Origin of the sequence: Hymenobacter artigasi, assembly GCF_012275535.1 — a bacterium.
In the GTDB taxonomy this organism is placed as follows: domain Bacteria; phylum Bacteroidota; class Bacteroidia; order Cytophagales; family Hymenobacteraceae; genus Hymenobacter; species Hymenobacter artigasi.
The window spans coordinates 112163-168402 of record NZ_JAAVTK010000005.1 but is presented as its reverse complement, the minus strand read 5'-3'; the positions used below and the strand labels follow the sequence as shown (position 1 = coordinate 168402).

Below are 56240 nucleotides of genomic sequence, written 5' to 3'. Positions count from 1 at the left end.
CGCACGTTGCTGAAGTTGAATAGCAGGTGGTATCGCTCGTTGTCATTTTGATACCGACCAAAAAACAGCAGGTTGGAATGCTCCACCAGACCATCGCGAGAACCCTTGGCCGCCAGTACTTTATTGGAGGCAATTCGCTCGTAGGCCACGCCCACACTGAAGTTTTTTTTCAGGCTGCGGCTGTAGCTGATTTCGAATACCTGCTCGCCCGCGCCCGACTGCACCACCCGGAAAAACGAATAGGGCGAGCGGGAATCGTAGTACGGCACCGTGCGGGCATCGCGGGCGTATTTATCGAACGCATTGCGCCCGAAGCGGGCCCCCAGCTCAAAGTTAGGCTGATAGAGCAGCGGCCGCGAGGCCGAGCCCACCGTACCCAAATCCTGCTGGAAGGTAGTATCGTGAAACCAGAACCGCGCCTGCGGCCACTTGGTGAGCGTGGTATCGAGCGGCGTGCCGGAAGTGGAATCGCGCAGTACCTCGGCCTCGTAGATGATGCGGGTCGTTTTGGGGCCGTACAGCACCTTGGTCGAGTCATCTACTACCTGGGCCCGCGCACAGGGCGCGGCCAGCAGCAGCAACAGGCAGACAAGGAGCCACAGGCACGACCAGGAGCGTAAAAAAGGAGATTGCAGAGCCTTCAAGGAGGAAACAAAATAGACGGGCGGGCAATATTGCCGCCAGTCAAGTCAATGTAAATCAAGCACCCGCAGCGGGCACGGGCGGCAACAGCTGGCGCAGAACCACGCCACCGCTGCCCAGAAACGCCGCCCGTACCGGAATGGTATAGAGCGGCAGCCCGGCCCGGGCGGCCCGCAATTCGGGAGCCAGCAGGCGCGTGGCGTCCTTTTCCGTCGTAAAAATAGGCCAGCCCGGCTGCCAATGCGCCCGCAGCGCCGCCACATCCTCCGGCGTGAAGGCGTGGTGGTCGGGGAAATTGGCGTGGTGCCGAATGTTATAGCCCTGGTTTTCCAGGTATTCGCGCAGCGGGCCAGGCTGGGCAATACCCGTCAGCAGCAGGGCGGGGCCCGCAGGGGTGGCGGGCAAAACGGTAGCCGAGGCACCTGGCAGCGCCCGGGGCGGGGCGTACTCGTAAGCGGAAAAAAGCACGGGCACACCGGGCCGGCTGTAGCGCCGAATCTGCTGCGCGACGGCCTGCTGGTCAGCGGCTGAAAGGGTGAGCGGGCACTTGGTTACGATGACGACATCGGCCCGGGCGGCCCCGGCGCGGCTTTCGCGCAGACGGCCGGCGGGCAGCACGTAGTCATCATAAAAAGGCCGGGCCAGCTCCGTGAGCAGAATATTGAGCGCCGGGCGCACGGCGCGGTGCTGGTAGGCGTCGTCGAGCACGATGACGGTGGTTTCCGGGTGTTCGCGCAGCAACAGGTGCGCGCCCAGCCGGCGCTCCTCGGCCACGGCCACTACCACGCCGTGGGCCGCAAACTGCTCGAAATACTGCCAGGGCTCGTCGCCCACGGTCGCGGCCGAATCCTGGGGGCCGGCCAGGCGCGGGCCTTTGGTCTGGCGGCCGTAGCCCCGGCTGAGGATGGCCGGGCGGTGGCCCTGGCGCAGCAATTTTTCCACCAGCCAGCTCACGTGCGGCGTTTTGCCAGTGCCGCCCACGCGCAGGTTGCCCACATTGAGCAGCGGCACGGCGAAAGTTTCGGTCCGTTTCCAGCCGATATCGTAGAGCCAGTTGCGCACGGCCAGCACGGCGGCGTAAAGCCAGGAAAACGGCAACAGTAAAAAGATTATAACGGACTGCACGCGCGAACTATTACCGGAGCAAAGGCCCGCAAAAGTACGGCGGTTGCCGGGCCACCCGCACAAATACGCCCCGAAGCGGTTGCCCCCAACCCTTCACCTCACGCTATTTACCATTTCCATGCGCTCGTTCTTCCTGCTTGGCTGCCTGCTGGCCGTGGTCCCGATGGTGCCCGCGTGGGCGCAGGCCCCCGCCGATTCGTTGCCCCGGCAGCTGCCCGCCTCCTCGACTGGGCTAACTGCTTTTGCGGCCGAGCGCACCCGGCTCGACCAGCGGGGGCTGGCGGTATTGGGCGGCTGGGCCGTGGGCAATTTAGTAGTCGGCGGCATTGCTACGAGCCAAACAGAAGGCTCGGCCCACTATTTTCATCAGATGAATATTGGCTGGGGCGCCGTTAACCTGGCCCTGGCGGGCACCGGCTACCTGGCCGCCCGGCGGGCCAGTCGGCAGCCGGCTGCCGACCGCGCCACCAACGTACGCGCCCAGCTGCGCACCGAAAACCTCTACCTGTTCAACGCCGGCCTCGACGTGGCCTACCTGGCCACGGGCGTTTACCTGCTCGAAAAAAGCCGCAATCCCACCGCCTCGGGCTCCCCTGAGCGCTGGCGGGGCTACGGGCAGTCGTTGCTGCTGCAAGGCGGATTCCTGCTTTTGTTCGATGGATTGCAGTTTGCGGCCCACCACCAGCACGGCGCCCGGGCCCTCTACCCGTTGCTGAGTCGAATTAGCATCGGCCCCGACGCGGTAGCCCTGACATGGCCCTTGGGCACCCCGGCGCATCGCACGGCCACTCCAGCTATTCCCTAATAATGCTTCGATAATCTATGCCAAATCTGGCTATTTCCCTTCCGCACCTCCTGCGCACTTTCCCCCTGCCCACGGCCCTGCCGGCGGGGGTAGAAGCCCAAAGCCCGTTCCGCGAGCCGGCCGTATTCGACCTACTGAGCCGGTTTGCCCTTGAATTCTACGCCGAAGCGCCGCCGCGCGTGGCCGTGCTGGGCATCAATCCCGGCCGGCTGGGCATGGGCCGCACCGGCGTCGCCTTCACCGACCCCACGGCCCTGGCCGAATTGTGCGGCATCGAGCACGACCTGCCCCGGCAGCGGCCCGAAACCTCCACCCAATTCGTGTACAAAGTCATTGCGGAAATGGGTGGGCCGGCGGCATTCTATCAGCACTTTTATGTGGGGTCATTATACCCACTGGTGCTGCTGAAAAATGGCCTTAACTACAATTATTACGACTCCCCCGCCCTCACCAAAGCCCTGTGGCCGGATATTCGGCTTTCGCTGCGCCAGCAGGTAGAAGTGTTAGGTTTGCGCCGCGATGTGGCTGTGAGCCTGGGCAAGCGCAACGGCGAATTCTTCAAGCGCCTCAACGCCGAGCTTAATTTGTTCGATGAAATTATCGTGCTCGACCACCCGCGCTACCTCATGCAGTACAAAAGCCGGGATGAGGCCGCGAACGTAGCACACTATGTAGAGATGCTGGGCCGCTGCCTGCCCAACTCATAACGCAACATTTAAAACCCAACCCTCTCCCCAAAGTGCCCACCGTTCAAGACCTTGCCCGCCTGCTGGAAGCCGCCGCGCCCCTCGCCTACCAGGAAAGCTACGACAACGCCGGCCTGCAATGCGGCGACCCGCAGGCCGAAATAACCGGTGTACTGATAACGCTGGATTGCACTCCGGCCATCGTAGCCGAGGCCGTGCGGCGCGGTTGCAACGTGGTGGTGGCCCACCACCCGGTTATTTTCCGGCCCCTCAAGCGCCTCACCGGAGCCAATGAAGTGGAGCAGACCATCATTGCCGCCCTCAAAAACGACGTGGCCATCTACGCCGCCCACACCAACCTCGACAACGTGCGCGGCGGCGTCAACGACAAGCTCGCCGAAAAACTTGGCCTGCTAAAAACCCGCGTACTGGCCCCGCAAAGCGGCACCCTGGCCCGCCTCATTACCTACGTGCCCAACCGGCCCGAGGACCAGCAAACCGACCTGGCCGGCCGCGTGCTGGCCGCCCTTTACGCCGCCGGGGCCGGCCAGGTGGGCCAGTATTCCGACTGCAGCTTCCGCACCGAAGGCACCGGCACCTTCACGCCCGGCACGGGCACGCAGCCCGCCATCGGGACCCAAAACCAGCCCGAAGCCGTGGCCGAATTACGCCTCGAAGTGCTGCTACCGCTGCACCGGCAGGCGGCCGTGCTGCGGGCCTTGCGGGCCGCGCACCCTTATGAAGAGGTTGCCTATGAATTGATTAAGCTCGAAAACGTGCATCAGGAAATAGGCGCGGGCCTGGTGGGCGAGCTGCCCGAGGCGCTGGCCCCGGCCGCGTTCCGGCAGCTGCTGAAGCAGCAGCTGCTGGTGCCCGTGGTGCGCCACACGGCGTTTGAAAAACCAATTAAAACGGTGGCCATCTGCGGGGGAGCGGGCGCGTTTCTCATCGGCGCGGCGCGGGCGGCGGGGGCCGATGCCTACGTGACCGGCGATGTAAAATACCACGAGTTTTTTGGGGCCGAGGGCCAACTGATGCTCTGCGACGTGGGCCATTTTGAGAGCGAACAGTTCACCGGCGAAGTATTCCGGGATTTGCTAACGGCCGGATTTGAACGTACTTTTGCGGTCTTAATCGCTGAAACCCCTACGAACCCCGTTCAATATGACTGCTAAAAGTGCCGCCGTGGCTCCCGCCGACGTTCCCGTAGCCGCCAAGCTCGAAGCCATGCTCACCTTGCAGCACCTCGATTCGCAGCTCGATGAAATCCGGCGCGTGCGGGGCGATTTGCCCGAGGAAGTGAGCGACCTGGAAGACGAAATTGCTGGCTATGAGGTGCGTGTGAAGAAATTCGACGAGGACATTCAGGGCCTGAACGACTTTATCAAGAGCCGCAAGCAAGCCAGCAAGGATGCCGAAACGCTCATCAAAAAGTACGACGAGCAGCAGCAGAACGTGCGCAACAACCGCGAGTTCGAAGCCATTGCCAAGGAAATTGAGCTGCAGCGCCTGGAAATCCAGATTGCCGATAAGAAAATCAAGGAGTCGCAGTACCAGATTGACGTGAAAAACGCTGAAATCAGCGGTACGAAGTCGAAACTGGACGAGCGCCGCAAGGACCTCGACACCAAAAAGAGCGAGCTCGACACCATTATTTCGGAAAACGAAGAGGAAGAGCGCAACATCATGGCCCAGCGCGAGGAAGCTACCAAGCCGGTGGAAGAACGCCTGCTGACGGCTTACACCCGCATTCGCGGCAACGTGCGCAACGGCCTGGCCGTGGTGCTGGTGCGCCGCGACGCCTGCGGTGGCTGCTTCAACACGGTGCCGCCCCAGCGCCAGGCCGACATCATCTCGCACAAGAAAATCATCGTGTGCGAGCACTGCGGCCGGATTCTGGCCGACGTGGAAGCGCGTGTTGCGTAGCTTTCGGTTGCTTTATGAATTGAAAAAAGGAACGGCAGTGCCGTTCCTTTTTTGTTGCCGGGCTTTTGGTATTTGTCGTTTCATGGTTGGTCGTGCTTTCTCCGTTGCTGCGCTTAGCGCCTTCGCTCGTTGCGGGGGGCTGGTATTGGCGTTGGCGACGGGGCCGCTGCTAACCCAGGCAAGCGTGCTGAATCTACCTCACGCCATTGAGGCTTGGCAGCTGGCCGATAACAGCGCACAGCCCGAAACGCAAAGCCAGAAGCCCGAAGCCCTCAGCACCAACAGCCGCCGCGCTTACGCGGAAGTTATGAAGCTGCGCCTCGACGCGGCCCGCGCCCTGCTCCGGCCCGAGCTGGCCAGTGCGCCCACCGCCCCCGCCCCCCTGCTGGTGGCCAACTGTGCCGATTTTGTGGAGCTGCTCATCACCCAGGATGCCAGCCGCTACGATGCGCTGACGGCCACGCAGACAGCCCGCCTCGACGCGCTGGATGATGCGCCGGCCAGCGCGTTGCGCGATTACGCCCGGGCCGAAATCACGCTGCACCTGGGGCTGAGCCAATTGCTATTCAAGCACCTGGTGGTGGGGGGCTACCACCTGCGCAGCGGCTACCACCAGATGCAGGACGTGGTGAAGCACTACCCCAACTTCCTGCCGGCCCGCAAAACGTTGGGTGTTTGCGAGTTTGCAGTGGGCTCGCTGCCCGAGGGCTACCACTGGCTGCTGCGCCTGCTGGGCCTCACGGCTAACTCGGATACGGGCCTGCAACGCCTGGGCCAGGCCGCCGCGCAGCCAAATGATTTCCAGCTCGAAAGCCAGATTTTTCTGGCCCTGATTCGGGAAAGCTACTATAAAAAGCCCGCCGAAGCATTGCACCTAGCCGAGCAGCTCACCACCCAACAGCCCGACAACCTGCTGTTTGCCTACCTGCGCACCAGCGTGGAAAAACGCCAACACCACGGTGCGGCGGCCCTGGCCGCCTATCGCGCCCGGCCCACCGGTCCCGGCTACCTGCCCACTGCCTACCTACACCACATGGCCGCCGACCTGCTGCTTTACCGGGGCGAATACGCGGCTTCGGAGCGCGAAAACCTGGCGTTTCTGCACGAGTTCCGGGGCCAGCACTACCGCAAGGACGCGGCCTTCAAGCTTTACCTGGCCATGTGGCTGAGTGGGCAACCGGCGGCCGCAGCCAAATATCGGGCGCTCATCAATCAGGCCGGCCCGGCCGATGTGGAGGAGGACGTGTACGCCCAGCATTACTACCAAGAGGCCACGGCCCTCAACCCCATCCTCACTAAAGCCCGGCTGCAGTCCGACGGGGGCTACGACCGGGAGGCGCTCAGTACGCTGCGGGCCTTCCACGCCAATCAGGCCACGCTTTGGCGCGACCGCATTGAGGCCCCCTACCGCCGGGCCCGCGCCTACCAGGGCCTGGGCCGGCTCGATTCGGCCTGGTTCTATTTCGAGCAAACCCAGACCGAGGCGGGCCCCAAAGCCCCTTATTACTACGCCCCCCAGGCTGCTCTGCAACAGGGATACATGGCCCAAAGCGTGGGCAACAAGCCCACGGCGCGCCTTTATTTTCAGCGGGCGCTGCGTTACCCCTGGCACGAATACAAAAACAGCACCGATGCCAAAGCCAAACTGGCCCTGCGGGAGTTGAAGTAGCCCGGTCCGACCTTTATCGTCGAAAAATGCCGCATCAACCGTCTTTCTAGCTGTGCCTGCAACCTCTCCCGTAACCATTCCGCTGCACGAGCTGCCCGCCGATTTTCGGGTGCGGGCCCTGTTCTGGGGCGCGGACTTCCCGCACTGCACCTACTTCGAGCCCAATGACCTGGAATATCCGCACGGCGCATTTAAGCGCCTACTGGCGGTGGCCGCTACGGGGAACAGCAGCCCTGATTCGCTGGCTGATTTATCCGGGCCGCTCGCCACGGAGGCCCCGCGCTTTGGGTTCCTGACCTACGATTTAAAAAACGACATTGAAGCCCTGCAGAGCGCGAACTTCGCGGGGTTTGCCTGGCCGCGCCTGCATTTCTTCACGCCGGAAACCTGGCTGGTATGGCGGGCCGATACGCTGGAGATTCACGGGCAAACGGATGGCGTTTTAGACCAGATTCTGGCGCAGCCCGTGCCGCCCGCTGCGGCGCTGGCCGTGCCCGCCCTGCACCCGCGCCTGCCCAAAGCCGATTACCTGCGGGCCGTCGAGGCCATTCGGGAGGATATTCTCAACGGCGAAGTGTACGAGCTGAACCTCTGCCAGGAATTCTACGCCGAGCACGTGACGCTGAGCCCCGTGGCGGTTTTCTGGCAGCTTATGCAGGCATCGCCCGCGCCGTTTGCGGGCTTCGTGCGCTGGCACGAGCATTTCCTGCTCTGCGCCTCCCCCGAGCGGTTTCTGTCGCACCACGATGGCCGGTTGGTTTCCCAGCCCATCAAGGGCACCATCCGGCGCGGGGCCACGCCGACGGCCGATGAGCAGCAGCGCCAGACCCTGCTGCACGACGAGAAAGAGCGGGCCGAAAACCTGATGATTGTGGACCTCGTGCGCAACGACCTCGCCCGCGTGGCCCGCACCGGCACAGTGCGCGTGCCCGAACTCTTCGGCCTCTACCCCTTCCGCCACCTCTGGCAGATGATTTCGACCGTCACCGCCGACCTGCGCCCCGGCACCAGCCTGGCCGAAATCCTCCGCGCCACTTTCCCCATGGGCTCGATGACGGGCGCGCCGAAAATCCGCGCCATGCAACTCATCGAGCACTACGAAAGCAGCCGGCGCGGCCTCTACAGCGGCAGCATCGGCTACGTGGGAGCCGATGGAAGTTTCGATTTCAACGTCGTTATCCGCTCGCTTCAGTACCGGCAGGATACCGGCTACCTCAGCTTCCAGGTCGGCTCCGCCATTACTTACGACTCCGACCCGGAGCGCGAGTATGAGGAGTGCCTGTTGAAAGCCCGGGCTTTACTGGAAGTACTGGGAACGAGTATTGCGTAGGGGCGAGGCTTGCCCCCGCCCGTCGTTGAACGAATCGAACGGGTGTCGTTTAACGACGGGCGGGGACGAGCCCCGCCCCTACATTGTTCTGCCATTCTGTCATTTTAGCTTCGGCCGGCGTATCTTTGTCGTCCGCCGAAAAGCGTTTAGAATATGGCCCAACCCCTGCTAACCCTTGATTTTTTAGATAAAGCCGCCCCCACCGCCGAGGCTACGCCCAGCGGCGAGGTGCGGGTAACGGCCGCCACCCGCACCGGCCGTCAGCGCAAGCTCTACATCGAAAGCTATGGCTGCCAGATGAACTTCTCGGATTCCGAAATCGTGTCGAGCATCTTGTTCGACGAAGGTTTTGACACCACCGACGACCTCGCCAACGCCGACCTCGTGCTGCTCAATACTTGCTCCATCCGCGAGAAGGCCGAGCAGACCGTGCGCATGCGCCTCAAGCAGATAAACGCGCACAAAAAGCGCAAGCCCGGCATGCTGGTGGGCGTACTCGGCTGCATGGCCGAGCGCCTGAAAAGCAAGTTTCTGGAAGAAGACAAAATTGTGGACCTCGTGGTGGGCCCCGATGCCTACCGCGACCTACCCGCCCTCATCAGCCAGGTCGATGGCGGGCAACGGGGCGTGAACGTGCTGCTAAGCCGCGAGGAAACCTACGCCGACATCACGCCCGTGCGCCTGAACAGCAACGGCGTGTCGGCCTTCATCAGCATCATGCGCGGCTGCGACAACATGTGCTCGTTCTGCGTGGTGCCCTTCACCCGGGGCCGCGAGCGCAGCCGCGATGCCCACAGCATCATTCAGGAAGCCAGCGACTTGGTGGCGGCCGGCTACAAGGAAGTGACCCTGCTGGGCCAGAACGTGGACTCCTACAAGTGGGCTTCGGCCGACGGCACCGAGCACGTCAACTTCGCCCAGTTGCTGGAGCGCGTGGCCCTCATCAGCCCCGAGCTGCGGGTGCGCTTCTCCACCTCGCACCCCAAGGACATCACCGACGAAGTGCTGCATACCATGGCACGCCACGAGAACATCTGCAAGTACATCCACCTGCCGGCCCAGAGCGGCAACTCCCGCGTGCTGGCCCTTATGAACCGCACCTACGACCGGCCCTGGTACGAGGCACGGGTGAACCGCATCCGCGAAATTCTGGGCGACGACTGCGCCATCTCGACGGACATGATTGCCGGTTTCTGCTCCGAAACTGAGGAGGAGCACGAGGACACGAAGTCGTTGATGCACTTCGTGCAGTACGACATGGCCTACCAGTTCTTCTATTCGGAGCGCCCCGGTACGCTGGCCGCCCGCAAGCTGGAGGACGATATTCCGCTCGAAACCAAGAAGCGCCGCTTGCAGGAGTTAATTGATGTTCAGCAGGTTTACAGTGCCAAGCGCAATTCCCGCTCCGTGGGCCAGGTACATAGAGTATTGGTTGAGAACTTCTCGAAGCGCTCGAAAGACGACCTGAGCGGCCGCAACAGCCAGAACCAGGTTGTCATTTTTCCGAAAGGCAATTTCAAGAAAGGTGATTACGTGAATGTGCTCGTGCATTCGAGCTCGGCCAGTACGTTGCTGGGTACGGTTGCATGAGCCGGCGCCAGAAGTTTCTGGCGCAACTGCTTTCGGGACAACATGACCAGACGCTGGACTTTAATGCGCTGTTTTTGTTGCTTGAGGCACTGGGTTTCGAAAAAAGAATACGAGGCAGCCACCATTTATTTGGCAAAGCCGGTATCGACGATTTAATCAATATCCAGCCGGCCATCGGCAATGCGGTGAAACCGTATCAAGCCAAACAAGTGCGCTCAATTTTGTTAAAATACCGGGCAGCGCTGAAACTGGACACCATTTAACGCTCTTATTCAACCGCCATGTTCGACCCTCATCATTACCCGGTTGTGCTGTATTGGAGCGCCGAAGACCAGGCTTTCATTGTGGAAGTACCTGACTTGCCGGGCTGCATGGCAGATGGTCCGACGCAGGAAGCGGCACTCGCCAATGTGCTGGTTATCATTCAGGAATGGATGGATTTTGCCCACGAGCTGGGCCGTGAGATTCCAGCCCCGCGCGAACGGCTGCAAATAGCTGCCTAGCAGCCTTTAACCCGACTTTCCTTTGACTACGCAAGAAATTCAATCCATCAAGCTCCGGTTCGGCATCATCGGTAATGCACCGACGCTGAACTACGCCATTCAGGTGGCCGCGCAGGTCGCGCCAACCGATATGACGGTGCTCATTACCGGCGAAAGCGGGTCGGGCAAGGAGTCGTTTTCCAAGATTATCCATGCCCTTTCGCCGCGCAAGCATGGGCAGTTTATTGCCATCAACTGCGGCGCGATTCCGGAGGGCACGATTGACTCCGAGCTGTTTGGCCACGAAAAAGGGTCTTTCACCGGCGCCAATGAGGCCCGCAAGGGCTATTTCGAGGTAACCAACGGCGGCACCATTTTCCTGGACGAAATCGGCGAGATGCCGCTCGGCACCCAGGCCCGCCTGCTGCGCGTGCTGGAGAATGGCGAGTTTATTCGGGTGGGTTCCAGCAAGGTGCAGAAAACCGACGTGCGCGTGGTGGCTGCCACCAACGTGAACCTGCTCGACCGCGTGCAGGCCGGCACCTTCCGCGAAGACCTGTACTACCGCCTCAACACGGTGCCGATTACGGTGCCCCCGCTGCGCGAGCGCGGCGAGGATATCTACCTGCTGTTTCGCAAGTTTGCTTCGGATGCGGCCGAGCGCTACCGCACCCGGCCCATCACGCTGCTGCCCGACGCCGTGCCGGTGCTCACGCGCTTCCGTTTCCCCGGCAACATCCGCCAGCTCAAGAACATCGCCGAGCAGATGTCGGTGCTCGAAACTGAGCGCGATATTGATGCCCGCCGCCTGGCTCCCTACCTGCCGCAGGAGCAGACCAGCCGCCTGCCCATGCTGTTGGGCTCCAGCGCGCCCGACGGTGCGGCCGGCTATTCGGAGCGGGACCTGCTCTACAAAATCCTGTTCGACATGCGCCGCGACATGACGGACCTCAAGAAAATGGTGCTGGAGCTGGCCACCGGCCAGCGCCCCCACGAGGCCCAGGAGCTGCTGCGCCAGAACAGCCACCTCTTCAGCAATAACAATACGGCACCTTCCGGCGCGTTTGACAACCGGGAAGCCGCCGAGTATTTCCTGCCCGCCGCCCCCAACCCGTATAAAAACGAGCCGACGACGAGCTACGACGATGAAACTCCGGTGGAGGATATTTCGCACGAAACCGAGGAGGAAACGCTCTCGCTCGACATCAAGGAACGCGAGATGATTCTCAAGGCGTTGAAGAAGCACAACAACAAGCGCAAATACGCCGCCCACGACCTGGGCATCTCGGAACGCACCCTGTACCGCAAACTCAAGCAATATGACCTGGAGCAAGTTTAAGAATCAGCCACAAGCCACAAGCAGCAAGCGGCAAGCTACCGGCTGGCTTGTGACTTGCGGCTTGTGGCTTGTGGCTTGCTGCTTCCTGACCGGCTGCGGCGCGTACTCGTTCAACGGCACCAACATCGACCCGGCGGTGCGTACCATTTCCATTGCCACTATTCAGAATAACTCGCCCTCGGGGCCGGCCTTTCTGACGCAGCGCTTCACCGAGGATTTGAAGGATTATTTCCAGCGCAATACCAACCTGAAGCTCGTGCCCCGCGACGGCGACCTGCAATTCGACGGCAACATTGTGGCCTACGACTTTGCCCCGGCCTCCATTCAGCAGGTCAACGGCGTGTCGCAGGCCGGCTCGAACCGCCTCACCATTCAGGTCAAAATGCGCTTCACCAACACCAAGGACGACAAGCAGAGCTTCGAGCAGGTATTCCAGAATTTCGACGACTACGCGGCCAACCGCAATATTTCGACCATCAACAACGACCCCACCGCCGTGCGCACCACCACGGATAAAATCATTACCGACATTTTCAATAAGTCGGTAGCTAACTGGTAGTCGGCGAATAAATTGGGGGCTGAAGTAGTGAGGCGGCGGAGAAATTACGTGCTTAATTTTTCGGGAAATATCAATTAGCAGCACCGTAGCAGCCGGGGTATCTGCGTAAATTAGCGTAATGTTGCACCCCCATTTAATGGGTCCGAATACGCTGATTAACGGTTTTGCCGCGAATACCAGTCGTTATTCTCTCACCACTTTAACTGCCTTTTTCATCCGTGACCCGCGCTACGCTCCTGCACGTTCTCGACCGCCCCACTTCCCTGGGTCCGGCCGAAGTGCGCGAGCTTGAGCAGCTGGCCCAGGCATTTCCCTACTGCCAGACGGCGCACCTGCTGCTGGCCAAAGCCGCCCACGACCAGGGCACCATGCTGGCCAGCCAGCGTCTGCGCCGTGCCGCCACCTACGCCGCCGACCGCAGCCTGCTGCGCCGCCTCATCGAGCTGGTAGAGCCCGAGCCCCTCCCCGCCGCTATTGCGACGCCCGAAGCAGCGCCCGCCATTGAATCCCCGGCCGCCGCCGAGCCAGCCCCGGCCGCCGAAGTCGCGCCGGCTATCCTCCCGCAGCCGGTAGCACCAGCTGCCGCCGAAATTGCCGCGCCACCGCTGCCAGCAGTGGTAATAGAAGCAATTGAGGTAATACCCGAACCAGTGGCAGCACCCGCGCCACCGCCAGCACCCGTGGTAATTGAGGTGACGCCCGAACCGGTAGCAGCACCCGCACCACCACTGGCAGCCATTATCCCGGAGGTAATATCCGAACCGGTTGCGACAGCTGCGGAAGCGCAGTCATCAGTTGCAGCTCCCGCCGCTGTCGATGCGGAACACTCGTTAACAATCGCTGCTCCGCTGCCCGCAGCTCCTGCCATTCCGGTAGCTCCGGCAGCTACCATTGAAGTCCTCCCCGCCGTAGTTGCATTTATTGCGCCGGAACCGGTGCCGGTGATTCCGGAAGTGCCGGTGGCGGCGTTGCCAGCAATACCCGAAAGCCCTTCGCTAGGGGCTAAACCGGAAGCATTAATACCGTTGGTGGAGGTAATTCCGGTGGAGCCAGCCTTGGTGGATTTACCTCTATTGGTCGACCTGGAAGAGGCTACCATCATGGTAACCACCTTGGCCGAAACAGTAGAAACGCCCGCCGCGCTGCCCGCCGAAGCACTCAAATTAGCTGAAGCAGCCGACGAGCTGCCGGCCCAGGCCCCCGCCATTCGGCCACCGGTAGAGGTGGGCGAAGCCCGGTTTGAGTTTGGTTTGGCTGATGCGTCACCGGTCATCGCGCCTACCTATCAGCTACCGGGCCTGGTTGACGAATGGGCGGCCTCGGCCGTTACCCGCAGCCTGATTAGCTCTACTGCGTTGCCCTTGGCGGCACTGGTTCCGGCCGCGCCTGTGTTCACCCCGGCCGCCTTCACCGGCGACGCCATGGTGGGCTACGCTTTCGGAGAAAGTAGCCGCCTGGGACTGTCCATGCAGCTACTCGACTTGCTGATTGCCAAGGCCGAAGCCGCCGAAACCTCCACCGCCGTGGTCGCGGCCGCCCAGCCGCCGGCCGTGCCGCTTCCGCCCACCGGTACCTTCTTCGAGCCCGACCCGCTGCTGCTAGACCACTGGGCCACGCACTGCCCGGTACCGCCGGAGCTGCCCAATAAGGCCGACCTCATCAATAACTTCCTCAAGCGCCAGCCGCGCCTCACGCGGCCCGGCATGCTGCCGCCCGCGCCCGGCGGCCAGCCCGACCTGAGCGTGCGCAGCACCCGCGCCGAACCCGACCTGGTTTCCGAAAATCTGGCTCGCATCTTCGTGCGGCAGGGCAAAACGGCCCGGGCCATTGAGATTTATGAAAAGCTCATGGTGAAGCAGCCGGAAAAAATGGCGTACTTTGCAGCCCAGATTCAATCATTGCAACCTTCAGCGTAATTTGCTTTTTCAGCTTTTTTACCCCTCATGTACACTGCTCTAATCATCCTCATTCTCTTGGTGTGTTTCCTGCTGGCCCTCGTGGTACTGGCCCAAAACCCCAAAGGGGGTGGAATTTCCAGCCAGTTTAGCGCCGGCGGCGCGGCCAGCATGATGGGCGTGAAACGCACCGGCGACCTGCTCGAAAAACTCACCTGGGGCTTCGCTATTGGCTTGGTAGTGCTGTCGCTCGGCTCGCACATGCTCACCTCCACCGGCGGTGGCCCGGTGCGCAGCGTGAACCAGCAGCGCGCTCTGGAAACCAAGCTGCCGGCTCCTACGGCTCCGAGTGCTCCGGCCCCCGCTGCCCCCGATGCTACCGCGCCGGCTACTACCCCCGACGCTACTGCACCGGCTACTGCTCCCGCTGGCACCACCACGCCAGCGCCGGCCAACACGCCCGCTCAGTAGTCGCGGCTCCCATTCTGAACCTGCAAAAGCCGGTGCTTCTCTAGCGAGAGGCACCGGCTTTTTTGTTGAGCGCAACACCGGGCCGATGCGGTCGTATTGCGCGGCAGGACCAGCCACTGGCACCGGCACATCCGCCACTTCTGCCACGTTTCATTGATAAAACTTGCCCATTTTGTCAGGTTTGTGGCGCTGGCACGGGAAATGAGACAGGGCCGGGCACCTAGTATTTCAACTTAATCCAACCCAAACACACCCAAAATGGCACTTAGCATGAAACCGCTGGCCGACCGCGTAATTGTTCGCGCCGCCGCCGCCGAGGAGAAAACCAAATCCGGCATCATCATCCCCGATACGGCCAAGGAGAAGCCCCAGCGTGGCGAAGTAGTGGCCGTGGGCGAAGGCAAAACCGCTGACAGCGGCACCATCATCAAGCCCCAGGTAAAAGTGGGCGACCAGGTGCTCTACGGTAAGTACGCCGGCACCGAAATCACCGTTGACGGTGAGGACCTGCTCATCATGCGCGAGTCGGACATTTTCGCGGTGCTCTAGGCCCGCCGAAAATCCCTAATTCTTAATTATTAATTCTTAATTCCCTCCAGCAGTGGCTAAGAACATCCAATTCGACACCGAAGGCCGCGCCCGCTTGCAGGCCGGTGTGAACAAACTGGCGAACGCCGTGAAAGTGACCCTCGGCCCCAAAGGCCGCAACGTCATTATCGACAAGAAATTCGGCGCGCCCACCATCACCAAGGACGGTGTGACCGTAGCCAAGGAAATTGAGCTGCGTGACCCGATTGAGAACATGGGCGCTCAGCTCGTGAAAGAAGTGGCATCGAAAACGGCCGACCAGGCTGGCGACGGCACCACTACGGCTACGGTTTTGGCCCAGGCCATCTACACCGCCGGTTCGAAAAACGTGGCCGCCGGAGCTAATCCGATGGACCTGAAGCGCGGCATCGACAAGGCGGTTATCGCCGTAGTTGCCAACCTGAAGTCGCAGTCGAAGAAAATCGAGAACAACTCGGAAATCGCCCAGGTGGGTACGATTTCGGCCAACAACGACGCGGAAATCGGCAAAATGATTGCCGATGCCATGGACAAAGTGGGTAAGGAAGGCGTTATCACCGTGGAAGAAGCCCGTGGCACCGAAACCGAAGTGAAGACGGTGGAAGGCATGCAGTTTGACCGCGGCTACCTGTCGCCCTACTTCGTGACCAACCCCGAGAAAATGGAGGTTGAGTTCGAGTCGCCCTACGTCCTCATCTACGACAAGAAGGTGAGCACGATGAAGGAGCTGCTGCCCGTATTGGAGCAGGTTCTCCAGACCGGCAAGCCCTTGGTTATCATCTCCGAAGATGTTGACGGTGAGGCCCTTGCTACGCTCGTAGTAAACAAGCTGCGTGGCTCGCTGAAAATCGCGGCCGTGAAGGCTCCCGGCTTCGGCGACCGCCGCAAGGCCATGCTGGAAGACATTGCTACCCTCACGGGTGGTACCGTTATCAGCGAAGAGCAGGGCTACAAGCTCGAAAACGCTACCCTGGAATACCTCGGTACGGCTGAGAAAATCATCATCGACAAGGACAACACGACCATCGTGAACGGCAAGGGCTCGAAAGAGGCCATCACCAGCCGCATCAGCCAGATAAAGGCCCAGATGGAAACCACCACGTCGGACTACGACAAGGAGAAACTGCAGGAGCGCCTCGCTAAGTTGAGCGGTGGTGTAGCTATTCTCTACATCGGCGCTTCGACTGAAGTGGAGATGAAAGAGAAGAAAGACCGTGTGGACGATGCCCTGCACGCCACCCGCGCCGCCGTTGAGGAAGGCGTGGTACCCGGCGGTGGCGTAGCCCTGGTGCGCGCCATCGAGGCCCTGGCCGCCGTGGATACCCACAATGCTGACGAGCGTACCGGTGTAAACATCATCCGCACCGCTTTGGAAGCTCCCCTCCGTACCATCGTGGCCAATGCTGGTGGCGAAGGCTCGGTAGTGGTGCAGAAAGTGCGCGAAGGCAAAGCCGACTTCGGCTACAACGCCCGCGAGGACCGTTACGAGAACCTGGTGGCCGCTGGTATCATCGACCCCACCAAGGTAACCCGTCTGGCCCTCGAAAACGCTGCTTCCATCGCCGGCCTGCTGCTGACGACCGAAGCCGTGATTTCGGACGAGCCCGAGCCCAAGGATGCTGGCCATAGCCACGGCGACGGCGGCATGGGCGGTATGGGTGGCATGGGCGGCATGATGTAATCTTGCATTAGCTCCCAGCTTTTAGCCCTTAGCTATTAGCTTGAAAAGTCCCGCTGGCACTGCCAGCGGGACTTTTTTTGTGTAATTGTCCCGTCCGCCGCTAGTGCTGCGTCAAGGGAATTAGACAACAAAATAAAGGGCTTGGAGTTGGGAGCCCATGGCCCGACCAATTACTCCCTTTGCCCTACCGGCTGCTGACCAAGCCGCCCTCGAAAAATTTACGCGCACCGGTCGTCGACCCGTGCGGGCCGTGCGCCGCGCGCAGGCGCTGCTGGCCCTGGCCACCGGTATCGGCCAACAAGCCGCCGGTCAAGCCGTTGGGCTCAGCCGTCAGGCCGTCAGCAAGGTGCGCCGCCGCTATGAAGAAGCCGGCTGGAAAGCCGCCCTGACCGAGGCCCCGCGCAGCGGCGGTCCGCTGCACGTGGACGACCCGCAGCGCGCGGCCGTGACGGCGCTGGCCTGCACGCCGGCCCCGGTGGGGTACAGCCGTTGGACGCTGCGCCTACTGGCCGATAAAGCCGTGGAATTGGCGCTGGTGGACACGATTTCGCACGAGACGGTGCGCCAGGTGCTCAAAAAAACGAACTGCAGCCCCACCGCCAGCAGCACGGGTGCCTGGGGGCGATGAACGCCGCCTTCGTGGCCCGGCTGGAGGACGTGCTGGCCGTCTACGAGCAGCCCCATGACCCGCGCTTTCCCGTCGTCTGCTTCGATGAGCGCCCCTGCGTGCTCCACGGCCAGCCCGTCGAGCCCCTGCCCCCGGTGCCGGCCCAGCCGGCCACGGACGAGCAACCGGCCAAAGCCGGGCGGCCCCGGCGCGAGAGCAGCACCTACGTGCGCCAAGGCACGGCCTGTTTGCTGGCGGCCTTCGAGCCGGGCACGGGCCAGCGCCTGGTCGAGGTCTCGGCCCGCCGCACCGGGGCCGATTACTGCCGCTTCCTGCAGCGACTAGCCGCTCACTACCCGCAGGCCACGAAAATCGTGCTCGTGCAGGACAACCTCAACACCCACACCGACGCCGTCTTCTACCAGCACCTGCCCGCCGCGCAGGCCCGTGCCCTAGCCGCCCGCTTCGAGGTACACTACACGCCCAAAAATGCTTCCTGGCTCAACATGGTCGAGCTCGAACTCTCGGCCATCGCCCGCCAGTGCCTGCACCAGCGCATCCCCACCCTGGACGAGCTTACGGCCCACGTCGCCGCTTGCGTGGCCGAGCGGAATGCGGCCCGGGCCACGGTCAAATGGCAATTCACCCTGGAAAAAGCCCGCACCAAACTCGACCGACATTACCAGAAAATTAGGGTAACTAACTCCCCTGACTAAGCACTAGCCGTAGTTTAGCGCGAAGCGCGTAACTACGCGCCGATGATAAGGTGAGTCTGTGACTCACAACGCAAGGGCCACCAGGCATAGGCACATAATGCTGGCGGTTGCCAAACCAACGGCGAGTTGCAAACTCGCCTTACCCAAGGCCAGCAGTTACGCGCTTCGCGCTAAACTGCGGCCAGCGGACTGCGGCCAGCGGAACACCACACGAAAAAGCCTCCGATGCAACTGCATCGGAGGCTTTTTCAGGAGCTAAAAAAAGACGCTGCCTTACGCCTGCGCGACGGGCGCGGGGTAGTTGCGGGCATCCATCATCTTGGCCAGCTTGCCGCTGATGAGGAACAGGATGAGGGCAGCGGCGGCGGCCGAAACCACGAACACCATAAAGAAATCATAGAGGCTGGTGATGTGGTAGCCGAGAATTACCGGGGCGGGGGCCGTCGATTTGGGGTCGGGGTAGAGGCTGCTCATGTAGCCGGCCAGGTAGTTGGCGGCGGCGTTGGCGAGGAACCACACGGCCATTAGCAGGGAGGCGAATTTGGCGGGAGCCAGCTTATTTACCAACGAGAGGCCAATGGGCGACAGGCAAAGCTCGCCCACGGAGTGCAGAAAATAGAGCGCCACCAGGAAGAACATGCTCACCTTCACGCCGGGCTGCAGGTCGTGCACGCCGAAGCACATCACCAGGTAGCCAGCGGCCAGAAAGGCCAGGCCGATGGCCATTTTGAGGGGGGATGGCGGCTCGGCTCCGCGGCGGCCCAGGGCCGTCCAGACCATGGCCATGAGCGGCGCGCCCACCACCACGAAGATGGCGTTGAGGTTCTGGAAGATACTGGCTGGCAGCGTGAAGCCGAAGATGGTGCGGTTCATCTGCTCATCGGCGAAGAAGGTGAGCGAAGCCGGAGCCTGCTCGAACGCCGCCCAGAAGAACACCACGAAGAACGACACGATGAAAATCACCATGATGCCTTTGATATCAGCCCCGCTCAGGGATTTATCGCTGAAAATCATAAAAGCAATGCCGATGACTGCAATGCCCAGCAGTGGGGCAATGACGGAAAGCTTGTTGGAGTCGAGCCACAGAATGCCCAGGATAATGGCCAACAGCACCGGCAGCAGGGCATACACACCCATGATGCCACCCGAAATGGCGGGCGTTTCGCCCACCTGCACGCCTTCCGGCGTGTGCAGGTACTTGTCTTTGCCCCAGTTGAAAACCACCGTGCCCAGCAGCATGGCAATGCCGCAGGCCAGGAAAGCCCAGCGGAAATCGGCGGGATTGCCGGTGTCGCCGATGAGGCTGGTGATGGTGTTGCCGATGAAAGAGCCCAGGTTGATGCCCATGTAGAAGATGGTGTAGGCCGCGTCCTTGCGCTTGTCGGCCGGGCTATAGAGGGAGCCCACCATGCTCGAAATATTGGGCTTAAAGAAGCCGTTGCCCACAATCATCACGCCCAGGCCGAGGTACAACATCCAGTGGCTGAAGGCGTGGGTGCTTTCGGGACCGTAGTTTGAGGCCGAGAAGAAGAGCGTGAACTGGCCCAGGGCCATCAGCAGGCCGCCGGTGAGGATGGAACGCCGGTTGCCCCAGTAGCGGTCCGAAATGAAGCCACCGATGAGCGGCGTGAGGTAGACGAGACTGGTATAGCCGCCGTAGAATTTGGACGCGAAGGCCTTGTCCATCATCATGGCCTTGGTGAGGAACAGCACCAGCACGGCGCGCATGCCATAGTAGCTGAATCGCTCCCACATTTCGGTGGCGAACAGCAGGTATAGGCCGCGCGGGTGGCTCGTGGATTCCGCAGATTGCTCTAGGGGAGCAGAAGTGGTTTGCATTGAAGGAAACTAGGGGTGAGAAATAAAAGGAAAGCGGTTGAAAAGTGGTCCGCTGCGCAAGCGCTGCAATACGGGCACGGTAAATCTAGGAAAGTTTCGGCATTATGAAGCTTGTGGGCCGGCGAAGCAGAACGCTCAGGATGCCAGTTCCGGCTTCCCTCCTTTGCCCGCGCTATCGCTCCGGTAGGCCTTGGCCCGGTAAGCGCCCGGCGAAAGCCCGGTCTGCTTCCGGAAAAACCGTGTGAAATAGCCGGGGTCTACAAATTGCAGCTCGTAGGCAATTTCGGCCACCGAGAGCGAGGTATATAATAGGTAGTTGTGCGCCCGCCGGATGGTGTGGGCCTGCACAATCTGCTGGGCCGTTTTGCCCTTTACGGCCTGGCAGATGCGGTTGAGGTGCACCGGCGTAATTTTTAGTTCCTGGGCAAAGTCGGATATTTTCTTCTCGAACGGGGCCGTGCGTTCAATGGCTTTCTGGAACTCGCGGAAGTAGTGCAGGGCGCGGTTGGGGCTTTCGTCCTGACCCCGATGGTGGTGCAGCAGCCGAAATATTTTCACGAACAACAGCTTGAAATAGCCATTCAGCGCGAGCTGCTTGCCAGGCAATTCCGAATTGATTTCCTCATGAATCTGCTGCTCCAGGGCCGATAAATCGGCGAAGCTGACTTCGGAGTTGAATTCGGACAGAATATGTAGCGCGTTGATTTCGACCAGCACGCCGGGCGTGGCTTGCAAAATGGTATCGAGCAGCGCTTCTGATAAGGTGAGGGTGCGGCCCTTCACCTGCGGGCTGAAGGTGAAGCCGTGCACGGTATTGGCCGGAATGATGACCAGGCAGGGCGTGCGCAGCTCCACCAGCTCGGTGGCCTCGAAGGCGGCGCGGCCGGCTTCGAGAAAAAACAGCTGGAACAGGTTTTCGTGCAGGTGCGGCTTCAGGCCCCAGTCGGTGAAGCGCTGCCGGGGCACGATGAGCTGGCTTTGCAGGTAGTCGTGCGAAATCCGGGCCTTGTGGTCGCCGTAGATTCCGTTGTAGCGAGCAATTTCGATGGCCATGGACAAAGATGCGAAAGACTGGGACAAAGCAAACCTAAAGATAAGCGTGCGTTGCATTACTCCCACCCTTGTGCGGCCCTGAGCCGTATACTTTCACCAGCGGAACAATTCGGACCTGATGCGGTTTGATTTGTCCCATTAAAGAAATGGTTTGTTTCACTGCTCCCAAGCGGCGATATTCTACCTTTGTACCAGAAGTCACGAGAATTCCCACCCAACACTTTCATAGCCATGCAAGAAGCCTCCACCCTTGCCGCCGACACCCGCAATCGTTTGCAGGCCCTCGGCTTCGAAAATACCGCCACCGTTCACCTCAATCCCACGCCGGCCGAGCTCATTGAGTACGCCCTGCGCAACGGCGAAGGCCACCTCACCGACACCGGCGCGCTGATGGCCGACACCGGCAAGTTCACCGGCCGCTCGCCCAAAGACCGGTTTGTGGTGAAGGACGCCAACACCGAAAACAGCGTGTGGTGGGGCGATATCAACATCCCTTTCGATACCGATAAATTCGACCAGCTGCACCAGAAAATGGTGGCTTACCTGGCCGATAAGGAGCTGTACGTGCGCGAAGCCTACGCCGGGGCAAACCCCGACTACCAGCTCAAGCTGCGCATCGTGAACGAGCAGGCCTGGCACAACCTGTTCTGCTACAATATGTTCCTACGCCCCGAAGAAGGCGCAGACACGTCCTGGACGCCCGATTTCAGCATCATCTGCGCCCCTGGCTTTGAAGCCGACCCGGCCGTGGACGGCACCCGCCAGCCCAACTTCGCCATTATCAACTTCACCAAGAAGATGATTCTGATTGGCGGCACGGGCTACGCCGGCGAGATGAAAAAAGGCATTTTTGGGGTACTGAACTACCTGCTGCCCCACGAGCACGAAACGCTGAGCATGCACTGCTCGGCCAACGTGGGCAAAAAGGGCGATACCGCCATCTTCTTCGGCCTCTCCGGCACCGGCAAAACCACCCTTTCGGCCGACCCCAACCGCGGCCTCATCGGCGACGACGAGCACGGCTGGACGCCCGAGGCCGGCATCTTCAACTTTGAAGGCGGCTGCTACGCCAAGGTAATTGACCTGAGCAAGGAGAAGGAGCCCGAGATTTTCGATGCCATCCGCTTCGGCTCCATCGTGGAGAACACGCGCTTCATCCCCGGCACGCACACGGTGGACTACGCCAACAAGTCGGTAACCGAAAACACGCGCACCGCATACCCCATCAACTTCATCCCCAACGCCATTGAGCCCGGCGTAGCCGATGCGCCGAAGAATATTTTCTTCCTCACGGCCGATGCTTTTGGCGTAATTCCGCCCATCAGCAAGCTCGACAAGAGCCACGCCATGTACTTGTTCATGTCGGGCTACACGGCCAAGGTGGCCGGCACTGAAATGGGCGTTACCGAGCCGCAGACCACGTTCTCAGCCTGTTTCGGCGCGGTGTTCCTGCCGCTGCATCCCACCAAATACGCCGAGATGCTGGGCAAAAAGATGGACGAGAACCCGGATATCAACGTCTGGCTCATCAACACGGGCTGGACGGGCGGTAGCTACGGCACCGGTTCGCGCATGAAACTGCCCTACACCCGCGCAATGATTACGGCGGCTCTCAACGGCCAGCTCGACGAGGTGAAATTTACCAAGCACCCCGTGTTTGGCATGATGGTGCCCGGCGCGGTACCCGGCGTGCCCACCGAAATTCTGGACCCACGCAACACCTGGGCCGACAAAGAAGCCTACGACAAAACGGCTTCGGACCTGGCCGAGAAGTTCGTGGTGAACTTTAAGAAATACGCCGAATTTGCCAACGAGGAAATTCTGGCCGGCGCGCCGCGCGTGGCAGTAGAAGCGTAAGCTTCAAAGCAGTTCACTCACCAGAAAGCCCCGTCGGTTGCAGCCGACGGGGCTTTTGCGTTGAAATTGAATCCACTTCTTCTGCCGCCAACCCGCAGCCGTAGCGGCCCGAATGCAACTGCCAATGCCTTTCGACTCCGTTCTTTGCACCCATGCATACCTTTTTCGCCCCCGACCTTGCCGGCCCCACCTATACGCTCCCCGAAGACGAAAGCAAGCACGCCATCCGCGTGCTGCGCCTGGGCATCGGCGACGAAGTGGAACTACTAGACGGCCGGGGCGGCCTCTATAAGGCGGCCGTGGCCGATGCGAACCCCAAGCGCTGCCAGCTGCGCATCACGCACCACGAAGCGGTAGCGCCTCGCCCCTACTTCACCCACGTGGCTGTGGCCCCCACCAAAAACCTCGACCGCATGGAGTGGTTCGTGGAAAAAGCCGTGGAAATTGGCGTGGAGCGCATTAGCTTCCTGCGCTGCGCCCGCTCCGAGCGCCGCGAGCTGAAGCTGGAGCGGCTGGAGAAAATCGCCATCAGCGCCCTGAAGCAGTCGGGCCAGGCGTGGATGCCGCAACTGGACGAAGTGACGGATTTCGGGGCTTTCGTGGCGGGCGCGACGCCCGAAACCACGTTTATCGCGCACTTGGAAGAGGGCGAGCGCACGGCGCTGGCGCAGGTAGTGGGTAATGGGACCGGCTGCTGCGTGCTCATCGGGCCGGAGGGCGATTTTACGCCGCAGGAAATTGCGCTGGCGCTGGCAAAAGGTATTCAGCCAGTGACGCTGGGGGCCTCGCGCCTGCGGACTGAAACGGCGGCGCTGGCGGTGGTGTTTACGGCGCAGCTAGTACGGAAATAAGTAATTATAAATTTCTTCTTACGTCTTTCGTATATGAACGAATTGATAAATAATGAAATAAGAAGAGAAAAAATATACAAATAAGTATCCCAAAAATAAAATTATTATCATAAATACTTTTAGCGAATTGTTTCAGAGTGAAGTCTCCTTTATCGTTTATAAAACACCCCAACACAGCAAAGACAATGATGAAAGTGAATGCATAAAAAAGAATACTAAATAGCCACCCGTGTATAGAGACAGGTTTGAAAGTCAAAAACAACCGTTGTGCTAAGCTTAATTGCCCAAAAGGCAAGAACTCGTTCTTTTTATAAAGAAAATCGATACTATACTTAATTTCATTTAACTCATCAACCAGTGTACTCATCAATTCTTCACCTTCAACTTGACCAGAAACCTTACGATAAACATCGTGATATTTTTCTAAGAAGTCTACTCTGCTCTTTGATTCTTCAAGCATGTTTTTTCTTATATTTTCACGATTCTTATTACTCAGGTAAGTAATTATAAATGGCAATAACACAGCTATTATTGCCGATACAATCTGCTCCATATTAAAAAAAGTAAAATTATTTTTCGAATTTTAAATAAGTGAAAAAAATTATATGTTTCTCCCAAATAAATTATGGTATCGGGTCAATATGAGGTACTGCATTGATTTCAGCCAATAGATAGTGAGCATAAACACTTCATTTTAGGTGTGATGACCCCATTTTGAGTCAGAAAATTAATTGGCCAACCTTTAAAGTTTCATCCTACTCCCCCACCAGCGCCGACGTATCCGCTGGCGAATCGGCTGCGGCGGCAGCTTCAGCCGCTTTTTTGGCCAGCTTCTTCTTGCGCCAGGGGGCGTCCTGCTCCCAGTCGCCGGCCATGATGCAGCCGTAGGGCTGGATTTCGTCGATGACGGTGGCGAGGTTGAAATCGGTGATTTGCTGCTTCACGTCCTCGGCGTTTTTGTAGGCGCTGGGCAGCTCGGAAATATCGATGCGGTTGAAGAAAAAGCGGGCGTCGATGCCCTGGGTTTCTTCGGCGAAAATTTCCTCGTTGGTCTGGCCGATTTTGCTGTATTTGTGGCGGGTGCGGCTGAGGTTACGGCCCGCGCCGTGCGGGGCAAAGCCGAGGTTATTGGCGGTCGTGGCACCTTCCACAATCAGGATGGGCTGCGCCATGTTGAGCGGGATGATGCGCGGGCCGGTGATGTCGGGCATGAATTTCGGGTCGAGCGGCGTGGCACCTTTGGCATGGTAGAATACGTCGCCGTCGCGGAACACGAAGTTGTGCTCGTTCCAGTAGCGCTGCAGCACGGGCGCGGCCAGCTGGGCGGCAATGGCTTCGTGCAACACCTCGTGGTTGCGCTTGGTCCAGGCGCGCACGGTTTGCAGGGCGCGCCAGTAGTTTTCGCCCTCCGGGGTATCGCTGGGAATCCAGGCGTTGGCGGGGTGGGTTTCGGGCGAAATCTCACGGCGAAAAAACTCGGCTATTTTCATGCCGTGGCCATATAGCACCGCACCCACGCCCCGCGAGCCGTGGTGCGTCACAAGCATGGTATCGCCGGTGGCGGCCGACACGCCCACGTAGAGGAAGTGGTTGCCGTCGCCCTGCGTACCGAGGTGCTCGCGGGCCATTTTCAGGCTGCGCTCGGAGTTCAGAAACGGATTGGCGCGCATTTCGGCTTCGATTTCGGCCGGCAGCGCAAACTGCCGCGCCTCCTCGCGCCCGCCGGGGCCGAAGTGGGTGATGCCCTGCGCCACGTCGAGCACCGTTTTGGGGTCCACTTTGCCCAGGTTGGTGAGCATGACGGAGCAGCAGATGTCGGCCGAGTGCATGCCGGGGTGAATGGCCCGGTGCGTGGCCACCACGCCGCCCACCGGAATGGTGCCCAGCGGCCCGGCCGGGCAGGCATCGGGCATAATGGCCCCGGCCACCACCGTGGGCGTGCACATGAGAAGGTCCATCGACTGCTTCACATAGTCAATATTGGCTTGCTCCACTGCCGTTTCGGCCCGGATATTTTCGTGGAAAGGCACCGGACGGGCCAGCAGCGGGATTTCCGGCGCAGGCTTCACGGTGTCGAGGTAGGCGTGCAGGGCCTCCCCTTCCAGCGCATTCGCGTTGATGTACTCCAGCGCGTCTTTAAACCATTTGCCGGGCTTCAGGCCCAGTTTTAGCAAGTCGTTTCCCGTTACCATTGGTCGGTGGTTGATGTTGGCCAGCTTGTTGGCCGACGCTGCAAGAACGCAAAGTTTCGCCCAGCGCGGGGCAGCCGGCGGCTGGCAGGTAGCGGCCCATCGCGAGTTGCCGGATAGCAGCCAGATGTGCCAACAGCACCAACGGCACCACGCAGCCCGGCAGCCATACAAACGGAAAATGCAGAATGGCTATGTTGGGCTGCTCGAAGGCGAAGCGTTGCAAGGGCGTGGGAGCCGACAGCAACGCACTGACCACGATGTTGAGCAGGGAAGCCAGCCCGAGGATATTCCACAGTAGCAGCCCCGGGCGGCCCGACAGCATCTTACGGCGGGCGAAGTAATAAACCACCGGCGCCGTCAGGCCCAGCACAATATCCCAGTTCCGGCCTTCAAAGGTCATCAGTTTCGGCACCGCTTTTTGCAGGTACAGCCCGAACAAAACCAGCTCGACCGGGAACCGGACCACATGAAGCAGGGTCAATAGTTCGAGGCGCAAACCATCGAGCCAACGGCGGCCGGCCGTGGTGGCAAAAAGCGCCATAATCAGGAGCAACGGCGGCACCAGCAAAAGCGCCATCCGTGGCGGCAGCGTGGTGCTGCTGGTGTAAAAGCCGCTCAGGCCCACCACACCTTGCACCAGCAGCCACGCCAGCAATAGCAGCAATGCCCGTTTCGACCGCTGCGCGGCAAGGTAAAAGAACCAGACGGCGAGGCCCGTGGTGAAGCCGAAGACAATGCCGGTGAGCGTAGTATGAGGGAGCATGTGCATGGCCGGGCGGATTGATTTTTGGTTCGCTGCAAAGGAACTGGCTGCCCGGCCGGACCCGCTTGCCAAATGGCAAGAAATGCCCGCCGGCGCTACCTCAGGGCCGCGCCTTTCCGAATCCGACTCAGCGAAGTATCGGTTATGCCGAGGTAGGAGGCCACGGTTTTGAGCGGCGCGTGCTGGAGAATTTCGGGGCTGGCGCGCAGCAGGCTTTCGTAGCGGGCGGCGGCAGACTCGGTTATCAGGGCCAGCATGCGGCTTTTGAGGGCCGCGTAGCCGCGCACCAGCACCGAGCGGCCAAACTCCCGGAACTCGGGCCGGGCATGAAACAGCGCGTTCAGCCGCTGGTGCGTGATGCTCCAGCCCTGGCAGCTGGTGAGGGCCTGAATGTACTCCTGCGAGGGCGTGCGGGTGAAAAAGGACGCCACCTCGAATACGACTTGGCCGCTGCCATAAAAACCGGTGGTCACGTCGTGGCCATCCGTGTCGTAGGCAAAGGCACGCATGAACCCGCTGTCCAGAAACAGATAGTCGTCGCTGATGCGGCCGGCTTGCAGCAGGAAGCTATTCTTATCGAACTTCTTGTGAATGAAGTCGCTGGCAATTTCTTCCGCCTGGCCGGCATTGATAAGGCCGGTGCTTTGCAAGAACCGGGTTAGTTTCTCATTGCTCATTGAGGCTGTTTAGTAATTGGTCAGATGCCTGTGCGCTCCTCGTTGTGGGGGGGAGCAGGTCGATTCTGTTCGACAACAAAACGCAAATGTGCGTCTTCATGGCGCGCTGGGGACTTGGCAGACAGGTCCGTTTGTTTTGCCCCGCCAAGGCCCACAGCGGCCAGTTGCGCTACAAGGTAGCGGGCATGATTACTTTGCAGGTATCCGGAGCCAGCCTCAATGCGAAATTGGTAGCGGCCACGGCCGAACTTTCCCACGCCGCGCTTAATTATAGCGCTCAATAAGCTGCTCCTGTTTATCCGTCGCTATGCTGAAATCCCTGCTGCTATCCGTTGCCATTCTGCTCACCCTCACGGCCGCCGCGCCCGCCCCCAGCTTCCGCATTGCCAAGCTGCACTACGGCGGCGGCGGCGACTGGTACGCCAACAAAACCTCGCTACCCAACCTCATCAGCTTCTGCAACCAGGCCCTGAAAACCAACATTGCGCCCGACGAAGCCACCGTGGAGCTCGATGCGCCGGAGCTGCTCTCCTACCCTTTCCTGCACATGACCGGGCACGGCAACGTGAGCTTTACCGCCGTGGAGGCCAAAAACCTGCGCCAGTACCTCATCGGCGGCGGCTTTCTGCACATTGACGACAATTACGGGCTCGATAAATTTATCCGGCCCGAGATGAAGAAGGTATTTCCCGAGTTCGAATTTGTGGAATTGCCCTTCTCGCATCCTATTTATCATCAGAAATACCAGTTCCCGCGGGGCCTGCCCAAGGTGCACGAGCACGACGGCAAGCGGGCCCAGGGCTTCGGGCTGGTGTACAAGGGCCGGCTGGTGTGCTTCTACTCTTATGAGTGCGACCTCGGCAACGGCTGGGAAGACGTGGGAACCTACCCCGAAGACTCGCCCGCCACGCACGAGGCCGCCCTGCGCATGGGGGCCAACCTGGTGAGCTACGCCCTGACCCAGGACTGAGCAAAAGTCGCCGCGCCGCGCTCAATGGCCTACTTTCGCCCAGCTAACGTTGTCCTGTTCTATGCCCAACCCTCCGGAAAGCCCGGCTATTCTGCCGCGTCTTCGTCACGAAACCAGACCCTTCCACGATGCCGTGGAGCAAAACCCATTTAACCTGGCCCTGGCGGCAGGCACGGTAACGGCCGCCGATACCGCCCGGTTCCTGGCCAGGATGTATGGCTTTCTGGCACCGTACGAGGCGCAGCTGCACGCCCAGGCCGCCCTTTTCGGGCCGGCCTGGCAGCTCGACCAGCGCTACCGCGCGCCCCTCATCCTGGAAGATTTGGCCCGGCTGGGCCACGATGCCGCGCCGCCGCTCTACCCCGGGCTGCCGCCGCTCGGCACCCGAGCCCAGCTGCTGGGGGCCATGTACGTGCTCGAAGGCTCGACGCTGGGCGGGCAGGTAATTGCGCGGCAGCTCGACAAAGCGGGCATTGCCGCGCACGCCTTTTTCACGGGCCGGGCCGAGCGCACCGGGCCGCTCTGGAAGGCCTTTTGCCAGCACCTGACCGAAGCTGCCGAAACCGAAGAGCCGGCGGCCATCGTGGCTTCGGCCGTTCTCACGTTCCAAGCATTATCCGCATGGCTGAATCAGCGCTAACCCTTACCGATGAACGCCTGCTGGGCCAGCCCATCACGCTCAGCAACTGCGACCGGGAGCCCATTCACATCCCCGGCCTGATTCAGCCCTACGGCTTTTTGCTGTGCCTCGATGAGCAGAGTCGCCGCGTGGTGCAGGCCAGCGCCAACACGCTGGCGCTGCTCGGCATCGTTCCCGAAAACATTATCGGGGCCGGCTTAGGCATTTTGCTGGAGCCAGAGCAGCTGGTGGCAGTAGAGCGCCTGTGGGCCACGCTGGGGCCGGAGGCGCGGCTGCTGGGCATTCGCCTGGGGCGGGTGGTGGGCCAGCCGGCCTACAAGCTCATCCTGCATCGCTACGATGGCCTGCTGTGGGTGGAAGGCGAGCCGGTGGCCGATACCACGGTCAGCGCCTTCGACCTGTCGGCGCTCAACATGAGCCTGGGCAGCCTGCTCGCAGCCGAAACCGTGCTCGACTGCTGCCAGCTAACCGCCGAGCAGGTGCGGGCCATCACCGGGTTCGACCGGGTGGCCATCTACCGTTTCGCGCCCGACGACAGCGGCGAAGTAATTGCCGAGGCCGTGCGCGAAGACCTGCCCCCCTGGCTGGGCATGCACTACCCGGCCACCGACATTCCGAAGCAGGCGCGGGCCATGTACCTCAAAAACTGGCTCCGCTTCATTCCCAATGCCCGGTACCAGCCGGTGCCGCTGGTGCCTGCCGTGGCACCCGGGGCCAGCCGCCCGCCCGACATGACGTATTCGGTGCTGCGCAGCGTGTCGCCCATTCACCTCGAGTACCTGCATAACCTGGGCTCGGAGGCGACAATGACCATTTCGCTCATTCAGGAAGGGCAGCTGTGGGGCATGATAACCTGCCACCACCAAACCCCGCGCCTGGTGAGCTACGAGCTGCGCGACCTGTGCCAGTTTTTGGGCAAAACCGTGTCGGTGCTACTCAAAGGCAAGGAGCAGCAGGACGAGCAGGCTTACCGCCTGCGCATCCGTGAGGCCCAGGTGCGGCTGTTCGATTTGGTGAGCACGCAGGTAAATTTTCTGGATGGCCTGCACCGCTTCACCCCCAGCCTGCTGGATGTGCTGGACTGCGGCGGCGCGGCCATTTGCTTTGATGGTGAAATCATTACCCTCGGCCACACGCCCACGCCCGCCCAGATTACGGAGCTGGTGGAATGGCTGCGCATCCACAACCCGCACGATATTTTCGTGACCGATTCCTACGCCCGGCTGAACCCGGCCGGTAAGTTCATTAGGAGTACGGCCAGCGGCATTCTGGCCGTGGCGCTGGCCCGCGAGGCGGGGGAGTACATCTTCTGGTTTCGGCCCGAGCAGCTGCAAACCGTGACCTGGGCCGGCCGCCACGAAAAAAACCAGACCACCGTGGATGGGCAGATTTTTCTCTCGCCCCGGCAGTCGTTTGAGGCCTGGAAGCAGACCGTGGAGGAAACATCGGCCCCGTGGCAGCCCCTCGAAATTGAGGCGGCCAAAGAAATTCGCCTGCATATTTCCGACATCCGGCTAAAAGTCTTCAACGAGCTGCAAGCCAAGGCCATCAGCCTGGCCCGCCTCAACGCCGAGCTGGAGCGCAGCAACGACGAGCTGGACTCGTTTGCCTACGTGGCCTCGCACGACCTCAAGGAGCCGTTGCGCGGCATTCATAACTACTCGCTGTTTTTGCTGGAAGACTACGCCGATAAGCTTGATGCCGAGGGCGTGAGCAAGCTCCAGACCCTGGTGCGCCTCAGCCAACGCATGGAATCCCTGATTGAGGCGCTGCTGCAGCTCTCGCGCGTGAGCCGGGTTGAAATGGCGGTGGAGGCCGTGAACCTGAACGATGCCCTGGCCGACATTATCGACCTGCTGCACCCCCGCCTGGAGCAAACCCGCACCACGGTGACGGTGCCCGTTTCCCTGCCCACCGTGCGCGGCAACCGCACCTTGGTGCACGAGGTATTCAACAACCTGCTGACCAACGCCCTGCGCTACAATAACCACCCCGAGAAGCACGTTACCATTGGCGTGGCCCCGCCCGCAATTCGTGGCCCCAAAGGCACCGGTGACCCGGCCGATTTTACCGTTATTTACGTACACGATAACGGCATCGGCATCGACCCGAAGCACCACGACAATATTTTTAAAATATTCAAGCGCCTGCACGCGCAGGACAAGTACGGTGGAGGCACCGGCGCGGGCCTGGCCATTGCCCGGAAGCTGGTGGAAAAACACGGCGGCGAGTTGTGGGTTGATTCCACACTCGGCCATGGTGCCACCTTTTATTTTTCGCTGGCCAACAATCTGTAAATTAATGAATCCCACCGCCCTCATCCCCATCCTCGTGGTGGAAGACAGCGTCGAAGACTTCACGGCCCTGAGCCGGGCCTTCCACAAAAATGCGGTGACCAACCCCGTGCTGCGCTGCGAAGACGGCGACCAGGCCCTCGAATACCTCAAGGGCTACGGCAAGCACCCGAACTGGCCCAGCCAGCTGCCCGTCATCATCCTGCTCGACCTCAATATGCCCGGCACCGATGGCCGCGCCGTGCTCAACGTCCTGAAAAATGACCCGGCCCTGCACAGTATTCCGGTCATCGTATTCACTACTTCGTCAAATAGCACCGATATTGCCGAGTGCTACCGCCTGGGGGCCAACAGCTACCTAACCAAGCCCATTGGCTACCCCGAGCTGGAAGAAAAAGTACGGCTTATTATTCGTTATTGGCTGGAGGCTTCCGAGCTTCCGCTGGCTGGCTAAACCTCTGTGAAGCGAATCTTACTGATTGACGACAATCCGGAGGACCGGATGCTGTACCGGCGCTTCCTTGGCCAGAACACTGGATTTCAGCGCATTGAAATCATAGAGGCCGCTTCGGGGGCCGAGGGCCTGGAGCAATTTCAGCTGCAGCAGCCCGACTGCGTGCTGCTCGATTACAACCTGCCCGACACCGACGGCCTCGACCTGCTCGACGCCCTGAACGAGCTGGCCCCGCCCGATACGCTGTGCGTGGTGATGATAACCGGCGGCGGCAACGAAGCCCTGGCCGTGCGCGCCCTCAACTCCGGCGCCCTCGACTACCTGGTGAAACAGCAGTTTGACCGCGAGCTGCTCAATAAAACCGTGCTGTACGCCATCGAGAAAAACGAGTGGCGCCAGTACGTGGCCCGCTACCACGGCGAGCTGCAGGGCGTGAACCGCGAGCTGCGCGACTCCCTGGCCGCGCTCACCGAAACCCGGCAGGAGCTCCACGAGAAAAACACCCAGCTCAGCGCCGCCAACCAGGAAATCGGGGCGCGCAACCGCCTTCTGGCCCGCACCAATCAGGACCTCGACAACTTCGTGTACGCGGCCAGCCACGACCTGCGCCAGCCCCTCAACAACCTGCGCGGCCTCTTCGACGAGCTTCGCCGCAGCGCCACCTTCCAGGACCCCGAGGAGGCCGTGGTGCTGCGCCTGCTGGAAGAATCGCTGCACAGCCTGTCCACCACCATCACCGACCTGGCCGCCGTGGTGCAGGAGCAGCGCAGCCCCGGCAAGCAGGCCGCCGAGGAGGTTGGCCTGGCCAGCCTCGTAGCCGATGTGCTAAAGGCCCTGCGCCCGCAGCTAACAGCCACCGAAGCCCACGTCGACACCGACTTGGCCGGTTTGCCCGCCCTGCGCTACGTGCGCAGCAACCTGCGCACCATCCTCATCAACTTGCTGGGCAATGCCCTCAAGTACCGGCATCCGGCCCGGGTGCCTCATATTCAGGTTCGCACCTATGAGGACAGTGGCTGCCCGGTACTCGAAGTGCGCGACAACGGCCTGGGCATGAACCTGGACCGCTACGGCTCCGAGCTATTCCAGCTGTTCCGGCGGTTCCATCCGCAGGCGGGCGAGGGCACGGGCGTGGGCCTGTTCCTCGTCAACCGGCTGGTGCATTCCGAGGGCGGCCACATCGCCGTCGAAAGCGAGGAAGGCCAGGGCACGGTATTCCGGGTGTTTTTGCACGGCGAGGGCGGCCATTGTTAGCATCTAACGTTGTCATTCCGACGCAGGAGGAATCTGAAATAAGCCTGACCGACAGCTCATCTCAGATTCCTCCTGCGTCGGAATGACGGTTTTTGTTTCAGCGCACGCCCTGCGCGGGGAAGCGCCCCGACTTGGTGCGGTAAAACGCTTTAATTCGGGCTTCGTCAGCTTCGTAGTCGCCCGTAGGCCACACCGCTTCGCCGATACCGGCTTCCTTTTTGGCATAGTCCAGATACCCCAGCCGAATGGGCACGTGGGCGCCCAGAGCAGCAAAATAGTAGCCCTTGCGCCAGCGCGGCTGGTAGGCGCGCGTGCCTTCCGGCGTGATGAGAATCACCAAGTCTTCGTGTGTATCAAACAGCTTCACCATGCCATCCACGAGGCTGTTGTTGCGGCTGCGGTCCACGGCCAGGCCCCCAATGGCCTTCACCAGCCAGCCCAGCGCCCAGTTTTCGGTCCACTCCTTTTTCACGGTGAAGCGCACCGGCACGCCCATCAGGTAGAAGGCGGCCCGGGCTATGATAATGTCCCAATTGCTGGTGTGCGGGGCCGCAATCATCATGCTCTTCCTGATTTCGGGATTGTGAATCTCGCCCAGGTGCCAGCCGGCTACTTTGAACACGAGTGTGGCCATGGAATGCCAGAAGGGAGATTTTTCGCGAGGAGACATTGTTGAGGAATACGGGTAGTAAGGGATGCGTTGGCACTTCGGAACCCAACAGGGCCCTGAAGCAACTGGCAAAACTAGGCGTTTGAAGTAACTTATGGATGCCCGGCCCGGCCGAAAAGGACGAACATTAGCCTTCTGGAGGCGGCCAGTGCCTGCCGCCCGTTCACAGCAGTGCCTGTAAAGCCTCGGCCTGGCCCATGGCGTAGCGGTAGCCAATGTCGAACAGCTCGGGGCCGCGCTTGTAGCCCAGGGGCCGGTAATGGCGCAGCTCGGGCGGCTCCAGCAGCAGGTGGCACTGGCTTTTGCGGGCCGCCGTGTTGGCGTTGATGGCCAGTTGCAGGGTCCGCTCAACCAGGCGGCGGAAGGTGGGAATGCGGGCTTCGGGGTTGATGGGGTTGCAGTGCACGCCCACCACGCGCAGGTCGGGCTGGCCCAGCAGCGGCTCTACGGGCAGGTTATTGAGCAGGCCGCCATCCACCAGCTGCCGGCCCTGGTACTCCACCGGCCGGTAGATAATGGGCACCGCCGACGAAGCCAGCAGCGGCGGCAGCAGCGGCCCAGCGCTGAAATACACCGACTCGCCCACCATCAAATCCGTCGCCACCAAAGTCAGGGGCCGGCTCAAATCCTCAAAGTTGACCGTGCTGCCCAGGTGCCGGGCCAGCAGTTGCTCCACCGCGTCGAGGTGCAGCAGCCCAAACCGGCTAAACGCCGGCCGTGTGAGCCGAAAGACATTGGTGCTCAGCAGCAGCCGCAAAATCTCGCGCGGCGCAAAGCCCGCCGCGTAAAACACGCTGGCAATGGCTCCCGAGCTCACGCCGGCCAGCCGCGCCACCGGCAGCTGCAGCTCATCGAGGGCCGCCAGCACGCCCAGATGCGCAATTCCGCGCGCGCCGCCTCCCGATAATGCCAACCCAAGCTGCGGGCTGATGGGTTGATGGATTGGTGAATTGACGGGTTGTTGAGTAACCTGCACGTTGTTATCTATTGGTAGTTAGCCTGATACGGTTTTCTCATCCATCCGCCACTCCGCCAACTCACAAATCCGCCACTCGCAGGGTCTGGTCCAAGCGCACGCCTTTCTCGGTCAGGGCCACGGTGCAGGCTTCGTTGGTGGGGTCGTGCTCCAGCAGCAGCACCCAGTTTTCGGCAGCTGCGCGGCGCAGCACGGCTTCTTTTTCGGGCATGGTAATGAGCGGGCGTACGTCGTAGCTCATCACATAGGGCAACGGAATATGGGCGGCGCTGGGCAGCAAATCGGCCATAAAGGCCAGCGTGTGGCCTTTGTAGTCCATCACCGGCACCATCATCTTCTCGGTGTGCCCGTCGGCCAGAATAATTTCGCGGAATTGCGGCAGCGCATCGGGCACACCCTTTTGCAGGTCGACAAACTTCAAATGTCCGCTTTCCTGAATCGGCAGAATATTCTCCTTCAGAAAGCTGGCCTTTTCGCGCGGGTTGGGCGTCACGGCCCAGTCCCAGTGCGCCTCGTTGCTCCAATAGGTAGCGTTGGGGAAAGCCAGCTGCAACACCCCATTGGGCCGGCGCTGCACCGAGCCGCCGCAGTGGTCGAAGTGCAGGTGCGTGAGAAAAACGTCGGTAATATCGGCGCTGGTGAAGCCCAGCTTGCGCAGGGACTTCTCCAGCGTGTCGTCGCCATGCAGGTAAAAATGGCCCCGAAACTTCTCGTCCTGCTTGTCGCCAATGCCGTTGTCGATGAGCAGCAACCGGCCGCCGTCCTCAATCAGCAGGCAGCGCATGGCCCAGGTGCACATGTTGTTGGCATCGGGCGGATTCAGCTTCTGCCACATGCTTTTGGGCACCACGCCAAACATGGCGCCGCCATCGAGCTTGAAAAGGCCGGTATCAATGGTATGAACTTTCATTATTTTAAGGGTATGCGGGTGGGAGGGTATGGGGGTAAGAGGGACAATTATACGCTACTATTCCAACTCCTGCCCTCCTACCCCCATACCCTCCTGCCCCAACTTATTCCACCACCACGCCCATCGCCGAAAACTTGTCAATCCGTTGCGAAATCCGGTCTTCCACCGAAATCGCGCTCAGTTCTTTCAACGTCTTGAGCAGGGTATTTTTCAGCGTTTCAATCATCACCTCGGGCGCAGTATGAGCCCCGCCCAGCGGCTCCTTCACGATGCCATCGACCAGCCCAGCCGATTTCATATCCGTCGCCGTGAGCTTAAGTGCCTCAGCCGCCTGCTCTTTATAATCCCAGGAGCGCCACAGAATGCTGCTGCACGATTCCGGCGAAATAACGGAGTACCAGGTGTTTTCCAGCATCAGCACCCGGTCGCCGATGGCAATACCCAGAGCCCCGCCGCTCGCGCCCTCCCCAATAACAACGCAGATAACCGGCACCTTCAGCATAAACATCTCCTTCAGGTTGCGGGCAATGGCCTCACCCTGCCCCCGCTCTTCGGCCTCCAGGCCCGGAAAGGCACCGGGCGTATCAATCAATGTCACCACCGGCACGTTGAACTTTTCGGCCAGCTTCATCAGGCGCAGGGCCTTGCGGTAGCCCTCCGGGTTGGGCATGCCGAAGTTGCGAAACTGCCGCTGCTTGGTGTTGTGCCCCTTCTGCTGGCCAATAAACATGACGGCCTGCCCGTCAATCTCGCCGAAGCCGCCCACCATGGCCTTGTCGTCGCCCACGGTGCGGTCGCCGTGCAGCTCCACGAACTTATCGGCCATGCCATCTATATAGTCCAGGGTATAGGGCCGCTCCGGATGGCGCGAAAGCTGCACCCGCTGCCAGCGCGTGAGGTTGGCGTAGGTTTCCTTTTTGAGGTCTTTAATGCGTTTTTCCAGCGCCGCGACGGCTTCGCCTACTTCCACATCGCTGTCGGCAGCGAGTTTCTGCATTTCAAGAAGCTTGCCTTCGAGGGCAGCAATGGGTTGTTCAAAATCGAGGAGCATGGACTGCGAAGCGTATTTACGTGGAGTGGGAAAGCGAAAATAGCGGGCGGCACGGTTAAAAAGGGGTTTGGCCCTACTATCTGCGCCCCCAAATGCCGCTGCGAAGGCGGATGGCAAAGGTAAAACATCTGCCGTTGCGGCAAGGCGCAAAAATTAATGTTCCTGAGAAACAACCTTCAAGCTCCCAAACAGCCCTTTTTTTACAGAAATATTGGCCCCATACTTGCAGGGCGCAGTTTTCTTGCCCTACCTTTGTAACACCAAAACGGAAAAGCACACGGCTTCTCCACCAAGGCAAACGGTTTGGTAGTTCAGTTGGTTAGAATGCCGCCCTGTCACGGCGGAGGTCGCGGGTTCGAGTCCCGTCCAGACCGCCAGTTTGCAAATAAACGCCCTGTAAGTATCTAACTTACAGGGCGTTTTTCTTTTATCGCAATTCGAGGGGACAGCTCAGGGGACAGATTTGAATAATAATCCTGCCTTGCGGTGAGCGGGGACAGCACTGCCAACCTCCCCTGCTGTGGTAATCAAGTAACGGCGTCTGCTTCCCACAACAAGCCAGGGGACAAGCGACATTTCGTTGAAAAAACTGAGATACGTCTTTTTCTGATTGCCAACACGGCCATTTCAGGAATATACCGGTCCCTCTCCACCTGTACAGCTATAGCCGGACGAGACAGGACGCGCAAACTGTCCCTACGCTTCCGATACGCTCCAGGTACGGTAGCGCTACAGTCTAGCTGCGGGCGAGGGCGGCGCGCACTTCCTGCTCGGGCAGGTGGGTATAGGCGCAAAACTCCTGGATGGAAACCAGGGCGCGGCTGGGCTTACCGAGCTGCACCCGGATGCGCTGCAAGAGGCGCTTGCCAGCCTGGTAACCGTTGCCGGTGACGGCGGCTGCTTCCTTCGGGTAAATGCAAACCTGGGACATAGTGGGTACTTGCGGTGTATAGTTGGCTAGACGAATATACAACCCATTCGAGGGGACAGTAGGTTCGTGGCATGAAACTATTTCAGGCGTCACAAACCATGGGGCAGGTGCTCCTCGTTGCCGGGAGCATTGGCGCGGCGGCGGTCGGGGCGTTGCCGTTTGCTTCCCGGAGCTGCGCGGGGCCGGCGTGGGAACTGCCGGCCAATGGGCTGATGCGGGTAGCGGGGCTTACTGCGCCGAAAGCCGAGAGTGGCCGGGTAGTGCGGGTAGTGGACGGCGACACGTATGATGTGCTGGCCGGGGGCGTGCGGTACCGGGTGCGGCTGCTGGGCGTGGATGCGCCGGAGCTGGACCAAGCTTTTGGGCCACAGGCCAGCGACTCGGTGACGCGGCGGGTGCAGCTGCAGCTGGTGTGGCTGACGCGGCGCGGCGTGGACCTGTACGGGCGGACGCTGGCCACGGTGCGGCTGCCGGTGGCCGGCGGGCCGACGCTGGCGCTGGATTCGCTACTGGTGGTGCGCGGCTGGGCGTGGGCCTGGGACCCGAAGCGGCGGGTGGCGGGCCGGGCGGCACAACAGGCAGCCGCCGTAGCCGGACGGCGAGGACTGTGGAAGTGCGGGGCCGGGGACGCGCTCCCGCCGAAGCTGTGGCGGCAGTTCAACTATAAAAACAAGCGGCGTTACGGGGTGGGCTGCACCTGGTAGCAAGGCCGCAGAATGCAAGCAGCCACGACTCAAAACGAATTATTCACTCCTAACTACGACCTTTTATTATGGCACGTCAGACAGGTATTATTGGCATTCAGGGCACCGTGGGTGGCCTGGTGTTCAGCAAAAACGGCAACATCTCGCAGAAGCCGGCCAGCAACAAGGCCGCCTTTGCCAGCGCGCCGAGCCGGGCGCGAACCCGGGAAAACGCCGCCGAATTCGGCATGGCGGCCAGCTACAGCAAGGTGTTGCGTGACTCGCTACGCGTGGCCATTGCTGCGGCCAGCGACAGCCGTGTGGCCTCGCGCCTCACGGCCACGATGCGCGCCATCGTCGGGCTCGACGACACGAACGACCGGGGCCAGCGCGTGTTCGACTCCTCGAACTCGGCCCCGTTGCTCGGCTTCAACTTCAACGCCGGGGCCGGCATCGGCCAGACCATGTACTTCCCTTACGAGGTGACGGGCGCTGGTACGGACGTGACGATGACCATTCCGAGCCTGAACCCGGCTTCGGACATCGCGGCTCCGCAGGGCACCACCCACTTTGAAGTGGTGTTCGCCGCTTCGTCGCTGGATATGGAGACGCTGACCTACACGAACGGCGTGGTGGCGGCTCCGCTCGGCATTCTGCCCGTAAACAGCGCCGCCCTGGCCAACCAGACGATGGTGGCCAGCTTCCCGGTAGCTCCGCCCGCGGCTAACCTGGTGGTGGGCGTGGTGGGCATCAACTTCTACCAGCAGGTCAACGGCAAGTTCTACCCGCTCAATAACAACAGCACCAACCCGCTGGCGATTGAGTACGTGGCCTAAGCCGTAGCAAGTGGCACGAGACGGCCAGCCAATACCGGCTGGCCGTTTTTTCTTCCCTCACTCCTCCCCTTCCCATGGCACTTACTGGCTATCAGCTGCAGTACAAGCGGCGCATGAAAAAGGCCCTGGCCCTGCGGGCGAAGGCCGACCGGAAGGCCCGGTTTCTGGTGGCCCGGCTGGCCACGGTGCTGGCGCTGGGCGAGACGGCCGCCGACCATATCGGACGGATTAACACCCTGTATGGGACGAATATGAGCCTGCGCACCGACCTGGTGGACGGCTATCGGCTGGCCGACTCGGCGGCGGCACTCAACCAGGTAGCGGTGGCCAGTTTGGGCGGAGCACCGGCGGCGGAGTTCGTCAACCTGCCGGCTGATGCGGGTGGGGCTATGCTGCCGCCCGATGCGGACCTCGATTAAGTCTTTCTTTTCACTCTCTAATTTTCTAGATTATGGCACTTACGGCCTATCAAACCCAATTTAAGCGGCGCATGAAACGCGCCATCAGCCTGCGGGCGAAAGCCGATGCAAAGGCCCGGCGCTACACCAAACTCCTGTCGGATTCCATTGGCGCGGCCGAAGATGCGGCCATGCAGATGGATGCGCTCAATCAGATTTACGGCGTGGACGTGAGCACCTACACGCTGCTCACGCAGGAGCTGCACGCCAACAGCGGGCAGGAAGTGCTGGAAGACCATCTGGCGCAGAGTACCCCCGGTGAGGAGGCAATCATTTTCAACCAGATTCCGGACGGTAACGGCGGGCAGCCGCTGCCGGCGAATCCGCTGTTTGGTGAGTTGGTGGCCGGTACACCAATTACGCCGCCTGCTCAAGCTGCCAAAACGGATAAGGGGGTTGCACCAAAAACGCCAGTTGCTCCAGAGACGCCGCCGACTACTGATGTTGCGGAGGCGTAAGGGCAACAGCTAGCACTAAAAACCACGAAAAAGCCGACTCCTGCCATGCAGGGGTCGGCTTTTTGATTTGGGTCAATCGGTAGCTAATGGGGCTTTGGCTTGCTGAGCAACCACAGCTAACTAAGGTCTTCGACGCGGGCGGCAGGCGCATCCTGCATCACGACCTGGATGCCATGGTCGCGGGATTGGGCGGTGGTGTATTTCTCGCTGCGGCCGATGATTTCACCGTTGGCGGCGACATGATTGAAACCGTACTGGCCGGCGTTGAAAAATGATTCGAAGCGCTGCGGCTGGCAATTGGCCTGCACCGACCGGATGCCGTTCTGGCAGCTGGCTTTGGTGGTGTAGCCTTCGCCGGACTGGATAATCTCGCCGTTGCTGGCACGGAGATGGTACCAAAACTGGCCGCTGGTGTGGGAAATCTGGAAGGTTGCCATGAGTGCAAGAATTCTTTAGGTGAAATGATTGATAGCAAATTAAGCGGCCAGCGCCAACGGCGCGGGCTGGACGAGCGGAATGAAAAAGCCGGCAGCTTGCCGGGCATGGTGGCGTAGCAGGGTGTTGTACTTCTTGCGGCCCTGCTCGATGAGGCCGGGCGTTGCGGTCAATTCCACGCGCCATACTTCGTGTGGGGCCCGTTTCTGCACCCCGATGATGAGGAAGCGGGTAGCACCGAGAACGTCGAGGTAGAGGGCGGCCTGACGGTCGTAGTCGTACTTCTCGATGGTGGTCAGGAAGTGGTCAAGGTTGGGGCTACTGGTGGTCTTGAAGTCGATGAGGGTCAGGCAGCGACCCGCTGGGCTGCTGACCAACAGGTCCGGGCGCAGTTTCACTGCTACGCCGGTGGCCGTGTGGGTGGCGGTGTAAGACTGCTCGGCGTGGCCCCGATACAGCAGGTCACGGCAGTAGCGTTGGCGTCGCACCTGGCGGGCCAGCGTCTCCAGGTCGCTCCACTTGATACCGCGCTCCTCGGTGCGCTGGTAGTGCGGGGGCTCTAGCACGGCGGTATGGAAGTGGGAGCCGTAGGCCAAGGCCACGGGGTTGGGGGTGTTGGGCTTTCCGAGCAGCGTGGCCTTCAGATTGGACAGGTCGGTGTTGCTTACCTGGGGCAGGGCGCGGTGCTGGGCCTGGGTCAGGGCGGGGTGATGGGTAAGGGCGTGAAACATGGCGGTTGAGAAAAGAGGGTTAGCGGATTAGGGCTAGGCGGTTGGGGTTGGCGGCCCGGTGCAGCCAGATGTGAGAGCTGCCGCAGCCGACCAGATAGGCCGGGGCGGGGAACAGCGCCCGCACGGCGGGGGCAAGGTCGCGCAGGTCGTCGGGCAGTGGGCCGGCGGCCACCAGCACATCCGGAAGCTGGGCCAGTAAGGCCGCCTCGGTTTCGTCGTGTGGCGGCTGCTCGATGAGCAATTGGGGCGGGTCGATGTAATTCATGGCATCGGATGTTAGAAGTGAGTAGCCAAATGGCCCCCACGGCGGGCACCGTGGGGGCCAAAGAATTAGGCAGCCAGCTGCAGGGCGACGGGCTCGGCGGCGGCCGGCTCGGGGCTGGTGGGGTCGTCCTCGACGGGCACGGTGTAGGCGTGCTGGATGCGCGTATCAGCCGCGCCGGTGTAGGTTTCGGCGCGCCAGAGAGGGAAGTCGCGGGCGAAGTCGCGGCGGGCGGCTACCTCGGCCGCATCGGCGGCTTCGTAGCTGAACTGGGCGATGTAGTAGGTGGCCGTCTTACCGTCTTTCGTCGTCTGCTTCTTCTCGGCGGTGACTTTCACCGTCACGTCGGCCAGGGTCAGGTCGTCGTAAAACAGCGGCTCAATGAGGCGGTACAGATTTTCGACGCTGTAGCCGTGGAAGAGCACGGCGCAGATGGCACCCTTTTCGTCGGCAAAAAACAGCTCGGCCCACAGCTTGCGGCCCATGTTCAGGATGTCGTCCTGGAACACGCGCCAGGCCAGCGGAATGAAGGAAAGGGAGTTGCCAAGCGGCACGGTGCCGCCGATGTTGAACTGGCCGGCCTTGGCATCGAAACGCACCTGGCGCGGGTGGCCGGGCAGGTAGCGAAAGCGGGAAACCTGCACGACTTCGCCGGTGGTCTCGTCGGCCTTCTCGGTTAGGTAGGCGGGCACGGCCGTGATGGGGCCGCTGAGGATGAACACGGGAGCCTCGGGGGCGGTGATGGATGCGGCACCGGCTTCGGTGGTGGCGGTGCGTTGGGCTTTTACTTTGGTGGACATGATGGGAAATGGTTGGGGTTGGAAATGAAAAGGTGGGGCCTGTTGGCGGCCGGCCCCTGCGCCGTGAGTGTTCTATTTGAATTGTTTGTCGTGGCACAGGATGGCACGGCCCACGATGGAATCCTGGCCCCGCGCTTCGGGCTGGTGCTGGTACCACAGGTAGGTGGCCAGCAGATTGAGGTAGGCCGGATGGCGGAACTTGCCTTCGTCGTCGATGATGAGAATCAGTTCGGGGCTGAGGCGGATGACATCGACCAGGCGGCAATCGAGCAGCTGGTACAACTCGGCCAGCTTGAAGCTGCGGCCATTGGCGGGGCTGACTGGCTGCGGGGTGCCGCTGTGCGGGTCGAGCAAATGGGGCTGATAGGGAGTAGCCGTTTTTGGCATGAATGGCGGGGCTTAGGGGCCCGCACCGGGTGGGCGCGGGCCAAGTGACTAAAAGCGGGCGTATTTAGCGCGGGCGGCCTGCAATGCGGCCCCGGCGGGGCTGGCGTGGTAAGCGGCAGCAGCAACGGCGTAGGCGGCGCGGGCCTGCTGGTAGCGGATGATGGCGGCGCGGAGGCGAGCGAAGCGGCCGGGCTGGGTACCATATTCGTCGCGCAGCGCATACTTGGCGGCGCGGGCATCAAACAGAGCCGAATGGGCACGGGCAAGCGCGGCGGTGGCGGCTACGGAAACCGACGAAACGGGAGCTGGTGCGGGCCGGGGTGCTACAATGGGGCGGGGCGGGTACTTGGCCGACAACCGGGCGAGAGTGGCTTGCAAGGCCGCCATTTTGGCCACTGCCTGGTCAACAGCCGCGCCCTTGGTGGACGCGGCTGGAGCAAGAACGAGGCTAAGCATGAGCCAGCACGCCGGCGAAATCATCCTCGGCCTTTATGACCTCCCACACGGCGGCGAAAGCAAAGCCAGGGTGCGCGGCGCGCATGGCGCGGAAGGCTAAGCGCAGCGCCTCAAATGGGCAGGGCGAAAAGCCAGCGAAACCGCCTGAGGGCTGGCACTCCGGCCGCGTGGCTAGGCTGAGCATGACGTGCCAAGAAGTGCTGCCCTTGCCAAAGGTGGCGGCGGACTGTGAAATGTAGATGCCCGAAAATGAACAGAGGGCGGGGCCTTTCCAAGCGGCAGCGGCAAGCTGCAAAAGTTGATTGGGTTGCATGGCTGTATGGGTTAGCCGTGAGGTGCGCTGCTAAGCGGGCCGGGCCCAACTCGCGCCGCAAGCGCAATGCGAAACAGGTCTTTCCCATTTCTTATACGAATATACGACTAAAATTCTCATTTGTTACTATTTATTACGAGTTAAAATATAATATATAATGCTCCACGTGGAACATTTTGTAATAAATTATTCGTAACTTGTAGCATGGAAAAAGACAAAAATGTAGTAGCGGTGGTGGGAAGCCGGAGCATAGTGAAATGCACGGCCCTAACTGCCCGGCTGGCTGAGCTGGCCCCTGACCAGGTGGTGAGCGGCGGCGCGGCCGGCGTGGATAGCCTGGCGGCGGCCTGGGCACGGACCCACGGGGTGCCGCTGCTGGAACTGCGGCCCGACTATGCCACCCACGGCCCCACGGCAGCCACCCACGTGCGCAATGCTGAAATAGTGCGCCGGGCCAGCCTAGTGCTGGTGGTGTGGGACGGTAAGAGCAAGGGCACGCTGAGCACGCTGAAGGCCGCCAGGCGGCTGGGCCGACGCTGCGAGCTGCTGCCCCTGGACTGAGGCGGCAAGCTGCCAGGGCCGTGCCGGGCGACTGCAGGCGACCCTACTGAACAGCCTGAATGCCTTGCCTGGGGTTTGGGGGCGGGCTGAGGCCCCAATGAAAACTCGGCGGAGCCGGCCTTGTGAGGGTGGAGCGGCCGACCGAAGGGAGGCGGCGGAAGCCGAGGAGGATGACCGGGCGTTAGCCAGGGCATGATGGCAGGGGTTTGGGGCTTTCCCCAATGAAACCCTCCGCGAAGCGGGCCTTGCTTTTGCCTGCGTGGCCTGAACGCAAACTTTACTGGCGGGTGGCAGGCTTTTTTCAGCCTGCGGCCTGCAACCGAATCAGGAGGGGGCTGACGGGCGGCGTGGGGCCTTTTTTCTGGCCCTGCGCGGCACGGCGGCTTTTGCGGTGGGCTGGCATCAGGGCGCGTGCGGGTAAGGGGGCAGGAGGCCCGCTTGGGAGGTGGCGACGTGAGGAGCCGGCGACCTTGCGGATTGGCGACGTGGCCCCGTGCTGTGGGCTCGCGTTGGTGCCGTTTGAGTTGGTAGGAGGGCTGAGCTTGCTCAGCCCGACGAAGAATGCCGGTAGGATGGTAGGGCTGAACCCGACCGCAGGGAGTGGTTCGGCCCGCTGGGCGAAGCTGGGGTAGCTGTGATGCCAAGGGTGGCTGACCAGCGGGAAGCGGCCCGCCCCGGCTGACGGATGGGTAGCGCGGCCTGGCCGATTTTAGGGAGGTGGGGCCGGGCGTGGGCGGGGGTTACCGGAGCAACTGTTGCAGCTGTGGGCGGGTGGGTTGAGCGCGGGGCGCTACGGAGCGGAGGGAGCCTGCAAGCGTAGGGAACGAATGAGCGGAGGTACGTAGCGAAAGAGTGAACGTAGCGCAGCGTGGCCCCCGCAATGAAGTAGCGGCCGGCGCGGGCGGTGGGCCTGGTAGGGACAGGCGGCACCTTTTCCGGGGCGGCCTGGCCCGTTGGCGGGTGGCACCGGAAGCTTCGCTGAGTCGCGGGAGAAGTGGGTGAGGGATAGAAAGGGAGCGACCAACGGGAGCTGTGCGCAGCACCGCAGCGTAGCGGAGCCCTGGATAGCCCGACCCCGGCCCGGAGCAGCGCGGAGGGCTGGGGGCACCCCCGAATAAGTACAATTTAAGACGGAGCAAATGGATTGTATCTGAAACTGGAATAAGTTCGTAATTTCGTATAAATGAGATTTTCACTTACCACAAACTACGAAAATATGTTTTTCGCTGATACGAAGACCGGACACTTGCTGCATATTCTTGGTACCGCGCTAGCCGGGCAGGTGCTGACGCAGGAATTAGCCCCGGCCAACCCGCACATTATCGAGATGTATGGGCATCTGGTCATTCAGGTGATTGTGGCGGCGGTGACTATCTGGGCTACGATTCGGAAGGCGATGCAGCGCCCGGAGGCGGTGGTGAAGCTGCCGGCCTCGGGGCTGGGTTCAGGAGTTGGAGACTCAATGGGCGCGGCGGCTTCCTCCCCTGCTGAGCCATCTGCGGAAGCTGGCAAGGGCTAGGGTATGGGGTTGGCAATGGACTTGTATTTTATTCACTTTCAACTGTTTTTGCTCATGGAATCTGTTAAGAAGTTAAGTCTGCTGGACCGGGTGGCGCTGCCGTCGCCGACGTTTTGGCGCAAGGTTAGTGCGGTTGGAAAGGCCATCGGGGGGCTGGGCTTGGTGCTGGTGGCGGCCCCGGTAGCGCTGCCGGCGGCGGTCGTGTCGGCGGCGGGTTACCTGGTGCTGGTGGGGTCGCTGACGGCGGGGCTGTCGGCGCTGACGGTGGCACCGGAGGCCGCTGGTACGGTGAGTGGGGCTAATGAAGAGCCGGCGGATGGAGCCGGCACCCGGTAGCATGGAGGACATGGCCCCTTATGCGGTTGGTAAGCGGGTGGCCCCGCGGCTGAATGTGGCGCAGATGGTTCGGCAGGCGGCGCGGCTGGCGGACGTGCGGCAGGAACTGGTCGAAGCGTATCAGGTGGCACTGCGGCGCTGGTCGGGTGACCCGGTGCTACGGCTGCTGGGGTTGCCGATTGTGACGGAGGGGTACCGGTCGCCAACGGCGCAGGATGAGCTGTACACCCACGGACGAGGTGCGCCGGGGCCGGTGGTGACATACAAACGCGGTGGGGAATCGAAGCACAATTTTCTACCGAGCCGGGCGCTGGATGTGGCGTTTCTGTTGGCTGATGGAACGGTGGTGTGGTCGGGGCTGCTGCTGAGCAAGTTTGCGCGGCTGATGAAGGCGGCCGATGCGCGGGTGCATTGGGGCGGGGACTGGCCGGGGTTTAAAGACCGGCCGCACTTTGAGGTATAAGATAGAAATGAAGCGAGCGGGCCATCTGGCCTGCTCGTTTTGGTTTGGGGCAACTACTCGCCGTCGGGCTTTACTTTAGCTGCCCGATAACGGCTGCCAAATCACCTTGGTGTGGCTGATTAGGCCAGTCAATGCAGAAAGCGCAGGTTTTAAAGCAGTTTGGCATCAGCCATGAGCAATTCGAGAAGGCACTGACCGAGCATGGGGTCGAAGCCGACCTGAAGTTTATGCGGGTAGTGCCAGACCATTTGGTAGAATTGCTTGCCCGTGTGCTAGGGCAGCCGGAGGTTGGAGAAGAACTTACAGAGGCAAAGCTGGTAGACGAACCCTCAAAATTGATAGTTACGAGCCAGATAGCTCAACCGAATACCGATTCGGTTACTCCTGTTCCAGCGGCTATCAGTGAAGCCAAGGCAGCGAAGGCGGTGGCAGTACCTGCTTCACACCCGAAGGAGTCTTATTCACGAAGCAAGCAGCAGTTAAGTAGCCCGAAGCAACCCGAAGCTAGCGAATGGCAGCTTGGGCAAGTGGTGGAGGTAGTTGGTGAGCCTCCCAAGGTGTATGGTTTCATCCGCGGTTTTATTTCTGGAGAAAGGCGACACGTGAAGGTGCCCTTGTTTGGCAAGTATCCTTTTGCCTTAAAGGATGGAGTCCTCTTCGTCTTATCCCTGGAAAAGGCTGAGGACAAACCAACTCGTGAGGTAGTTAGCTGGATTCAACCAATCGGGAAGAATATTGCGCTCTTGCGAAGCGTTATTACAAGGGTTGACATTGAACCGCTGTATCAGTTACTAAAACCAGACTATACACCAATCCACCAGTATGTTGCGAGGGAGGCACTAAGCCGTTTGGAGCCAATAACAAATGGAGATACTCTTGACCAAGCTGGGCAGACGCTTCATCGCCTGTGGAAAACAGCCTCGGCCACGATACCTGAAGAGGTTGCTTTCTTTCTAAAGCGCACCGCGCCGGAACATGGGTGGAAACTATGGTTTCTGCTGCAATCGCCTGCTGCAACTAATGGCGTGGCGTACACTGCGCAAGAATCGGCACGACTCGCCGATTTGTTGGCGAAAATACCGGAGGTTATAAAGTCCTGGCTACCACACGTGGCCAGCGTTGAATCGTTGCTTCTACTGTTAGCGGCAGCGCCTGCTGAAAATCACCCAACTATTGTGTGGGAGGCAATAAATCGACTGCCACCAATAACCGATACAGTCACTGCTGACCAAGTTATCCAAACGCTGTACAGCCTGCAAAAACTGATGCCGGACACGGTACAGGAAGAGGCTAAAGCGTTGCTGAAGCGCACCGCGCCGGAACTCGGCTGGCAACTATGGCTACGGTTTTTATCGCCGTTGGCAATCAAGGCTTCGGAAACTAATGCCTCTGTAGCTGGCCGGTTGGCCGACTTGTTGGCGGGGGTGCCAGATGTTGTAACGGCCTGGCTGCCGCAGGCGCAGCAGGTAGGCTTGGTGGGGCTGTGCATGCTTTATGTGCAACAGGACGAGGAACAAGTAGCGAGCTTGTTCAAGCAGCTTCAGGCAACACTGGGTGACCATGAGCTATACACTGAGGTTGTAACGAGTTGGCTAAAGCAGCTAGAGGCAATCATTACCGAGCAAGAATTTTTGCAATGCCAGTACGTTGCCAATACTATTCCACAGGCTGTAGCACTTTCAGAAAAAGCGCTTTTTGAATTGGCCGTTCCCGACGTTCAGTTGAAGGTTTGGAACCGCGTATCGGGAGTGATTTTCCCGCAGGAAGCAGCCATTAGTTACTTCGAGTACCTGCTGGTTGAAGAAAAAGACGACATAGCGGCGCAACTCGATGATGAGGGCTTCGCCCGAATAACCGGACTGCTGACAGTCGAAAACAGCCAGGCAATCCGGCAACGGGCCCGCACGCTGCTCAACCAACAGATAGTAACAGCATTTGCGGCGTTAGGTCTGGATTTAGAAAGCGACCGGCAAACCATTCATGAAATAGCCTGGGGCAGGCCTGGGGCCTGGCACATCGGCAAAGGCGAGGAAGCAGTAGCGGCCGTGGTGCAGGAATTGCGCGAACGGGTAGCCGGCGGGCCGGCGTACCTCCTAGCTGGGCATAACGTGCGGGACTTTGATGCCGGGATACTGGCCGTGCATGATGTGGCATTGCCGCCGGACTTCCTCTGGGATACCTTGCTAGTGGAAATGGGCCTAAGTCCCGATTGGCGGGTTCTGGCGCTTAAGACTAAGCACGAGGCGGAATACGATGCTGATTTGGGCTTGCAGCTATTTACCAATCAGGTTCTGCGGTTGCAACTGGCCGCACCCACCGATTGGGAAGTACTGCGGCAGTTGCTGCCACCGGGAGCACAGGATACGCTGGGAAGCTTACGGGCACAAAGCGTCACCTCGTGGCTAACAGTAGAAGCGTTGCGGCAGGAAGCGCTGACCTGGCTACGCCCCCAACCGCAACCGTCGACCATTCTACAGGAACTACGGGCAGCCGTGGCACAGGCGCAGGCCCCGGTGAAGGTGGTGGTGGCGGCCCGCGAATTCTGGCGGGAGCTATATGCCGAACCGGGCCTGACTTTTCTGACGAATGCCAGCACCGCCCCTGATTATCACCCATTGGTTGGGGCTGATGTGCTGGCGCGGCTGGCCGGGCACCCCGTTGAGGAAGCGTTGGCACGGCAATTTTTCAGCTATTGCCAACGGGCGCAACTGGCCCCGGTGCCCGCCACGATGGCTCCGGCGTTGCGGTTCCGGCTGCAACAGCTGGCGGACTTTAGCGAGTGCCAGGCGGTGGCAGAGCCTGACTGGCAGCAGCCGCAATTTGTCTGCCTCACAGCGCAACAACTGCGCGGGCAGGTGGACTTGCTGATGGAGGTGCAGGCGGAGCTTTTTGTAGTAGAGCCGGATTTAATTACGTTAAGCAACAAGGAATTATTACGCCAACAGCCGCTGTCGATGAATGAGCTGCGGGCTAGCCCGGCTACCCAAGTGGCCGCAATGAAGTTTTCGGGCGGGCAGAGCTTTATGCGTTTGAGCCGGACGCAGGCAGAGGAGTTGGGCGCTACCGTGCCGGCTGACATTCATAACCTGTGGCTGGAAAAGCACCGGCAGGACGAGTACCGGATTTGGGGCAGTTTCGGGTGGGAAAAGCTGCTGACGCATTGGAAACAACGGGAACAAGTGAAATACTTCAGGAGCGCCGACCGGAAGCTGCCGAAGCAACCCACACAAATGCACAGCGCGGTGGTGGGTACCTACAAGCTCCAACGGCAACTAGGCGCAACTACCTGTAACCCGGAAACCAACTTCCGCGCCCACTACTGGCTATTGCAGGCCAACCTGCTTACCAATCTGAGCCGGGACGAGCAAACAGCAGCCAGCCCGGCGGAGCCAGCGGCTAAAGCGGAGCCAATAGCTACCGTGCTGCTCGTGCAGCGCCCGGAAGAAATTCCGGCGCTGGAAAATTATTTCCGGGGCCAGTACCAGTACTTTATTCCGCAACGAGCCAGCGCCCTAGGGCGGCAACTGGAACTCCTGCACCAGCATTCCAGTCCGCGCCGGCTGTTGATTGCGTCCATGCAGCAAGCGGCCAGCCTGTTGGAAGCCAACTACCTGGGGCCGTTGCGGGTGGTGCTAGAAAGCTTCAATCTATTGGAGAATTTTTATCTGGCGCAAGGTTCCCACTTGTTCAGGCAGGCGCAGGCCAACGCCAGCGAGTTGGCCGTGGGCGGCGAGCCCACGGAGGAGTTGGAAACGCAACCAGAAGCAGTTGATGAAGTGCCCGACGAGGCGGACGAAACGGCCGAGGAGGCCAGCCCTGACCCCGGCCGGCAAGCGCAACTGGAGCAGGACTTGTTTTTTCTGCTCAAGCTGCAACAACCAGTTGTCCAACAATTGCGGGCGCAATTAGCCGACAATCACGCTGAAAACCAGCTGTGGCTACTTGACCCCCGGCTGGCCGATTTTCCGGCCCTGGAACAAGCCTGGCAGATGAGCCGGCGAACCTACGAAGCCAGTTGGAAAAACGAGCCGGACTATAAAGAAGCGGCCAAGACGGCCCAACTGGTGCTGGGCGGCCCTCAACCGGCGCAGGATTTTATCCTGGACTTGGATGCCGCGAAAAATCTGCTTCAGCAGATTTTCTTAGGCAAAGGCGAATGGTACGATTACCAGCACCCTTACCTGGATAAAATTCTGGCGGCGAAAACCGATGTGCTGGTGTCGTTGCCCACCGGGGGCGGCAAGTCGTTGCTGTTTCAGGCCCCGGCGCTGTACCGCAGCGCCTACACCAACCGGCTGTCGATAGTGGTGACGCCGCTGAAAGCGCTGATGCAAGACCAGGTGCAAAAGCTCTGGGAGCTGGGGTTTCATAGCAGCGTGGAAGCCATCAATCAGGACAATGTGGACGAGCTGCCGCAGATTTACCGGCGGCTGGCAGGGGGCGAAATCCGGCTACTGTTTATCACGCCTGAGCGGTTTCGCAGTGGCGCGTTCATCCGGGCCTTTGAGCTGCGGATGGCCAACGACGGGGGCCTAGAATACGCTATATACGATGAGGCGCACTGTATTTCGCAGTGGGGCCACGAGTTCCGGCCCGACTATCTGTACTCGGCTCAAGTAATGCAGCGCTACCGTAAAGAGAACCTGGCGACCACCAAACGGTCATTTCCGGTGCTGCTGTTTTCGGCTACGGTATCCGAAAAAATATACGAGGGCTTCAATCAGCTATTCTCATGATAGAGTACATCGGCGAATTGGCGAACAACCCCGTGCGGGCGCACATACGCATGGGGTTTCAGCAGGTGAAGAGTGACACGCAGCAGCTGGCCGTGGTGCTGGAAGACTTGCGCACGCAGGGATTTGATGCGACCCACAGCCGGGTCTTAATTTTCGTGCGCAGTAAGCGGCGGGCCGAAGAAGCTGCCGAGCAACTGGCGGCGCTGGCAACGGCTGAAGGCTATTCGTGGGCTGAGCAGGTTGACTATTTCCACGCCGGGCTGGACAGCGACGAGCGGTCGGCTAAATACCACGCTTACAAGTCCAAGCCAACGGCCGACGGCGAGCCTATTGCCGTGCTATTCGCTACCAAAGCGTTTGGTATGGGCATGGACATCAGCAACATCCACTACGTTTATCACCTGGGGGCATCATCCACGTTCGAGGATTTTTTGCAGGAGATTGGCCGGGCAGGGCGTAATGAGGAGTCCCGCAAACGGGCGGGCTTCTCGGAAGAAAAGCCAATCCGCACCCTCTGCGTGATGACGACCGGGGAGTTTACAGCGTTGCGCGATTTGCAACATAGCTCGGTCCTGACCTGGGGGCACATCCAGGAAACGCAAACGCAAGTTCACCAATACCTGCAAAAGTTTCGGGAGCTGAAACCCGACGAGGCCCATCCCTTTACCCTGCCGCTGGACCTGGGGCAAAAGCCCAACGACCTCGCGGCGGGAGTCCGCTTCCGGTTAGCGTTGCACTGGCTAGAGCAGTTGGGGCGGATTAAGTTGAAGCTTTATACACCGGCTTTTTTGCCGATTGTGCTGGCTGAAAAATCGACCCAAGTTCTCAGCCCTGAGATGAAAAAAGAGCTAATTCGGTTACGTCGGCAGTACAAACTTGATGACTTAGAAGGTGATAAAATACGAGCAGCCGAAGAAGAGCAATTAAGCCAGTTCATTGTCAACCTGAAAGCCTCGCCGGGGTATAGCGAAGGCTCGGCGGTGACGGTGCCGATGGAAGACCTAAAAAAAGCGGCTGGCCTTCGGCGTCACAGCGAGTTGTTTCGGTTTTTGTTTCGGGCGCAAAAGGCCAAAGTTTTATCCATTGACCGGCACCTACATTTGGAATTAGGTGCATGGCGTAGACATGAGTTACTGGCCTGGCGGCCGGATTCGTGGACGGTTGCGAAGAAACTACCGTTGGTGGAAGCATTATTTTCTTTGGCCGAGCAGTTGCTGAAACCTATTGAAAGCTTCAAACAGCGAACAATCACCAGTCAAGACCTAGAAGAACTGACTCAAGAAACAGGCCGGGAGTATTTTACTCCGCTGAATGTGTACTGGGAGGAATACAGCCAACGAGGAAACAGGTTGATAACTGGCCCCGGCCTGGTTCGGCTACTGGCAAAAGACTGGCAGGAGCGGCGGGCTAAATTTGCGTTGAAACTGCTGCGCCTGCTACCCAACGTGCGGCTGCAATCGGAGATGCACACTACGGGCAATCATCGGGGCACCCTTACCCAACTCATTTACAACGGCAATCGCCAAGCCGAAGACTGGCAAAAACCGCTGGGCCGGCTGCGGGAGAAACTGCTGGCACTGCTACGCTACGCCGTAGCCAACGCCAATACTTCCAAGTTCAACTACGTCGATATGGTAGTGGCGCTGGGCCTGGAAAACGACGGAATGGACTACCTCAACCAACTGCTGTTTCTGGCGCGGTCGCTGGGGTACTTAAAAACCAGCGGCAGCTTCGTGCCAATGGGAATTGAATTGTATTTACACAGTATTGCGGCTCCTGACTCGCAAACCCCGAATTCGGCGGATGCCGGTGTCCATCAGCAATTCGTGGAAGCAGCAAAGCTTCGGGAATTACGCCTATTGGCGCTGGAATGCTTGGCCGACCTCGAGGCAGATGCGCAGGACGCATTTATCAAACAGTATTTCGCCTGCAACGGCAGTGCAGACCTGATAGGCTTGCTGGGTGAGCACCTGGGACCTAACAATGACATACTTAAAGCCTTTCGACAGGAGGCACTAACAGAAGCCGAAGCGAAGCTAAACGAGGAGCAGCGCAAAGTCTATGACGCACCCCTAACCGCTAACCTGCAGGTAATTGCCGGGCCGGGTAGCGGCAAAACCCACACGCTCACGTTGCGTGTGGCCCGACTGATTCAGGAGTTCAAAAAGCAACCCGACGAAATTCTGATTCTGGCTTACAATCGGGCGGTGGTCGTAGAACTGAAAGAGCGTTTGGGTACCATGTTTCAAAAGCTAGGCTACGGTAGACTGATAAAACGGCTCCACGTGTACACGTTTGAAGGGTTGTGTAGGCGTTGCATGGGCCAACAATTAGATAATGTTGAAGTAGAAGATTGGGTAAGAATATTTACGGAAGCAATGGCCCGAAATCCTAATCTGGCGCATCAGCAGCTTGGGCCAATTACTTACGTATTCGTTGATGAATTTCAAGATATTACCAATGAGCGGTTAGAACTGCTCGTTAAAATCTCGCCGCCAGAAACAGCCAAGGTATGCGTTATTGGCGACCCCAATCAGAGTATTTATGGCTTTCAAAAAGACAAGAAAGGTGACCCACTAGACCCTTTTTTTTACTACGAGCAGTTCCAAGCACTCTATAAACCTGATTACCTGTTTCTCAGCACGAATTATCGGTCATATCCCGCTATTCTGGCTGCCGCTGACGAACTACTGGCCGAAAATCCGAAATCAAAAAACTTTGAAATCCCAAAGTTGGTGGCGTTCAGAAAGCCAAGTCATCAGAACCCGTACTATGAGCCGCTGGCTTATAGCTTGACCAAAGCAAAATGGCCGGAGAAGCTGCTGGAATTGCTGGCGGAGGAGTACGAGCCGGGCAAGCCCTATCAACAAGTGGCCGTGATGCTGCGGTCAAATGATGAGGTATTCCGGGCATTCAACAGGTTGCGGGAAGTAGTACTGCCGGCAGGCGTGTCGCTACGCATTCAAGGTGCCAGCACTTCCCCGGTAGCGTCGCGTGAGTTTTTTCACCTGCTACACTTCTTTAGAAAAGACCCACAGGCGGCGCTCAGTCCTGACTACATCCAGGAATTTGAAGTGCTGAAGCAAAAGGTACTGAAGCAGTTTGGCAGCGTATGGGACACTTATTTAATTCAGTTGGTACATTGCCTGCTACTAGAATTTTGGGCGGAGCGCCAAGAAGGGGCCACCAATCAGGATTTGCTGGATTTCGTGGCGGATATAGCCCTCAAGGATGACGGTCATTTTACCAAGCTATATGATAACCACCGTAAAACTGTAGAGCCTGGGAAAGAGCGCCGCGAGGTCGTGCTCACAACCATGCACAAAGTGAAGGGGCTGGAGTTCGATGCCGTGCTGTTGCCCGCCTCACTAGTAGATTTTGGGCTGGATTTGCGTACTGGCAAGCCGGTTAAGAATCTAGTTGAAGTATCGCAAGAGGAGCGTCGATTACTGTACGTAGCCTACACACGCGCCCGCTACCGGCTGGTGGTTATCAACTTTGAACGGGAGGCGGCGGTAATGGCGGGGCGGGACTGGACATTGCCCAACAAAGTGCAGACACTGGGAAAAGTAGTTATGCCCGGACTGGAGAAAGTATTTGTTGGCTGGGGAGCATTGGAGGATGAGCAAGGCACTTTTCATACCATTCGTAACCGTGTAAAAGTAGGCGACCCCTTGCTGTTGGTTAAGGGAAAAAGCGGTAGATGGCAGATGAAATGGGACAACCAAACCATTAGTTTACTTGCCGATGATGTTTCTAAATGGTTATCCGATGGACAGCGAAAGACCGGTTTGACTGTATCAGAAGTAAAGCTGTATACACTAGAACAAGCTTTAAAAAATGGCCCTGCTTTTGTTGCCAAGTTCTGGGGGGCAACCGCACAGGAACGCGGGTACATTTACGTGGTGGATTTTGCGGGCTATTATCAGGAGGGGTAATATTGCCATATCAATAGTGCAGCTTGTGCTATTGAAGCTGTTTAGAAAGTCAGTCGGCAGTTGATTCTTCGCAAAAAGAGTACGACGAAGGCCAACGCGTGCCAGGCGAGCCAATTGCCGACGCTGGTTTCATAGCGCACGAGCAATGTTTTGAAGCCATCGAGCCAGGCGTTAGCGTGTTCGACGACCACGCGGCGGCGGTAAAGTTCCGGGTCAAAAAAGGTGTCGTCGTCGGTCTGCCAGTCGGCGGCGCGGCGGTTGCGGGGGATGTTAGCCGCTACCTCGCGCTTGGCGCATTCTGCACGGAATGCGTTGGTATCAAAGGCTTTGTCGGCGTTGAGAAACAAGCCCGCAACGGGAATGCCCGCCGATTCGAGCGAGGCACATATTTCGCCAAACAAGGCATTAAGTTCGTAGCTGTCGGCGTGGTTGCCCGCTTGCGGACTGGCGCAGGCCAAGGGCTGGCCCTGGTTATCAGCCAGGAAGAGGGCCGTGGTGGTTCGAGCCTTTTTGCGCCCCTGGTAGCCCACGGCGGCCCCGCCATTTTTGGCCAGCGTGTGGCTACCGTCGAGTTGGACGCTGGAACAATCGAGCCAGTGCTTGTTGAGGCGCAAGACGTTGAGCCACACCTTTTGCCACGACCCATCTTTGCGCCACTTGTTGAACCGGGCGTACACGCCCTGCCACGTCAGGACGGCCCCGGTAAAGAACTGTTTAACGGGCAGGTAGCGCCACTGGCAGCCGGTTTTGAGCTTGTAGAGCAGAGCTTCAAGCAACTCGACGGGTTCCACCCGGCTGGGGCGTCCGCCTTGGGGCTGAGTCAGGTGGGGCAAAATCCAGGTGCGGATAATATCTTTGGGCAGGACTTCCATGAAGCAAGTGAAACGAGGTGGGTCGCTCCCCAAATTTCGCCTGTATTGTGGGAGTCTTTTGCGTTTCTGTTTGTCCTTGCCGACTTTCTAAACAGCTTCATTGGCTAAAAACCAGCATAATTCAGGGCCATGATGACGGCGTTGCGGTCGATGCGGTCGAGTTCCTGGGGTTGGAGTTGTAGGTAGTAATCGGCCACATACTCGATGAGATGGCGGCGGCCAAGCTTTTGGAGCATGGTACCGGGGACTTGCAGGGAGTAGCATTTTTCACCGCAGATGTCTTGCTGAAATTGGAAAGTCAGCAGTTCAGCGGTGGGGTCTTCGAGTTGGGCACCGAGGAGAAAACGGACGTTGCTTTGGTTTTGCATGGTGAATAGGCTGAACATTGAAATGGAATGATTAAAGGGGTTTGCCCCTACCCTATTTCCCATAACTCGTCCCATGAGGTGGTGACTGCGGGGGTGCGGTGCTGCTGCTGACCTTGCCAGGGCACGCCGGGGGCGGCTTTGGTGCCACGGGGCTTG

At 60.0% G+C, this 56240-nt stretch carries 57 protein-coding genes and 1 tRNA gene (2 of these 58 running past the window's edge); 35 read left to right on the top strand and 23 right to left on the bottom strand.

Translation table 11 applies throughout. The annotated features are described in order from the left end of the window. Both HBN54_RS10620 and lpxK read right to left on the bottom strand, forming a co-directional pair. Nucleotides 1-644: the start of a putative porin gene (locus HBN54_RS10620; RefSeq protein WP_168673167.1), read on the bottom strand. 1393 nt of this gene lie to the left of the window's left edge; only the first 644 of its 2037 coding nucleotides appear in the window; it begins with the start codon at nt 642-644; its stop codon lies off the left edge, out of view. 55 nt (nt 645-699) lie between these two features. Then, a complete protein-coding gene (gene lpxK / locus HBN54_RS10615; protein ID WP_235955480.1) occupies nt 700-1740 on the bottom strand; it encodes a tetraacyldisaccharide 4'-kinase in 1041 nt (346 codons plus the stop codon). A gap of 145 nt (nt 1741-1885) precedes the next feature. Here lpxK and HBN54_RS10610 point away from each other — a divergent pair, with 145 nt between their 5' ends. From HBN54_RS10610 to HBN54_RS10530, 17 genes are all read left to right on the top strand, one after another. Beyond that, nucleotides 1886-2572: a DUF6992 family protein gene (locus HBN54_RS10610; protein ID WP_168673166.1), complete on the top strand. Its 687-nt coding sequence runs from the start codon at nt 1886-1888 to the stop codon at nt 2570-2572. Nucleotides 2573-2589: 17 nt separating this feature from the next. Continuing rightward, on the top strand, nt 2590-3279 hold the full coding sequence (locus tag HBN54_RS10605) for a uracil-DNA glycosylase family protein (protein WP_168673165.1): 690 nt from the start codon (nt 2590-2592) through the stop codon (nt 3277-3279). 32 nt (nt 3280-3311) lie between these two features. Then, nucleotides 3312-4433 carry a Nif3-like dinuclear metal center hexameric protein gene (locus HBN54_RS10600; protein ID WP_168673164.1) on the top strand — a complete coding sequence of 374 codons (1122 nt, stop codon included), beginning with the start codon at nt 3312-3314 and terminating at the stop codon, nt 4431-4433. Beyond that, on the top strand, nt 4423-5184 hold the full coding sequence (locus HBN54_RS10595) for a zinc ribbon domain-containing protein (RefSeq protein ID WP_168673163.1): 762 nt from the start codon (nt 4423-4425) through the stop codon (nt 5182-5184). Before HBN54_RS10600 ends, HBN54_RS10595 begins: the two co-directional genes overlap by 11 nt. A 184-nt stretch (nt 5185-5368) precedes the next feature. Beyond that, the gene (locus HBN54_RS10590) at nt 5369-6853 is read left to right on the top strand and encodes a DUF3808 domain-containing protein (RefSeq protein WP_168673162.1); all 1485 of its coding nucleotides are present in this window, start codon (nt 5369-5371) and stop codon (nt 6851-6853) included. 52 nt (nt 6854-6905) lie between these two features. After that, complete coding sequence (pabB, locus tag HBN54_RS10585; RefSeq protein ID WP_168673161.1) at nt 6906-8183, top strand: aminodeoxychorismate synthase component I; 1278 nt, start codon at nt 6906-6908, stop codon at nt 8181-8183. Between the two features lie 153 nt (nt 8184-8336). Next, nucleotides 8337-9773, top strand: coding sequence for a tRNA (N6-isopentenyl adenosine(37)-C2)-methylthiotransferase MiaB (gene miaB, locus HBN54_RS10580; RefSeq protein WP_168673160.1), 1437 nt, complete (start codon nt 8337-8339; stop codon nt 9771-9773). Further along, on the top strand, nt 9770-10036 hold the full coding sequence (locus HBN54_RS10575) for a type II toxin-antitoxin system HicA family toxin (protein WP_168673159.1): 267 nt from the start codon (nt 9770-9772) through the stop codon (nt 10034-10036). The genes miaB and HBN54_RS10575 overlap by 4 nt, the downstream gene beginning before the upstream one ends. An 18-nt stretch (nt 10037-10054) precedes the next feature. Next, nucleotides 10055-10276 (top strand): type II toxin-antitoxin system HicB family antitoxin, encoded by a 222-nt coding sequence (locus HBN54_RS10570; protein ID WP_168673158.1) that lies wholly within the window; start codon nt 10055-10057, stop codon nt 10274-10276. Between the two features lie 22 nt (nt 10277-10298). After that, nucleotides 10299-11594 (top strand): sigma-54 interaction domain-containing protein, encoded by a 1296-nt coding sequence (locus HBN54_RS10565; RefSeq protein ID WP_168673157.1) that lies wholly within the window; start codon nt 10299-10301, stop codon nt 11592-11594. Between the two features lie 70 nt (nt 11595-11664). After that, nucleotides 11665-12153 (top strand): LptE family protein, encoded by a 489-nt coding sequence (locus HBN54_RS10560; protein ID WP_317170206.1) that lies wholly within the window; start codon nt 11665-11667, stop codon nt 12151-12153. Nucleotides 12154-12371: 218 nt separating this feature from the next. Next, on the top strand, nt 12372-14069 hold the full coding sequence (locus HBN54_RS10555; RefSeq protein ID WP_168673027.1) for a hypothetical protein: 1698 nt from the start codon (nt 12372-12374) through the stop codon (nt 14067-14069). A 27-nt stretch (nt 14070-14096) separates the two neighbouring features. After that, nucleotides 14097-14519 (top strand): preprotein translocase subunit SecG, encoded by a 423-nt coding sequence (secG, locus tag HBN54_RS10550; RefSeq protein ID WP_168673155.1) that lies wholly within the window; start codon nt 14097-14099, stop codon nt 14517-14519. A gap of 258 nt (nt 14520-14777) precedes the next feature. Beyond that, nucleotides 14778-15068, top strand: a complete 291-nt coding sequence (gene groES, locus HBN54_RS10545) for a co-chaperone GroES (RefSeq protein WP_168673154.1) — start codon at nt 14778-14780, stop codon at nt 15066-15068. A gap of 52 nt (nt 15069-15120) precedes the next feature. Beyond that, nucleotides 15121-16767 carry a chaperonin GroEL gene (gene groL / locus HBN54_RS10540; RefSeq protein WP_168673153.1) on the top strand — a complete coding sequence of 549 codons (1647 nt, stop codon included), beginning with the start codon at nt 15121-15123 and terminating at the stop codon, nt 16765-16767. Between the two features lie 157 nt (nt 16768-16924). Next, the gene (locus tag HBN54_RS10535; protein WP_168673152.1) at nt 16925-17395 is read left to right on the top strand and encodes a helix-turn-helix domain-containing protein; all 471 of its coding nucleotides are present in this window, start codon (nt 16925-16927) and stop codon (nt 17393-17395) included. Then, the gene (locus HBN54_RS10530) at nt 17392-18090 is read left to right on the top strand and encodes an IS630 family transposase (protein WP_235955479.1); all 699 of its coding nucleotides are present in this window, start codon (nt 17392-17394) and stop codon (nt 18088-18090) included. Before HBN54_RS10535 ends, HBN54_RS10530 begins: the two co-directional genes overlap by 4 nt. Before the next feature lie 273 nt (nt 18091-18363). Here the strand turns inward: HBN54_RS10530 and HBN54_RS10525 are convergent, their stop codons facing one another. Both HBN54_RS10525 and HBN54_RS10520 read right to left on the bottom strand, forming a co-directional pair. Beyond that, nucleotides 18364-19929: a peptide MFS transporter gene (locus HBN54_RS10525; protein WP_168673151.1), complete on the bottom strand. Its 1566-nt coding sequence runs from the start codon at nt 19927-19929 to the stop codon at nt 18364-18366. Nucleotides 19930-20064: 135 nt separating this feature from the next. After that, entirely contained in the window at nt 20065-20982 is a 918-nt protein-coding gene (locus tag HBN54_RS10520; RefSeq protein ID WP_168673150.1) for a helix-turn-helix domain-containing protein, read from the bottom strand. A gap of 231 nt (nt 20983-21213) precedes the next feature. Here HBN54_RS10520 and pckA point away from each other — a divergent pair, with 231 nt between their 5' ends. Beyond that, nucleotides 21214-22839, top strand: a complete 1626-nt coding sequence (gene pckA, locus HBN54_RS10515; protein ID WP_168673149.1) for a phosphoenolpyruvate carboxykinase (ATP) — start codon at nt 21214-21216, stop codon at nt 22837-22839. A gap of 152 nt (nt 22840-22991) precedes the next feature. Beyond that, nucleotides 22992-23690 (top strand): 16S rRNA (uracil(1498)-N(3))-methyltransferase, encoded by a 699-nt coding sequence (locus HBN54_RS10510; protein ID WP_168673148.1) that lies wholly within the window; start codon nt 22992-22994, stop codon nt 23688-23690. Between the two features lie 4 nt (nt 23691-23694). On the opposite strand, the gene HBN54_RS10505 is transcribed toward HBN54_RS10510, so the two are convergent. From HBN54_RS10505 to HBN54_RS10490, 4 genes are all read right to left on the bottom strand, one after another. After that, nucleotides 23695-24243 carry a hypothetical protein gene (locus tag HBN54_RS10505; protein WP_168673147.1) on the bottom strand — a complete coding sequence of 183 codons (549 nt, stop codon included), beginning with the start codon at nt 24241-24243 and terminating at the stop codon, nt 23695-23697. 202 nt (nt 24244-24445) lie between these two features. Further along, a complete protein-coding gene (locus HBN54_RS10500; RefSeq protein WP_168673146.1) occupies nt 24446-25882 on the bottom strand; it encodes an RtcB family protein in 1437 nt (478 codons plus the stop codon). After that, complete coding sequence (locus HBN54_RS10495) at nt 25827-26651, bottom strand: hypothetical protein (protein WP_210428021.1); 825 nt, start codon at nt 26649-26651, stop codon at nt 25827-25829. Before HBN54_RS10495 ends, HBN54_RS10500 begins: the two co-directional genes overlap by 56 nt. 89 nt (nt 26652-26740) lie before the next feature. Then, nucleotides 26741-27322, bottom strand: coding sequence for a Crp/Fnr family transcriptional regulator (locus HBN54_RS10490; protein ID WP_168673145.1), 582 nt, complete (start codon nt 27320-27322; stop codon nt 26741-26743). A 307-nt stretch (nt 27323-27629) separates the two neighbouring features. Between HBN54_RS10490 and HBN54_RS10485 the strand changes: the two genes are divergently transcribed. The 5 genes from HBN54_RS10485 to HBN54_RS10465 all read left to right on the top strand — a co-directional run bounded on the left by HBN54_RS10485 (nt 27630) and on the right by HBN54_RS10465 (nt 32934). After that, nucleotides 27630-28292: a DUF4159 domain-containing protein gene (locus HBN54_RS10485; protein ID WP_168673144.1), complete on the top strand. Its 663-nt coding sequence runs from the start codon at nt 27630-27632 to the stop codon at nt 28290-28292. A 61-nt stretch (nt 28293-28353) separates the two neighbouring features. Further along, the gene (locus HBN54_RS10480; RefSeq protein WP_168673143.1) at nt 28354-28932 is read left to right on the top strand and encodes a biliverdin-producing heme oxygenase; all 579 of its coding nucleotides are present in this window, start codon (nt 28354-28356) and stop codon (nt 28930-28932) included. Beyond that, the gene (locus HBN54_RS10475) at nt 28914-31229 is read left to right on the top strand and encodes an ATP-binding protein (RefSeq protein WP_168673142.1); all 2316 of its coding nucleotides are present in this window, start codon (nt 28914-28916) and stop codon (nt 31227-31229) included. Before HBN54_RS10480 ends, HBN54_RS10475 begins: the two co-directional genes overlap by 19 nt. A gap of 4 nt (nt 31230-31233) precedes the next feature. Next, nucleotides 31234-31680, top strand: coding sequence for a response regulator (locus HBN54_RS10470; protein WP_168673141.1), 447 nt, complete (start codon nt 31234-31236; stop codon nt 31678-31680). Nucleotides 31681-31686: 6 nt separating this feature from the next. Next, nucleotides 31687-32934, top strand: a complete 1248-nt coding sequence (locus HBN54_RS10465; protein ID WP_168673140.1) for a sensor histidine kinase — start codon at nt 31687-31689, stop codon at nt 32932-32934. 97 nt (nt 32935-33031) lie between these two features. Here the strand turns inward: HBN54_RS10465 and HBN54_RS10460 are convergent, their stop codons facing one another. The 4 genes from HBN54_RS10460 to HBN54_RS10445 all read right to left on the bottom strand — a co-directional run bounded on the left by HBN54_RS10460 (nt 33032) and on the right by HBN54_RS10445 (nt 36541). Next, entirely contained in the window at nt 33032-33604 is a 573-nt protein-coding gene (locus HBN54_RS10460) for a 1-acyl-sn-glycerol-3-phosphate acyltransferase (protein WP_168673139.1), read from the bottom strand. Between the two features lie 163 nt (nt 33605-33767). After that, the gene (locus tag HBN54_RS10455) at nt 33768-34517 is read right to left on the bottom strand and encodes a patatin-like phospholipase family protein (RefSeq protein WP_210428020.1); all 750 of its coding nucleotides are present in this window, start codon (nt 34515-34517) and stop codon (nt 33768-33770) included. 124 nt (nt 34518-34641) lie between these two features. Then, entirely contained in the window at nt 34642-35490 is an 849-nt protein-coding gene (locus HBN54_RS10450) for an MBL fold metallo-hydrolase (RefSeq protein ID WP_168673138.1), read from the bottom strand. 103 nt (nt 35491-35593) lie between these two features. After that, on the bottom strand, nt 35594-36541 hold the full coding sequence (locus HBN54_RS10445) for an acetyl-CoA carboxylase carboxyltransferase subunit alpha (RefSeq protein ID WP_168673137.1): 948 nt from the start codon (nt 36539-36541) through the stop codon (nt 35594-35596). Between the two features lie 300 nt (nt 36542-36841). Here HBN54_RS10445 and HBN54_RS10440 point away from each other — a divergent pair. Continuing rightward, nucleotides 36842-36918: transfer RNA gene (locus HBN54_RS10440), tRNA-Asp, on the top strand. A 359-nt stretch (nt 36919-37277) separates the two neighbouring features. Here HBN54_RS10440 and HBN54_RS10435 read toward each other — a convergent pair. Further along, nucleotides 37278-37472 carry a hypothetical protein gene (locus HBN54_RS10435; protein WP_035560018.1) on the bottom strand — a complete coding sequence of 65 codons (195 nt, stop codon included), beginning with the start codon at nt 37470-37472 and terminating at the stop codon, nt 37278-37280. A gap of 71 nt (nt 37473-37543) precedes the next feature. Here HBN54_RS10435 and HBN54_RS10430 point away from each other — a divergent pair, with 71 nt between their 5' ends. From HBN54_RS10430 to HBN54_RS10415, 4 genes are all read left to right on the top strand, one after another. Next, entirely contained in the window at nt 37544-38176 is a 633-nt protein-coding gene (locus tag HBN54_RS10430) for a thermonuclease family protein (RefSeq protein WP_235955478.1), read from the top strand. Nucleotides 38177-38244: 68 nt separating this feature from the next. Continuing rightward, nucleotides 38245-38991 (top strand): hypothetical protein, encoded by a 747-nt coding sequence (locus tag HBN54_RS10425; protein WP_168673136.1) that lies wholly within the window; start codon nt 38245-38247, stop codon nt 38989-38991. 74 nt (nt 38992-39065) lie between these two features. Then, entirely contained in the window at nt 39066-39410 is a 345-nt protein-coding gene (locus HBN54_RS10420; RefSeq protein WP_168673135.1) for a hypothetical protein, read from the top strand. A gap of 71 nt (nt 39411-39481) precedes the next feature. Then, nucleotides 39482-39907 carry a hypothetical protein gene (locus tag HBN54_RS10415; protein ID WP_210428019.1) on the top strand — a complete coding sequence of 142 codons (426 nt, stop codon included), beginning with the start codon at nt 39482-39484 and terminating at the stop codon, nt 39905-39907. Between the two features lie 116 nt (nt 39908-40023). Here HBN54_RS10415 and HBN54_RS10410 read toward each other — a convergent pair whose 3' ends face one another. The 7 genes from HBN54_RS10410 to HBN54_RS10380 form a co-directional block, all read right to left on the bottom strand. Continuing rightward, complete coding sequence (locus HBN54_RS10410) at nt 40024-40344, bottom strand: YegP family protein (RefSeq protein WP_168673134.1); 321 nt, start codon at nt 40342-40344, stop codon at nt 40024-40026. A gap of 39 nt (nt 40345-40383) precedes the next feature. Beyond that, nucleotides 40384-41073, bottom strand: a complete 690-nt coding sequence (locus HBN54_RS10405; RefSeq protein WP_168673133.1) for a PD-(D/E)XK nuclease-like domain-containing protein — start codon at nt 41071-41073, stop codon at nt 40384-40386. Nucleotides 41074-41092: 19 nt separating this feature from the next. After that, complete coding sequence (locus HBN54_RS10400; protein ID WP_168673132.1) at nt 41093-41338, bottom strand: hypothetical protein; 246 nt, start codon at nt 41336-41338, stop codon at nt 41093-41095. A gap of 65 nt (nt 41339-41403) precedes the next feature. Beyond that, nucleotides 41404-42135, bottom strand: coding sequence for a hypothetical protein (locus HBN54_RS10395; RefSeq protein WP_235955477.1), 732 nt, complete (start codon nt 42133-42135; stop codon nt 41404-41406). Between the two features lie 72 nt (nt 42136-42207). Then, complete coding sequence (locus tag HBN54_RS10390) at nt 42208-42522, bottom strand: DUF3846 domain-containing protein (protein WP_168673131.1); 315 nt, start codon at nt 42520-42522, stop codon at nt 42208-42210. A 48-nt stretch (nt 42523-42570) separates the two neighbouring features. Continuing rightward, the gene (locus HBN54_RS10385) at nt 42571-42978 is read right to left on the bottom strand and encodes a hypothetical protein (protein ID WP_168673130.1); all 408 of its coding nucleotides are present in this window, start codon (nt 42976-42978) and stop codon (nt 42571-42573) included. Beyond that, entirely contained in the window at nt 42971-43291 is a 321-nt protein-coding gene (locus tag HBN54_RS10380) for a hypothetical protein (protein WP_168673129.1), read from the bottom strand. The genes HBN54_RS10385 and HBN54_RS10380 overlap by 8 nt, the downstream gene beginning before the upstream one ends. A gap of 204 nt (nt 43292-43495) precedes the next feature. On the opposite strand from HBN54_RS10380, the gene HBN54_RS10375 reads away from it, so the two are divergent. The 6 genes from HBN54_RS10375 (at nt 43496) to HBN54_RS10350 (ending at nt 54844) form a co-directional block, all read left to right on the top strand. Next, nucleotides 43496-43852 carry an SLOG family protein gene (locus tag HBN54_RS10375; RefSeq protein WP_168673128.1) on the top strand — a complete coding sequence of 119 codons (357 nt, stop codon included), beginning with the start codon at nt 43496-43498 and terminating at the stop codon, nt 43850-43852. Between the two features lie 1183 nt (nt 43853-45035). Next, nucleotides 45036-45371 carry a hypothetical protein gene (locus HBN54_RS10370; protein WP_168673127.1) on the top strand — a complete coding sequence of 112 codons (336 nt, stop codon included), beginning with the start codon at nt 45036-45038 and terminating at the stop codon, nt 45369-45371. A gap of 54 nt (nt 45372-45425) precedes the next feature. Next, nucleotides 45426-45707: a hypothetical protein gene (locus tag HBN54_RS10365; protein WP_168673126.1), complete on the top strand. Its 282-nt coding sequence runs from the start codon at nt 45426-45428 to the stop codon at nt 45705-45707. A 64-nt stretch (nt 45708-45771) separates the two neighbouring features. Beyond that, on the top strand, nt 45772-46170 hold the full coding sequence (locus HBN54_RS10360; RefSeq protein ID WP_235955487.1) for a M15 family metallopeptidase: 399 nt from the start codon (nt 45772-45774) through the stop codon (nt 46168-46170). A gap of 131 nt (nt 46171-46301) precedes the next feature. After that, nucleotides 46302-50906 carry a DEAD/DEAH box helicase gene (locus HBN54_RS10355; protein WP_168673125.1) on the top strand — a complete coding sequence of 1535 codons (4605 nt, stop codon included), beginning with the start codon at nt 46302-46304 and terminating at the stop codon, nt 50904-50906. Then, nucleotides 50903-54844, top strand: coding sequence for a UvrD-helicase domain-containing protein (locus tag HBN54_RS10350; protein ID WP_168673124.1), 3942 nt, complete (start codon nt 50903-50905; stop codon nt 54842-54844). Before HBN54_RS10355 ends, HBN54_RS10350 begins: the two co-directional genes overlap by 4 nt. Before the next feature lie 41 nt (nt 54845-54885). Here the strand turns inward: HBN54_RS10350 and HBN54_RS10345 are convergent, their stop codons facing one another. The 3 genes from HBN54_RS10345 to HBN54_RS10335 form a co-directional block, all read right to left on the bottom strand. Next, nucleotides 54886-55716 (bottom strand): IS5 family transposase, encoded by an 831-nt coding sequence (locus tag HBN54_RS10345; protein WP_168673123.1) that lies wholly within the window; start codon nt 55714-55716, stop codon nt 54886-54888. Between the two features lie 104 nt (nt 55717-55820). Further along, on the bottom strand, nt 55821-56102 hold the full coding sequence (locus tag HBN54_RS10340; RefSeq protein ID WP_168673122.1) for a hypothetical protein: 282 nt from the start codon (nt 56100-56102) through the stop codon (nt 55821-55823). A 29-nt stretch (nt 56103-56131) separates the two neighbouring features. Then, nucleotides 56132-56240, bottom strand: partial view of a Y-family DNA polymerase gene (locus HBN54_RS10335; RefSeq protein WP_168673121.1) — the end only. It continues 1214 nt past the right edge of the window; the window shows 109 of its 1323 coding nt (coding positions 1215-1323); the start codon falls outside the window, past its right edge — the gene reads right to left on this strand; the stop codon is at nt 56132-56134.

Coding starts and splice junctions, on each gene's coding strand:
- HBN54_RS10610 (WP_168673166.1), top strand. CDS start 1,886: ATGCGCTCGTTCTTCCTGCTTGGCTGCCTGCTGGCCGTGGTCCCGATG.
- HBN54_RS10605 (WP_168673165.1), top strand. CDS start 2,590: ATGCCAAATCTGGCTATTTCCCTTCCGCACCTCCTGCGCACTTTCCCC.
- HBN54_RS10595 (WP_168673163.1), top strand. CDS start 4,423: ATGACTGCTAAAAGTGCCGCCGTGGCTCCCGCCGACGTTCCCGTAGCC.
- miaB (WP_168673160.1), top strand. CDS start 8,337: ATGGCCCAACCCCTGCTAACCCTTGATTTTTTAGATAAAGCCGCCCCC.
- HBN54_RS10575 (WP_168673159.1), top strand. CDS start 9,770: ATGAGCCGGCGCCAGAAGTTTCTGGCGCAACTGCTTTCGGGACAACAT.
- HBN54_RS10570 (WP_168673158.1), top strand. CDS start 10,055: ATGTTCGACCCTCATCATTACCCGGTTGTGCTGTATTGGAGCGCCGAA.
- secG (WP_168673155.1), top strand. CDS start 14,097: ATGTACACTGCTCTAATCATCCTCATTCTCTTGGTGTGTTTCCTGCTG.
- groES (WP_168673154.1), top strand. CDS start 14,778: ATGGCACTTAGCATGAAACCGCTGGCCGACCGCGTAATTGTTCGCGCC.
- HBN54_RS10535 (WP_168673152.1), top strand. CDS start 16,925: ATGGCCCGACCAATTACTCCCTTTGCCCTACCGGCTGCTGACCAAGCC.
- HBN54_RS10530 (WP_235955479.1), top strand. CDS start 17,392: ATGAACGCCGCCTTCGTGGCCCGGCTGGAGGACGTGCTGGCCGTCTAC.
- HBN54_RS10525 (WP_168673151.1), bottom strand. CDS start 19,929: ATGCAAACCACTTCTGCTCCCCTAGAGCAATCTGCGGAATCCACGAGC.
- HBN54_RS10520 (WP_168673150.1), bottom strand. CDS start 20,982: ATGGCCATCGAAATTGCTCGCTACAACGGAATCTACGGCGACCACAAG.
- pckA (WP_168673149.1), top strand. CDS start 21,214: ATGCAAGAAGCCTCCACCCTTGCCGCCGACACCCGCAATCGTTTGCAG.
- HBN54_RS10510 (WP_168673148.1), top strand. CDS start 22,992: ATGCATACCTTTTTCGCCCCCGACCTTGCCGGCCCCACCTATACGCTC.
- HBN54_RS10505 (WP_168673147.1), bottom strand. CDS start 24,243: ATGGAGCAGATTGTATCGGCAATAATAGCTGTGTTATTGCCATTTATA.
- HBN54_RS10500 (WP_168673146.1), bottom strand. CDS start 25,882: ATGGTAACGGGAAACGACTTGCTAAAACTGGGCCTGAAGCCCGGCAAA.
- HBN54_RS10495 (WP_210428021.1), bottom strand. CDS start 26,651: ATGCACATGCTCCCTCATACTACGCTCACCGGCATTGTCTTCGGCTTC.
- HBN54_RS10490 (WP_168673145.1), bottom strand. CDS start 27,322: ATGAGCAATGAGAAACTAACCCGGTTCTTGCAAAGCACCGGCCTTATC.
- HBN54_RS10485 (WP_168673144.1), top strand. CDS start 27,630: ATGCTGAAATCCCTGCTGCTATCCGTTGCCATTCTGCTCACCCTCACG.
- HBN54_RS10480 (WP_168673143.1), top strand. CDS start 28,354: ATGCCCAACCCTCCGGAAAGCCCGGCTATTCTGCCGCGTCTTCGTCAC.
- HBN54_RS10475 (WP_168673142.1), top strand. CDS start 28,914: ATGGCTGAATCAGCGCTAACCCTTACCGATGAACGCCTGCTGGGCCAG.
- HBN54_RS10470 (WP_168673141.1), top strand. CDS start 31,234: ATGAATCCCACCGCCCTCATCCCCATCCTCGTGGTGGAAGACAGCGTC.
- HBN54_RS10460 (WP_168673139.1), bottom strand. CDS start 33,604: ATGTCTCCTCGCGAAAAATCTCCCTTCTGGCATTCCATGGCCACACTC.
- HBN54_RS10450 (WP_168673138.1), bottom strand. CDS start 35,490: ATGAAAGTTCATACCATTGATACCGGCCTTTTCAAGCTCGATGGCGGC.
- HBN54_RS10445 (WP_168673137.1), bottom strand. CDS start 36,541: ATGCTCCTCGATTTTGAACAACCCATTGCTGCCCTCGAAGGCAAGCTT.
- HBN54_RS10435 (WP_035560018.1), bottom strand. CDS start 37,472: ATGTCCCAGGTTTGCATTTACCCGAAGGAAGCAGCCGCCGTCACCGGC.
- HBN54_RS10430 (WP_235955478.1), top strand. CDS start 37,544: ATGAAACTATTTCAGGCGTCACAAACCATGGGGCAGGTGCTCCTCGTT.
- HBN54_RS10425 (WP_168673136.1), top strand. CDS start 38,245: ATGGCACGTCAGACAGGTATTATTGGCATTCAGGGCACCGTGGGTGGC.
- HBN54_RS10420 (WP_168673135.1), top strand. CDS start 39,066: ATGGCACTTACTGGCTATCAGCTGCAGTACAAGCGGCGCATGAAAAAG.
- HBN54_RS10415 (WP_210428019.1), top strand. CDS start 39,482: ATGAAACGCGCCATCAGCCTGCGGGCGAAAGCCGATGCAAAGGCCCGG.
- HBN54_RS10410 (WP_168673134.1), bottom strand. CDS start 40,344: ATGGCAACCTTCCAGATTTCCCACACCAGCGGCCAGTTTTGGTACCAT.
- HBN54_RS10405 (WP_168673133.1), bottom strand. CDS start 41,073: ATGTTTCACGCCCTTACCCATCACCCCGCCCTGACCCAGGCCCAGCAC.
- HBN54_RS10400 (WP_168673132.1), bottom strand. CDS start 41,338: ATGAATTACATCGACCCGCCCCAATTGCTCATCGAGCAGCCGCCACAC.
- HBN54_RS10395 (WP_235955477.1), bottom strand. CDS start 42,135: ATGTCCACCAAAGTAAAAGCCCAACGCACCGCCACCACCGAAGCCGGT.
- HBN54_RS10390 (WP_168673131.1), bottom strand. CDS start 42,522: ATGCCAAAAACGGCTACTCCCTATCAGCCCCATTTGCTCGACCCGCAC.
- HBN54_RS10385 (WP_168673130.1), bottom strand. CDS start 42,978: ATGCTTAGCCTCGTTCTTGCTCCAGCCGCGTCCACCAAGGGCGCGGCT.
- HBN54_RS10380 (WP_168673129.1), bottom strand. CDS start 43,291: ATGCAACCCAATCAACTTTTGCAGCTTGCCGCTGCCGCTTGGAAAGGC.
- HBN54_RS10375 (WP_168673128.1), top strand. CDS start 43,496: ATGGAAAAAGACAAAAATGTAGTAGCGGTGGTGGGAAGCCGGAGCATA.
- HBN54_RS10370 (WP_168673127.1), top strand. CDS start 45,036: ATGAGATTTTCACTTACCACAAACTACGAAAATATGTTTTTCGCTGAT.
- HBN54_RS10365 (WP_168673126.1), top strand. CDS start 45,426: ATGGAATCTGTTAAGAAGTTAAGTCTGCTGGACCGGGTGGCGCTGCCG.
- HBN54_RS10360 (WP_235955487.1), top strand. CDS start 45,772: ATGGTTCGGCAGGCGGCGCGGCTGGCGGACGTGCGGCAGGAACTGGTC.
- HBN54_RS10355 (WP_168673125.1), top strand. CDS start 46,302: ATGCAGAAAGCGCAGGTTTTAAAGCAGTTTGGCATCAGCCATGAGCAA.
- HBN54_RS10350 (WP_168673124.1), top strand. CDS start 50,903: ATGATAGAGTACATCGGCGAATTGGCGAACAACCCCGTGCGGGCGCAC.
- HBN54_RS10345 (WP_168673123.1), bottom strand. CDS start 55,716: ATGGAAGTCCTGCCCAAAGATATTATCCGCACCTGGATTTTGCCCCAC.
- HBN54_RS10340 (WP_168673122.1), bottom strand. CDS start 56,102: ATGTTCAGCCTATTCACCATGCAAAACCAAAGCAACGTCCGTTTTCTC.